Source organism: Ruegeria sp. CDSC085, from assembly GCF_059610465.1.
Genome location: NZ_JBXWNR010000001.1, coordinates 167136 through 224806 on the forward strand (window position 1 = coordinate 167136; position 57671 = coordinate 224806).

A 57671-nucleotide genomic window follows, 5' to 3' on the forward strand; every position below is an offset into this window, starting at 1 on the left:
CCAGCAAGCCCATGGTCACAACCGTTGCCCCAACGATACCGGTTGAAGCAGCCAAGAACGCGCCCACAACCACGATGGACACGGCCAGACCACCCGGAAGCGGTCCAAAGACGCGCGCCATCGTCGTCAGCAGATCGTTGGCAATCTTCGAGCGTTCCAATGTGATACCCATCAGAACGAACATCAACACGGCCAACAGGGTCTCGATAGACTGCCCTGCCAGTACGCGCTCGTTCATGCGGTTCACGATGAAAGAAACGTTGCGGTCCAGCGCAGTTTCCCAGCCAGAGACAAAGACCGGCTCGGCTATCCTTGGTAAGTCCGGGTATCGGAATACCGAAATGACATCAGGTTTTACCCCGGAACTTACAATATCCCGATAGGCTTGCGAGCCTGTGTCGATTGCCTGGTGGATCAACAGCCCGGCACTGTCGAGCGCCGCGATGATCCCAAAGGAAATCACTCCGGCGCCGCCGATTGCAAAGGCCACCGGGAACCCGGAAAGGATGCCCCCAAAGAGGCAGAAGAATACAATAATGAGGCCTATCTCGACGCCATCAAGTCCGAATAACATAGTCTGGGTCTCCGTCCCTAATGTGCGCCTTCGTAGGCTTCTTCACCCTCACCAAGGCTGTCCTTGTCGAGGTATTTTCCAACGCTGTCCGGCCCTTCCACGTATTCCAGATACGAACGGTACAGGAAAGCGATCGCGTGCAGGAACACCATGGCCGCAAAGGCCACCAGCAAGATCTTGAACAGGAAGTAGGCGTTGAATCCGTTTGGGCTGAACCCGATGGTTTCCACGTTCCAGCGCAACGCGCGGGACTTGGCCACCAGACGATCCAATGTGTCGCTGGCCGACGGCTTCGGCACGATCAGGTGCCGCCACATGAAGTACCAGCCGTACATCCAGGTCAGCACGGCCATTGGCATCATGAACAGCACCGCGCCGCACATATCCACCACGCGTTTGGCGCGGTGGCTGATGCCGGCGTAGATGAGGTCAACGCGCACATGGCCGCCCTGCACAAACGTGTAGGTACAGCACAGACAGACGACCATGGCGTTGTAAAGCTTCAGTTCTTCCGCAAACCAGCTGATATCCATCTGGAACGGAATACCCAGACCGAAGGACATGTCAGGGCGCGTAAACACTCGCTGCATGAAAACGATCACGATCTGCTGGACCACCATCAGAAGGCCCGCCCAGGCAAAGAACCGCCCGGTGGTGTTGGCGAACCCCTCAAGGCCTCGCACGATGGCCCACATGAAATTCCGGTAGTACAGCCCGATGGCCGTCAGAACCAGAAAGAACGTCAACACCACAAAGAAGAACTCGACAGAACCGCCGTAATAGACAAAGCGCATGATCGACGCCTTGTCAGACCAGTCCAGCCAGAGCTGCGGATGCGTGATGGCGTATCCGAAATTATAGAAAGCTTCGGCAATGTTCTGAATGAACCAGACCAGTCCATTCCACAGGGCGCCGAAGAACGAGATACCGTTTTCGTCCTGCATGTTGTCCCCAGGTCGTCTTCAGTTGCGCATGGATTATTGTTGCTTGCCCAAGTCTTCAAGCGCAACGGGAAAGGTTCCCCCGCCGCGCGGGGGAACCGGTTGTCCTTGGATCAGAAAGGCTTAGCCGCGAACACGGTCACGCTGAGCTGTGTAGACACCCGACGACAGGTTGTTCCAGGCAGACGAAGCAGCCATGGACGTCATGGCGCTGTCATGGATCTTCTTGAACAGCTCATCGCCCATGTTCTCGTCCAGAACTTCCTGGCTTGCCTGACCAAACGCGTCCCAGACACTGTCCGGGAATTCCAGAACCTTGACGCCACCGGCCTGCAGACGCTGCAGTGCTGCGCCATTGTTGGCGAGGAACTGCGCCAGGTTCCACTGGTGCGCTTCGGCGGCAGCGATCTCGATGATCTTCTGCTGCGCCGGGGTCAGTTCATTGAACACGTCGCGGTTGGTTGCCAGCGACAGACCTGCGCCCGGCTCGTGGAAGCCCGCAGTGTAGTAGGTCTTGGTGATTTCCTGGAAACCGGCCTTTTCGTCCGCCCATGGACCGATCCACTCGGTACCGTCGATCGCGCCGGACGACAGCGCCTGATACACTTCCGACCCCGGAATGTTCTGTACGGATGCGCCCAGTTTACCCAGTGCTTTGCCACCCAGGCCCGGCATGCGGAACTTCAGACCGTTGAAGTCTTCGGGGCTGTTGATCTCTTTCGAGTACCAGCCACCCGCCTGCGCACCGGTGTTACCGGCCAGGAAGGACTTCAGTCCAAAGATTTCGCCAAGTTCGTCATGCAGCTCCATACCGCCGTCATGATAGTACCAGTTCACCAGTTCCTGTGCCGTCATACCGAAAGGCACGGCCGTGAAGAACGCATAGCCCGGGTGCTGACCCACAAAGTAATAGTCGGCCGCGTGATACATGTCGGCCTGACCTGACGACACCGCGTCGAATACTTCGAACGCACCAACCAGTTCGCCTGCTGCCTTGATTTCAACATTCAGGCTGCCATCCGACATGGCATTGATGCTGTCGGCACAACGCTGCGCACTGTCAAACACACCCGCCAGACCACGACCCCACGAGGTCACCATGGTCAGAGTGCGCTGACCCTGCGCATAAGCCGGTGCCGCCAGTGCGGTCGCTGCAGCCGCCGAGCCGCCCAGCGCGGATTTTTTCAGAAATGAACGACGATCCATATGAGTGTTCCTCCCCTTCATAGTCACGGTCCGGCAAAACCGGACCTGTCGCATTCAGTGCGCGTCAGCCTAATGTGGCCGAAGTGAAAGGGAATACCTACTACTGCGTAGAGAATCGATTTCTTTGCTTTTTTCGACCAGAAATCGGGCGGTGAAGCCCGGCAATTACAATGATTATCGTTGTATTTGCCAGGCAAAGCCCAATCTTTTTGCATTTTCGCCGCTGCTTGCGTATCGATTCGTCCATGCAAAGACTCCGACATCTGGTCTCGCTGACCTATGCGCAGAAATTGTCACTGGTGGCAGCAATCCCGCTGGTGGTGGCCGTGGCGGCAATCGCTGTGCTTGTGGCATACGAGGCGCGCGCGACCGCCGAGCGTGAGATCAAGGCGCTGGAACGCAGTCTGATCGAAGCCAAGAAGGAAGAGTTGCGCAACTACGTGACACAGGCACGCAACGGGTTCGCGTACATCTATGGCCGGGCCGAGCCAGATGACGAGGTCGCAAAAAACCTCGTGTCCCAAATCCTTTCGGCAATGATCTACGGTCAGGATGGGTTCTTCTTTGTCTACGACTATAACGGCAACAATCTGGTCAGCCCGCGCCAGACGCAATTCATCAACCGAAACTGGGAAGGGCTGACTGACAGCGATGGTACCCCCATCGTCGATGAGTTCATCCGTCTCGCCCGCCAGGGGGCTGGTTGGCACAGCTTCATGTGGCAGAAGCCTTCGACCGGGGAAGAGGCACAGATGATCGCGTATGTCGTCGGGCTTCAGGACTGGCGCTGGGTTGTGGGCACCGGGGTTTTTATCGACGACATCGTTGCAACGGTGGCCAATGCAAGGGCCGAGGTCGAGGCCCGCGTTCAACGCACCTTCATGTATATCGGCGCGATCGTCGTGGCGGCAGTGCTCATCGTCTTTGCATCTGGCATGTTGCTGAACATCCGCGAACGGAGACTTGCGGACGCCAAGTTGAAGGAACTGACCCAGCGAGTCTTTGATGCCCAGGAAGAAGAACGAGGCCGGGTTGCCCGTGAATTGCATGACGGCATCAGCCAGATTCTGGTCGGTGTTCGTTACGCGCTGGACAACGCGCGGCGGCGCCTGTCCCGTGGCGATGACGCGGGCGCACGCGATCCACTGGACAAAGGGATTGACCATCTTGGCACCGCCATCACCGAGGTCCGCCGCATCAGTCGCGACCTGCGCCCCGGCGTGCTGGACGATCTGGGCCTCGGGCCTGCACTGAAAGCCCTGACCGACGATTTCCGGGACCGTACCGGGATCGAGACCGAATTCTCGACCGTGGTATTCCGCAACCGGCTGGATCAGGACAGCAAGATTGCACTGTATCGTATTGCCCAGGAAGCGCTGACCAATATCGAACGCCACTCGGGCGCCACACATGTTACGATAGACCTGCGCGGGCACAAGAAAGGTGCGACCATGCGGATCACCGACAATGGCCGGGGGTTGCGGACCGATCCGGGCACCCCCAGCACCGGGATCGGGTTGCGCAACATGCAAGAGCGCATCGAACAGCTTGACGGGTCCCTGCGCATTCTGTCATCACGCGGACCGCGTGGCGGCACTGTCATCGAAGTCAGCCTGCCGCTGAGCCACCTTCTGCCACCGCAGGAAGACGCAACTTCGAACCGAAAGGCCGGCACATGAGCGCCGAAAGCATCCGAGTTCTTATCGTCGACGACCATCCCATGGTGGCCGAGGGCATACAGTCCATCCTCGAAAGCTATGACGAGATCGAAGTGGTCGGTACGCTCGGCAGCGGACAGGCGGCAGTGGATCAGGCTGTTGATCTTGCCCCGGATGTGATCCTGATGGATTTGAACATGCCCGGCCTCGGCGGTCTCAGCGCCACGGAAATCATTCTGGAACGGCTGCCGGCAACGCGTGTCCTGATCCTTTCGATGCATGACAGTCCGGAATATATCTCGACCGCGCTCAGCCACGGTGCCAAAGGTTACGTGCTCAAGGATGTACCCACTGAAGAGATCAAGCAGGCCATTGATGCGGTGATGCGGGGTGAACAGTATCTGTGCACAGGCGCCAGCGGATCACTGAAGCCCAAAGGCGACAACGTTCGCGAAGCTCTGACCGGACGTGAACAGACCATTCTGCTGGAACTGGCGCAGGGCAAATCCAACAAGGAAGTTGCACAAACGCTGGATATTTCCGTGCGAACGGTCGAAACGCACCGCAAGAATATCAAGCGAAAACTCGGCATCTCTTCAACCGCCGGGCTTACACGCTACGCGTTGGAACACGGCGTACTGCAAGGTACTGGCGTCGGTTTCTGAATTTCGCGGGGCCGCAGCGCGCAGCGCTGCACGGCCCAACCAGAGGATACGCGCCGTAGGCGTGTTGACGATGGGCGGGAGCGCTACGCGCCGGGTTAGATACCCTCACCAAAAAAAACCAGTGTCCCGTCTTCGTCCAGAACGTGGAATTCACGCTGCTTGTACGGCTGGTTGAAGGGTGGCCGTACACGACCGTCGGGTAAGTCAGCCAACCCTTCACGCATGCTGTCATACAACCCGTCGATGTCTTCAACATCAATGTAGAATGACTGATCATCGCCCAGTGGCTTGCCGTCATCTCGGGGCGGGCACTCCAAAAGGCGGATCGCAACAGGACCACGTTTCAAAAAGGCATAATTGTCTTGCGTGAACCCACATGTGAACCCAAGGCGTTCGCAATAAAAGTCGATCTGGTCCTGCAGGGACGAGCACAACACAAATGGTGTTAGTTGCAAAATCTGAGGCATCTGAATCTCCGGGTAAGATACAGATGCATTCTACTAAGGCTGAACTTTCAATCCAGCAATTGATCTTTTCGCAGCCCCGCACGCTTGTAATGATACGGCAATACGCGGCCATACAACTGCTGCGTCCGTTCGACACCACCGCACATGCCTTCAGCCTCGACAAAGGAAAAGATGCCGACATAACGGCGGCGCTTGCCTCTGACAGGAGCGACCCGGTGCAGCGAATACCTTCCCTTGAAAATCTGCAAATCCCCCGGCTGTAACTCCAGCCGACGAACACGTGCCATGTTCCCATCAAGAACCGAGGCCACGAGTTCAAAGTTTTCATCCTCTGCCGAGCGCAGGTTGGGCGCGTATTCAAACGCACCGCCCACCTCTCCGTTTTGGATGGCCAGCGTCACGGTGTAGTTGTTGGTATCGAAATGCCAGGGAAAGCCCTGCCCTTCTTCCACGACATTGATGATCACGTCCGCCAACGGATCATCATAGCGAAAGAAGCGGTCCTCGGGTTCATTCAGGGCATCCCGGACAAAGGGAAGAAAACCGTCGAACTCGTACATACGACGCAGCGGTCCGGATTTCGAAAGATTGTCCGCCGGAACAAAGGCGTTCGAACGATCATAGAACCGGCGGATCGGGTGAGCGATGCCAAGCCTAGGATCGTCCTTCGTGAAATAGGCGTTTGTTCTATTGAAAGACCGGTGCGCCTTGGGCGCGACCTCATCGGCTTCTTGCACCAGAAGCTCGACCCCTGTCTCGTGCACGAAACCCGGCAGAACAGCACATCCATCCTGTTCCAATTCGCGTCTCAGGTCTTCGATCAGTCGATCATAAGCCGGAGAATCCGGACGATCGATCGGATAGCGTCCGAGATCAACCAGGTTCTGCAACATTTTTCGCCTCCGATTCCTACCCCTGCACGGTCAGCGTGGCGCAGAAAAACGCGTCGATCATGCCAGTTTCGGACATCGGCTTGACGCTTTCAGACCGTCACATCCGCGCTTGAAACCGTGAAACCGCAGGCTGAATTCCCGGAAATTCCCGACATGCGGCAATCTGCGCAATAAAATGTCGCAAAATACCGCCTCTGAGATAGAAAATTGGTGCAATTGCCTGTTGACGCCCCTTCCCCCCGAACATAATGTCCCCTCCAAGCAAAAAGGAGCCTCTGGCGATGAGAACGCTAGTCGTAATCGTAGGAACAACGCGCATGGGCCGGTAACGGTAAACCATAATCGAACCCATGCGCCTCCGAAAATCTCGGGGGCTTTTTTTTGTCGAACGCAAGACACATGTCGCGAACGGAGCAAAGCAGATGACACGTGAGATGACCGGCGCAAAGATGGTGGTTCAGGCCCTCAAGGATCAGGGCGTGGACACGGTATTCGGATACCCCGGTGGCGCCGTGCTACCCATCTATGATGAGATCTTTCTGCAAAACGACATTCGCCACATACTGGTGCGTCACGAACAAGGTGCGATCCACGCCGCCGAAGGCTATGCCCGATCGACCGGAAAACCGGGCGTCGCGCTTGTAACGTCCGGCCCCGGTGCCACCAATGCAGTCACCGGCCTGACCGATGCGTTGCTGGATTCAATCCCGATTGTGGTTCTGACCGGACAGGTCCCGACCTTCATGATCGGATCGGATGCGTTTCAGGAGGCCGACACCGTTGGCATCACCCGCCCCTGCACCAAGCATAACTGGCTGGTGAAGGACACGGACTCTCTTGCTGAAACCCTGCACGAAGCTTTCCACGTGGCCACCTCGGGACGTCCTGGTCCGGTGCTGATCGATATCCCGAAAGACGTGCAGTTCGCTTCTGGTGAGTATGCCAGCCCGAAACCTTCAACCTCGCATTACCAACCGACGATGAAAGGTGATCTGGAAGAGATCACAGAACTGGTTGCGGCAATAGAAACCGCCAAGAAACCTGTTTTCTATACCGGTGGCGGCGTTATCAATTCCGGTCCCGCGGCCAGCCAGTTGCTGCGTGAACTGGTGGACGCAACAGGGTTTCCGATCACGTCAACCCTGATGGGCCTTGGCGCCTACCCTGCCTCAGGTGAAAACTGGCTGGGGATGCTGGGGATGCATGGTCTCTACGAGGCCAATATGGCGATGCATGATTGCGATCTGATGATCAACATCGGTGCGCGGTTCGATGACCGGATCACCGGGCGTATCGATGCGTTCTCGCCGAACTCGAAGAAAGCACATATCGACATTGATCCGTCCTCAATCAACAAGGTCATTCGCGTGGACATCCCGATCGTCGGCGATGTGGCGCATGTGCTCGAGGATATTCTGAAGATCTGGAAGTCGCGCGGGCGCAAGACGGACGCCGCTAATGTCAAGCAGTGGCAAAACCAGATTGCGGAATGGCGCAAGATCAACTGCCTGGCGTTCACCAACAGCGAGAAGTCGATCAAGCCGCAATACGCACTGGAACGTCTTGAAGAACTGACGAAAAAGCATGATCGCTACATCACCACCGAGGTGGGTCAGCATCAGATGTGGGCGGCACAGTATCTCGGGTTCGAAGACCCCAACCGCTGGATGACATCCGGTGGTCTGGGCACCATGGGCTACGGCTTCCCCGCCTCGATCGGCGTTCAGATGGCACACCCGGACGCGCTGGTGATCAACGTCGCCGGTGAAGCATCATGGTTGATGAACATGCAGGAAATGGGCACCGCCGTTCAGTACCGCCTGCCGGTGAAACAGTTCATCCTGAACAACGAACGCCTCGGCATGGTCCGTCAGTGGCAGGAGTTACTGCATGGCGAGCGGTATTCACATTCATGGTCCGAGGCCCTGCCCGATTTCGTGAAACTGGCCGAGGCCTTCGGGGCCAAGGGGATCATCTGCAAGGATCCCGCCGATCTGGACGATGCGATCATGGAGATGATCAATTACGACGGTCCGGTGATCTTTGATTGTCTGGTCGAAAAGCACGAGAACTGCTTCCCCATGATCCCGTCGGGCAAGGCGCACAACGAGATGCTGTTGGGCGAGGCCGAGACGCAGGGCGTGATCGACTCCAAAGGTTCGGTGCTGGTTTAACAAAATTCGACGGATTTGGTTGGGCGCCGCGTTGCTCCCGACATCTCATGGATGATGAAAGGGACATAAATGTCTGCCCTACATATCAAAAAAGGCTCTACCCGCCATTCTGCCTATAACCTACGGCCCACCTTCTCGGACGTTCAAGAACGCCATACCATCGCGGTTCTGGTAGAAAACGAACCGGGTGTGCTGGCCCGTGTCATCGGCCTTTTCTCGGGACGTGGGTACAACATTGAAAGCCTGACGGTGGCCGAGGTTGATCACACCGGCCACCTGAGTCGCATCACCATCGTCACCACCGGCACCCCGCAGGTCATCGAACAGATCAAGGCGCAGCTTGGCAGGATTGTTTCGGTGCGTGACGTGCATGATCTGACCGTCGAGGGCGCATCAGTCGAACGTGAACTGGCGATCATCAAGGTCGTCGGCGAAGGTGACAAGCGGGTCGAAGCACTGCGACTGGCCGATATCTTCCGCGCCAATGTAGTCGACAGTACTCTGAATTCTTTCATTTTCGAGATCACCGGCGCGCCGGACAAGATCGACGCATTTGCCGATCTGATGCGCCCGCTGGGGTTGATGGAAATCGCCCGCACCGGCGTTGCTGCCCTGTTGCGTGGCGACTAAAGACCCGTCCCGCCTTGGGGTCATTGTGGCATCCAAGGCGGAAACACTTTTTAGGCTGAAGCAGCTCTGGGGACTCAACCCAAACGCACTCTATGCGCCAAAATTGCCATAAGGCCAGCTTTTCCAGATAAAGATCAGGCATTTCCAGATAAAGCCTATTGCCTTTACGCATAGGGCCGTTAGCCTTGTGGCCGCAACGCGACGTGGGGATACGTTGCTTGGGGTCATTCTGTACGATTTTTCGATGCGCACCGGGCTTTGGCTTCTGTGCGATGATGGTTTCTTCCGGAAACTAAGCAAGACGTGGGCACCCATGACCGACGACATTCGCAGTCCTGCTGAGCTTCGCGCAATGTTCGGTGCGAATCTTCGGCAATTGGCACGGCGATACCGATCTGTTTCGGCACTGTGCCGCAAACTTGGCGTGAACCGCACCCAATTCAACAGATACCTTTCGGGTGAAAGCGTACCCAGACCGGATGTGCTGGACCGCATATGCCGGTTCTTCGACGTGGACGCCCGCATTCTTCTGAAACCGTTGGATGAGATCGAAAAGATCGAGGAACACCCCGCAACTCCGGCCCTGACCGAGTTTCTGGGTTCTGGTGCGGATGCAATCGAGAAGTCCCCGTTTTTACCCGGGTTCTACGCGGTGATCGAAAGCCTCTCGGCTGAACGCCGGATGACCCTGTTGCACGCCCGCCCGCTGGCCCAATGCACGTTGATCCGTGGGTACGTGTCTCGCGCCGCGATGCCCGACGCAACACCAAAAGCACGGGAAATCCAGGGGATAGCGGCCTCAAGCGGCGACACTGTCTATATGCTGACTTCCCAGCGGGAAGGTCAGAATAGCCGGGTCTATCTGATTTCTCCTGACCCTACGGGAACGGCAGTTCAGTGGCGTGGGTCGGTCATCAGTCCGACAAACGCAACAATACCGGAACCCGTTGTGCTGAAATATCTTGGGCATGACTCGACGGCCATTTTTGCTGCTGCGCGATTGTCGACCAACAATGTGGCTCAGCTTCCGTAACCAACGTCTCAGGTTGGTGTTTCCCCTTCATCGTTCTGCGTGATCTGCCGGTACAGATGCCAGCTGGCATGCCCCAGCAGCGGTAGGACCACCAGCAACCCAAGAAACCAGGGCACCATCGCCAGAAATGTAAGCACCGCAATGAACGCGCCCCAGGCCAGCATCACAGGGAAGTTCTCTGACACGTAGGAGAAGCTGGTAATCATTGCCGTTACAAAGTCCAGTTCACGATCCAGCAGCAACGGAATCGACAGAACCGTGATCATATACAGAACGGTTGCAAAAACCGCCCCGACCGCCGTGCCCACTGCCAACATTGTCAGGCCATTCAGCGTCAGAAACACTTCGAGCGACGTCGACACATTGGTCATCGTCGCCAAACCCATGAACAGGGCAAAGATCATATGCCCCAGAAAAAACCAGAACAGAAACACGACGACTATGATCGCGCAGATCGAGGGCAACTGTCTGCGGCTTTGCTGCAGCACGACCCCGAAGATCGCGCCAAAATCGAGTGGCTCGCCTTGTTCCAACCTGTGCGATACCTCGTACAGACCAACAGCGGCAAAAGGGCCGATAAGCGGAAACCCGATGGCCGCCAGCACCAGCCAGAAGGTTGTTCCGGTCTGGACGGTTACCCATGCCATCGCCCAGCCAGCCAGCACGTAAACTCCGGCAAAGATCAGGCCGATTAGCGGTGCGCGGCGAAAGTCGGCCCAGGCACGCTTCAAAGCAGTGCGCAGCATGGCGGTATCGACCGGTCGCATATCCGGAACACCAAAGGGTTTGTCCATGTTGTCTTCCTCCTCCCCGACCGGCGTTATGGCATCGCCGGCCCCTTGTTTGGCCAGTTGGTTTCGGCGTGATATGACGCTCCGACCGACAGTAGTTTCTGGTCCGAGCCTCTGGGTCCGAACAGTTGAAACCCCATGGGAAGCCCCTGTGCACCAAATCCCGCAGGCGCAGCCAGACAAGGCAGGCCGATCAGGCTGACCGGTACCGTGACATGCATCCACCGGTGATAGGTATCCATGGCCCGGCCAGCGATCTCTGTCGGGTAAGGCAAATCAACCGAAAACGGCCAGACCTGAGCAGAAGGCAGAACCAATGCGTCAAACTGTTGGAACAGTTTCACCGCGCAACGGAACCATTCCGAGCGGATGACACTGGCGTGGTGCACGTCCATCGCACTCATCGCCAAACCCCGATCCAGCTCCCATTGTGCCGTGTCTTTCAAATGCTCTTTTTGCGAAGCCAAAGGTTCGAGCCCTGCGGCCACGCTGAACGACCGCAAGGTGATCCAGCTGGTCCATAGTTTTTCAGCATCGAAAGGCGGGGCGATGTCCTCGACCCGCGCTCCAAGAGTTTCGAAAACGTCCATCGCGTCTTTGCAGATGTCGAGAATACCGGACTCGGTCGGAAAAGCGCCTCCCCAGTCGCCAAGCCACCCGATCCGCAGCCCTTGCAAACCTGCGGCGGTCACCGGGGATACCGGGGCACTTTTAGCGGCCAACGGCAAGCGCGGGTCCGGACCCGAGATAACGTCGAGCAGAACACCCAGACCTTCGGGGCAGCGCGCCATGGGGCCCAGTGTCGACAACTGATGCAAAAAACTGTCGCCCACGGGATCGGAAGGCACCCTGCCCCAGCTTGGACGAAAGCCGTAAACATTGTTCCAGCCCGCCGGGTTGCGCAAGCTGCCCATCATGTCCGAGCCATCGGCCAATGCGACCATGCCGGTCGCCAAAGCAACCGCCGCCCCGCCGGACGAACCACCGCAGGTGAAATCGGCGTCATACGGATTGCGCGTTGCGCCATAGACCGGGTTGAAGGTGTGTGAGCCCAGCCCAAATTCCGGCGTATTGGTCTTGCCAATCAGGATAGCACCTGCGGCACGCATCCGGGTGGCAATCAGATCGTCAGTGTCCGGCACGAAGCCCTTGAACATCGGTGAACCCTGAGACGAGACGACACCAGCTACATTCACAAGATCCTTAACCGCAATCGGCAGACCGTGCAGTGGACCGGTGACAGGGCTATTGTCGCAGGCCTGCGCCTCGGCCATCAAATCACTTTCATCCCGCAGTGCGACGATGGCGTTCACTTCTCTGTTGACCTTGGCGATACGATCAAGTGTAGCCTGCATCACGTCCGAGGCTGAAACCTGCCGGCTGGCCAACTGTTTCAAAAGGTTTGTAGCCGATATCCGGGTCAGGTCCATGGCACGCCATTCTGCTGTTGTTTCCAGCAGCCTAGCGGGCAGTTCAGATCATTTAAACCCACTGTTTGGATGTATCTTTTCAATAACGTCCCAGGCGGCAATGTCAGCGGGCTGCTCTGTGAAAATGCAGGTTGCTGTCGACCCCAAGCCAGTGACGCAGGCAAAGAGCAATCGCCATGCAGCTGAGCACCAGCCAGATCCCGCCCCACAACATGGTGGAGCCGCCGAACTCCTCGGCCAGCATGAATGCATCCGAACGCGCACCGGACCGTCGGATCGTGTCATCGAAGATGTCGAAAGGGACATAGATCATGCTGGTCAATCCGATCACGCGCAGCACCAGATCGCTCACATCCGGGCGCAGATACCACGCCGTAGCGATCATCACAGCCCCGGTTCCGATGCTGAAAGCCAAGGCGAACGGGTCGCGGATATACAGAACTGTCACCAGACACATGACGCCGCCAAAACCCGCCAGAACGGCGCGGTCGGCCTTTGTTCGCAAGGCAAGGATCAAAAAGGCCATGCCAAGCAACAGTGAGCCAAGATATCCGGCAGACAGGCTGAGAAACCGGTTGCCGCCCCGGCCGACGACCACTCCGCCCTGTTGCGATGAGATCGAAAAACTTTCGACAGAGCCGCCGGTCAACAGGATCGTCACGGCATGGGACAACTCATGCAAAAAGACGACCAGTATCTTCAGCGGAACCACGACCGGTGTGTTCCAAAGCAAAAAGACCAAAGTTGTGATCAGGATAAGCTGCCAATGCCCTTTCAGAAGGTTCAGGAAAGGGCTGTTACGCTTCACCCTAGCTGTCGCCCTGCGCCTCGGAGCGGCTCTTGCCTGCAACGTTCAGGGCCAGTGTGGCCGCCATGAACCCGTCCAGATCGCCGTCCAACACACCTTTGGTGTCCGAGGTCTCATAATTGGTCCGCAGGTCTTTGACCATCTGGTACGGCTGCAAGACGTATGACCGGATCTGGTTGCCCCAGCCCGCATCGCCCTTGGCTTCGTGTGCTGCGTTGATGTCGGCGTTCCGGCGGTCAAGTTCCAGTTGATACAAACGCGATTTCAGAGCCTTCATGGCGATATCGCGGTTCTGGTGCTGCGACTTCTCGGATGAGGTCACAACAATCCCGGTCGGAATGTGCGTGATCCGAACAGCCGAGTCCGTGGTGTTCACGTGCTGACCGCCCGCCCCCGATGACCGGTAGGTGTCGATGCGGATATCCGCAGGGTTCACCTCGATCTCGATATTGTCGTCCACCACCGGATAAACCCAGACCGAACAGAAGGAGGTGTGCCGCTTGGCCGCGGAGTCAAAAGGTGAAATCCGCACCAGCCGGTGTACGCCGCTTTCGGATTTCAGCCAGCCATAAGCGTTGTGGCCGGAAATCTTGTACGCAGCAGATTTGATCCCTGCCTCTTCGCCCGGGGTTTCGGACTGAAGCTCGACCGTATACCCTTTTTTTTCGGCCCAGCGCACATACATCCGCGCCAGCATCGAGGCCCAGTCGCAGCTTTCAGTTCCGCCCGCGCCCGAGTTGATCTCGAGGAAGGTGTCGTTGCTGTCGGCCTCGCCGTCCAACAGTGCCTCAAGCTCTTTCTTTGCGGCTTTGCCACGCAGCGCCTTGATCGCGGCCTCGGCGTCCTGGACGACCTCTTCGTCCTCTTCCATTTCGCCCAGCTCAATCAGTTCGATATTGTCGCTGAGATCGGTTTTGATGGACTCATAGGTCTCGATCGCGTCGACCAGCATCTGCCGCTCGCGCATCAGTTTCTGCGCCTTTTCGGGATTGTCCCACAGGTTGGGATCTTCGACACGCGCATTGAATTCCTCAAGGCGATGCGGCGCGGTCTCATAGTCCATGCGCTGCGCCAGCAGCTCCAGCGACTTTTCGATTTCCGCTATGATGTTCTGGGTTTCGGCGCGCATGGTCTTGTCCCAACTTGCTCAATCAGGCCTGCGTGATAGCAAGTGGTGCGAGACACCACAAGACAGGCTGGAAGGATGGAGCGACTCTCGTGACTCACTCGGAAAGATGTGCGATCGCCCGAATTTCAACCAAGGCACCCTCCCGTCGAAGTCCCGCAACTTCAACTGCGGTCCAAGCCGGGTAAGGCGCAGGCAGAACCTCAAGGCGCACACGGTCAAACAGATCGAAATGTTTTCGCATTTCAACATGGTAGGTCGTCATCTCGACCACAGAATCCAAACCTTGGTTCGCTTCCTTTAACACCTCGGCAATCTTGGAAAAGGCGTTCCGGAACTGTAGTTCCGGATCATACGGCATTGAACCGTCTGCCGCGCTCCCCGTCATACCGGTGAGAAACACGTGCCCGCCCGAGATGACACCCGGGGAGATTCTTAGCTGCCCGGGCGTACCCAGCAAAGTTTGCGGAATCAGGGGTGTCTTACCCAACTTGATCAGTCCCTGTCAGTAAAGACCGCCGGTACTCAGATCCCCTTGCGTTGCCTTGGGCCCGACCGTGATGGTTTCACCCGTTGACGTCTGAACCTGAACGCCTGCACGCTGCACTTCCTCGAACAAAGGCAGGTCGGAACCAATTGCAAAACCACCGTCATAGACACGGTCGATAAACCCATCGACGCCGTCGCGGAAGAACTCGGCCACGACATAGTCGCCGCTGGCGTCGTCCGGCAGACGGGCACCGCTGAAACGGTCGATCTTTATGAAATGACCACCTTCCGGAACCTTAAACGGACCGCCGCCGTATTTCTCAACAGCTTTTTCCATGAAGCTCTGGAACACCGGGCCACACAGTGTACCGCCATAGGCCCCCCGACCCATCGGGCGCGGACGGTCATAGCCGATGTAACAGCCCGCAACGATGTTCGAGGTAAACCCGATAAACCACGCATCCTTGGATTCGTTGGTGGTTCCGGTCTTGCCCGCTGTCGGCACCGGCAGATTCACAACGCGCGATGCCGTCCCGCGATCAACTACGCCTTTCATCATCGACGTCAGCTGATAGGCGGTGATGGCATCCATGACCTGCGCGCGATCTGTAACAAGAGTCGGGGCCTCGTCGGGCTCCAGCCAGGTCGAGTTACAATTCAGACACTGACGGTCATCGTGACGATAGATGGTCTTGCCGAACCGGTCCTGAATACGGTCTACCAGAGTGGGTTCAACCCGCTCACCGCCGTTCGCGAACATCGCATAAGCCGCGACCATTTTGTACAGCGTCGTCTCTTCGGACCCCAGCGAGTTCGCAAGAAACGCCCCCATCCGGTCATAGACGCCAAAGCGTTCGGCGTAACCTGCAACCACCGGCATGGTGACTTCTTGTGCCAGACGGATGGTCATCAGGTTCCGCGACTGCTCGATCCCGGTACGCAAGGGCGTCGGCCCGTAGAACTTGTTCGACGAGTTCTTGGGCCGCCACAAGCCCTGCGGCGTGTTTACCTCGATCGGCGCGTCCACAACGATGGTTGCGGGGCTGTACCCGCTGTCCAGCGCGGCAGCATAGACAAAGGGCTTGAAGCTGGACCCCGGCTGGCGCTGCGCCTGCGTGGCGCGGTTGAACACGGTGTCCTGATACGAGAACCCGCCCTGCATCGCCAGAACGCGGCCCGAGTTCACATCCATCGCCACAAAGCCGCCCTGAACTTCGGGCACCTGACGGGCAGACCACTGCCCCTCTTCGCCCTCGACAACAAGGATCACATCCCCGCGCTTGAAGTTCGCAGCAAAATCACCCTGCATCCACTTGATATCGGACCGCGGAATGATGCCATCTGCAGGTCCGTTTTCGATCCCGACGGTAAGCTGTTGATCCGAAACATTCAGAACCACGGCAGGATACCAGCGGGTCGGCAGCACCACATCGCGCGGGATTTCCAGGATCGACAGCGCCTCGCGCCACTGCGCCTCATCTGCCAGTTTTTCTTCCGGAATCACTTCGCCGGTGCCGCGCCATTTCCCGCGAGACCGGTCATATTTCTGCAACGCCGTGCGCAGGGCCTTTGCGGCCTCGACCTGCATTTGCTCGTCCACCGACGCACGAACCGCGAACCCCCCGGTAAAGAATTCACCTTCACCAAAGTCTTCGCTCAGTTGTCGACGGATTTCATCGGTGAAGTAATCGCGCGGCGGCAAAGCGGTGCGGAAGCTTTCGAAATCACCGTTCTGGACCGAGCGCAACGGCATGTCGACCTCTGACTCATAGGTCGCCTGATCAATGTAACCGTTCTGGTACATCTCCCGCAGCACATAGTTTCTGCGGGCCAGCAGGCGTTCCTTTTGCCGAACCGGGTGATAATCAGACGGTGCCTTGGGCATCGCAGCCAACATCGCCGCCTCATGCGGGGCCAGTTCCTGCAAGGTCTTGTTGAAATAGGTCTGCGCTGCGGCCGTCACGCCGTACGAGTTCTGACCCAGAAAGATCTCGTTCATGTAAAGCTCAAGGATCTGCTCTTTGTCCAGGGTATCCTCAAGCCGGGTGGCGAGGATGATTTCCTTGATCTTTCGTTCTGCCCGGCGGTCGCCCGACAACAGGAAGTTCTTCATCACCTGCTGGGTAATGGTTGACGCCCCCCGCACGGTGCCACCTTTGGTGCGGACTGCTTCAACGCCTGCCGCAATAATGCCGCGCGGATCATACCCCTGATGAGTGTAGAAATTCTTGTCTTCCGCCGAAATAAACGCCTGTTTCACCAGACCAGGGATATCCTCGGACGGTGTGAACAGGCGGCGTTCCTGCGCGAATTCGTCGATCAGTTGCCCTTCGCCCGAATAGATACGGCTGATAGTCGGGGGCTTGTACTGGGCAAGAGATTCGTGGCTGGGAAGGTCACGGCCATACATCCAGAACACCGCACCAATTACCAGTGCGACCATGAAAATACCCAAGGTGACGATGCTGAAGATCGCCCCGAAAATCGAAAGAATGAACCGGATCACGTTACTGCCTTTTTCTCGCGGTGGTGCCTATATAGTGTTGCACCGCCCAAGGGTCAAAACACCAAGCGTATTCTAGCCGTTTTGCGTCGTAAGGTCACTGGCCAATCAGGGATTTGCGGATCACATCCTGCTGACGCCAGTCTTCGAGCCCCTGAAAAACCCCCAGCGCCATTTTTGCCCGCCATTCCGAATCTCTTAGGTTTTCCCGGTCTCTGGGGCTGGAAAGGAACCCAAGCTCGATCAAAACAGACGGGATATCTGCCGCCTTGAGCACCGAGAACGACGCGGTCCGCAACGGTTTGCGATTCATCGGCCCGCCCTGCTGGGCCATTCCGTTGGCGATCGCGCCGGCCAACAGCTTTGTCCGCGGCACCGTTTCCTGGCGCGCAAGATCCAGCAGAACATCGGCCACCTGATCGTCGGCGCCATTTAGATCGATACCTGAAATCAAATCCCCACGATCATGTCGTTCGGCGAGTTTTGAACTGGCCACGTCTGATGCATCCGCAGACAGGGTGTACACCGCCGCGCCATGCGCCTGGCCTTCGGACAGGGAATCCGCGTGCAGCGAAATGAACAGATCCGCGCCGGCCCGGTGCGCCAAGGTGATCCGCCGCTCCAACGAGACGAACTGGTCGTCAACGCGGGTCAGGACCACTTCATAACCACCTGATCGCAATAGAACTTCGCGCAATTCACGCGCAAAAGTCAGCATCAGAGTTTTCTCATCAACCCCGTCTATCTCGGCGCCCGGATCGATACCACCGTGCCCGGGATCGAGCATCACGCGCAGTGGTCGGTCCGCAGAGCGCGAAGGTACCTGCGGCAGGTCTGCCGGTTCCGGCAAGTCCCAACCCGGATTGCGCGGCGCACCCGCGGTTGCGTTGAACGTGTCAAAATCCGTGCCCTTGAGGTTGAGGGACAGCAGCGCAGCCCCCGAATCCTCGGCAACCGACAGCTCGGCAGTGTCCACGGCCATTGGCGCGCCCAGTTCCAATACCAGCCGCGACCAACCCGGAACATAGGCCCCGAATTGCACGCCACTGACACGTTCGGATTGCAGGAAATCCGTTCGGTTCAGCCCGGTCCAGTCCACTTCGTTGAAGTCCAGAACCATCCGATACGGATCCTGAAGGGTGAATATCCGGTACGGCACCCCCTGACTGAGGCCGATATCCACCCTGACGCCGGTTCGCCCTACATCCGTGATACGGCTTTTGTCCGGATGAATGCGTGCCAGCGCACTGAAATCCTGCGCGACGGCACTGTCGCACAGCGCCCAGATCAGGGCGATGCAAAAGATGATCCTGCTCATGGCCTCAAGTTTTCCCGAGATCGTTTGTCCGGCAGCCTATACCACAAGGGGTGATTTGTGAACGGCTCAGGCAGGTTCCCCGATCACCTTCCGCTCAGTCATGAACACGCGCAACCGTTCCAGCCCGTCCTGAATGTCGACCGTTGAACGCGCATAGGAAAACCGCAGCGTCGTATGACCGCGTTGCGGATCGAAATCCAGACCCGGCGTGACCGCGACACCGGCCTTGTCCAGAATCTCGGCCGCAAATGCGCGGCTGTCATCGGTCAGATCAGACACGTCGGCATAGACGTAAAACGCCCCGTCCGGCGGCGCGATTTTCGTGAAGCCGGCCTTGGGCAGTCCTTCCAGCATCAGGGCGCGGTTTCGGCGGTACACGTCCAGATTGGCCTGCAGCTCATCCTCGCAGTCCATTGCGGCCAGTGCCGCGACCTGACTGGCATGCGGCGCACAGATGAACATGTTCTGAGATATCCGCTCGACCACGCGCACCTGATCCTCGGGCACGACCATCCACCCCACGCGCCAACCGGTCATCGAGAAGTACTTGGAGAACGAGTTGATCACATAGCACTCATCCGTCAGTTCCAGCGCCGTCACGGCCTTGGCTTCATATTCCAGACCGTGATAAATTTCGTCGCTGATGAAAGAAGCCCCCTGCCCATGTGCGGCTTCGATCAGCGACCCCATGGCGGCGTGATCAAGCATCGTGCCGGTAGGATTCGCAGGAGACGCCACCATCAGACCATTCAGGCCCATTCCCTGAATATCCGCTGCAACGGGTTGCAGACGGTTCTCGGGCGCGGTCGGCAAATCGACCGGTACCAATCCAAGTGCACTGAGAATCTGGCGATACGACGGATATCCCGGCGCACCGATTCCAACCCGATCCCCGCTGTCGAACAAAGCAGTGAAGGCCAGCAGAAACCCGCCGGACGATCCAGGCGTGATGATCACGCGCTCGGGGTTCAGGTCCACATCGTACCAATCGCCATAAAGCCGCGCGATACGCTTTCGCAGCGCAGGCAACCCCAGGGACACCGTATAACCCAACGGGCTTTGATCCATCGCCTTCGCCAGCGCTTCGGTCGCGCCCTTGGGTGCGCCGGTTCCGGGCTGTCCAACTTCCATGTGAATCACATGGCGGCCCGCTTCTTCCGCACGGCGCGCGGCCTCCATCACGTCCATCACGATGAAGGGATCGACCTCGGACCGGGTTGAGTTTCTCATGCCCATCTCCCATGTTGCAGCCATGGCTTTTGAACGCGTATCCCGGCTGACGTCAATCCCGGCTCTGATACTGTCGGTTGTCGTCTGGCTGACGGCGGCAACGCAATCTCATGGGCAAAGCCTGATCCGCGACCCCGATATCGAGCATGGGCTGCGCGAGTTGGCGTTTCCAGTGCTGCGTGCCGCAGGTCTGAACACCAACCGGGTTCAAATCCTGGTGGTCAATGACAACACGTTCAACGCATTCGTCATCGACTACAACGCGATCTATGTGAATTACGGGCTGATTCTAACGGTTGAAAGCCCCGAAATGCTGCAAGCGGTGATCGCGCATGAGGCTGCGCATATCGCGAATGGCCATCTGGCCCGCCGCGCCGAAAACCTGAAGGCCGCGCGGCGCAATGCTGGCCTTGGCACAGCTTTGGCGCTGCTTGCGGCCGCGGCAGGCGGGGGTGAAGCCGCCATTGGTATTGCCGCTGGCACCCAGGGCGCTGCAATCCGCAGCTTTCTGGGTCATACCCGCGCCGAAGAAGCTTCGGCTGACCGAAGCGCCGCAAGCTATCTGCGATGGGCTCAAATTTCTCCCAGCGGCATGGTGGAGCTGCACAGGAAATTCGCAGGTCAGGAATTGCTGAGCGTCGCCAACCAGGACCCGTATATGCGGTCGCACCCTACCAGCCGTGAACGTTTGCGCGCCGCCGAAGCCTTTCTGGACGAGTTTGGCGACAAGGCAATTCAGAATGCCAATGCCGATTACTGGTTTGCCCGCGTCAAAGGCAAGCTGTCGGCCTTTTTGCGCTCACCCAGTTGGACGTTACGGCGCGCCAAAGAGGAAACCGCCCAGGACATCCGCCTGATGCGAGAGGCTTCGGCCCATCATCAGAACCGTGATTTGGGTCGCGCGCGCAATGCGATCGACGAGGCCCTGGTGCTGCGCCCAAACGATCCGTACTACTATGACCTGAAGGGGCAAATTCTTTTGGAAAACAGGCAAATAGGCGCGGCTGTTGAAGCGTACGGAAACGCTGTTGAAATGGCTCCGAACGATGCGCTGATCCTGGCTGGATACGGGCGGGCGTTGCTGGCGCAGGGTCAAACCAAACAAGCCCTGAGCGTGCTGGAAAAAGCCCGCGCCCGGGATTACCGGAACGCCAGGCTGTTGCAGGATCTTGGTGTTGCCTATGCTCAGGTTGGTAATGATGGTATGGCGTCGACCGTGACGGCGGAACGGTATGCGCTGCAAGGGCGGCTGGAAGATGCCGGAATCCACGCGAAACGCGCCGTGGCGCGACTGCCCGAAGGCTCACCGGGTTGGCAAAGGGCGCAAGACGTGTTGATTGCGTCGGAACGACTCAACAAAGACAAAAGGAAACGGAAATGATCCTCAGACATGCTGCACCCGCCCTTCTGGGGCTTTCCATGGCGGCAACCTCGGCGCAGGCGCTGGACCTGAACTCGATGAGCGATGCCGAGAAAACAGAATTTGGCGCTCAGGTGCGTGAATACCTACTGGAAAATCCCGAAGTGATCGTAGAAGCGATCAACATTCTGGAACAGCGCAATGCCGTCGCCGAAGCCGCTGTGGATAAAGAGCTGGTCGCCGCCAATGCGGATGAGCTGTTCAATGACGGCTTTAGCTGGGTTGGCGGCAACCCGGATGGCGACATCACTCTGGTCGAGTTCATGGACTACCGGTGTGGCTATTGCCGCCGTGCCGTTCCCGAAGTGGCCAGTCTGCTGGCCGAAGACGGCAATATTCGCCTTGTGATCAAGGAATTCCCAATTCTGGGTGATGCGTCCGTGCTATCCTCACGCTTTGCTGTGGCCACCAAACACGTGGCGGGCGATGATGCGTACAAGCAGGTTCATGATGCCCTGTTGGAATTCACCGGCGAGCCAAGCGAAGTTTCCCTGCGCCGCATCTCCGACGGGTTGGGGCTGAACAGCGACGAGATCATAGCGGCGATGGACAGCGATCGCGTCACGGATGAGATCACCCGCACCCGCGCTCTGGCCCAGAGGATGCAGATCTCGGGCACGCCTTCGTTTGTTCTGGGCACCGAAATGTTGCGTGGCTTCTTGCCATCCGATCAGATGCAGCAGATCGTTGACGGTATACGTGCCGAACGCGGCTAAAGCAGGGTTGGTCGGCGGCCTGCCATGAAGCGGCGAGGAGTTCTCATGGCCGGAGGAGCGTTGGGCATCACATGTTTCTCTGGCCAGTCTATTGCGCAGCCCGCGACTGGCTTCTACGTCCCGGCCGAAGAAGCCCGGCATGATCGTACTTTCATGCAATGGCCGGTCAGCCGCACTGTCCATCCCGACCCCGTTTTTCTGAAGATGGTGCAGAGGACCATTGCCGAAATCGCAAACACGATCTCTGCTTTTGAGCCCGTCATAATGCTTGCCGGATCAGAATACCACGCAGATATCAGCAAACAGCTTTCTGCGGCGATCGAGATTTGGGATGTCCCGACCGAAGATCTGTGGTGCCGGGACGCAGGCCCGGTGTTCGCGATCAACAACCGTGGCGAGCTTGCGGTCAAACAGATCCAGTTCAATGGTTGGGGGCGAAAGCAGGTTCACGCACATGATGCGAGAATTGCCGACAGAGTGGCCGAAAGGCTGGGACTGCCCCTGCAGCCGACCGGACTGATCGGCGAAGCAGGTGGTGTCGAACAGGATGGGCATGGGGCACTTATGGCGCATGAAAGCTCGTGGGTGAACGACAACCGCAATCCCGGCCTCACTCGCGACGAGATCGAAGCACGGTTGTTGGCGGCCTATGGGGCCAAGCGCATGATCTGGTCCGAAGGTGTCTGGGGCGAAGATATCACCGATTATCATATAGACAGTCTCGCCCGCTTTACCGGCCCCGGTCGCGGCATCATCAACTTGCCGGATAGACCGGACAATCATGATCCTTTCCACATGGCCGCGTTGGACACCCATGATCGTCTGGTTGCAGCGGGCATGGACATGGACGTGATACCCGAACCACTTTACCGCCGCGTCAAGAACCCGGACTTCGTCGCCTCTTACGCCAATTTCTACGCCTGCAACGGCGGCGTGATTGCGGCCCGGTTCGGAGACGCGGAAACAGACCAGATCGCGTTAGAAACGCTTGCAAGACACTATCCCGGACGTGACGTCGTAACACTTAACGTTGATGTTCTGGGAGAACTTGGCGGCGGCATCCATTGCGCCACGCAACAGATGCCCACCTCATAGCATTGCTGAATAGATAGATAGACTACTCTGCCGCCTCGGCCGCAGCATCCAGTTCAGCCGCTTTCTTTTCGACCTGCTCCACGATGTGATCGATCATCTGCTCGTTTGACAACTTGTGGCTGGCTTTTCCGGCAAGGTAAACCATACCGGATCCTGCTCCACCGCCGGTGAAACCAACATCGGTCATCAGCGCTTCGCCCGGGCCATTGACCACGCAGCCGATGATCGAAAGGGACATCGGCGTCTTGATGTGTTCAAGGCGATGTTCCAGCGCCTCGACAGTTTTGATGACATCAAAACCCTGTCGCGCGCAGGACGGGCATGAGATGATATTGACGCCCCGATGGCGCAGGCCAAGAGATTTGAGGATTTCAAACCCGACCTTCACCTCTTCCACCGGATCAGCAGACAGGCTGACGCGGATCGTGTCGCCGATCCCCATCCACAGCAGGTTGCCAAGGCCGATTGCGGATTTGATCGTACCGCTGACCAGCCCCCCCGCTTCGGTAATGCCCAGATGGATGGGGGCATCCGTCGCCTCGGCAATACCTTGATAGGCCGCGGCGGACAGAAACACGTCGCTGGCTTTTACGCTGATCTTGAACTCGTTAAAATCATTGTCCTGAAGGATGCGGATATGTTCCAGCCCGCTCTCGACCATCGCCTCGGGGCACGGCTCGCCATATTTCTCAAGCAGGTGCTTTTCCAGACTTCCTGCATTCACGCCGATCCGGATTGAACAGTTGTGGTCGCGCGCAGCCTGGATGACTTCTTTCACGCGGGTTTCGTCACCGATGTTGCCGGGATTGATACGCAGACAGGCAGCCCCCGCTTCGGCGGCTTCGATGCCGCGCCGATAGTGGAAATGAATGTCCGCCACGATGGGCACGGGGCTTTCCCGGACAATCTCTTTCAGCGCTTTGGACGACGCCTCATCAGGAACCGAGACACGCACGATATCTGCACCGGCCTCAGCCGCCGCCTGCACCTGCGCCACGGTCGCCGCCACATCGGTCGTCAGCGTGTTGGTCATGGTCTGAACGGCAATAGGCGCATCGCCACCAACGGGGACGTTACCGACCATAATTTGACGGGATTTACGACGGTAGATGTCGCGCCAGGGGCGTACGTGATTGAGGGACATAAGGACGGATCCGCGTCTGCCTGAGTTGCGACTGTAGATAGTTCGGCAACCGAGTTACCGCAATGGCTAGATCACTCGGCGGGCGTTTCTGTCGCCTCGGTTTGCAGTTCCGCCACCAGTTGCTTGAGCGCGCTGTTCTGTTCCGCCTCAAGATCGGCGACGGCATAGGCCTCGGACACGGCGTCTTTCGACAGAACGACACCCTTGGCGACAGTGCCCGGAGCACCCGCCGGACCGTAGTGCTTACCGTTCATCGAAAAATAAACTGATCCGGATGCGCCGGCACGCAATGACGGCGGTTCTTCGGTCAGGGGCACTTCGAACACACTGCCCTGCTCAACGGTACCCAGTGTGCCTTCGAAAATGACGCTGCCATCCGCAGCTGTCACGCGCATCCATGCCGGATCAACAGCCACGATCTTGAGCGTGGTGTCGATCTGTTCGACCACTTGTGGCAGGGCAGGTTTTTCAACTGTGTGCAGTTCGGCCAATTCGAACTGCGGCAATTCGGGCGGGCGGAAAGTTCCAACCTCGCGCGGATCAAGCGTAGAGATCGGAGCATCCCGCGCAACCAGCACCGGAACATCCAGTGCCTGCGGACGATAGAGACGGTCCAATGCTTCGGCACTTGCCACCTGTGCAGCATCATCTGACGCGTTGCTGCGCGCCGCATCCAGCGGATCCAGATCAGACAAAACCACCGGAGCTTGTTCAACCGGGCTGACCTGTACTTGCTGAATTCTGTTCAGAACAGCCCAGCCGCCATAGCCGATGCCACCAATCACCGCCAGCAATACCAGTGACGAACCAATGGCACGGGGTTCGATCTGGCTGACCAGAGGCTCCTTGCCCGGAATAAAAGGCGTGTTGGGAGAGATGAACGGGTCACGCCCCATTGGGCCGCGTGCGGGCAGAGCACCTGAAGGCTTCCGCACCACCGAGGCTTCGGCGGACATGCCATGCGCGACCTCGAATCCGCTTTCCTGGCAGAAAGACGCAAAGGTCTCATCCGGGTTCATGCCCAGATAGCGTGCGTAGGAACGCACATACCCGGCGATAAAGCCGGGTGTATCAAACGCATCGGGGTCGGCGTTTTCAATTGCAGCGATATAGTTGGCTTTGATCCGCAACTCGCGCTGAACATCCAGAAGGGATTTGCCCATCGTAGCGCGTTCACCGCGCATCTTGTCGCCTAGGCGAATCTCATAGTCATCAAACCCTTTTGGTCTGACATCTACGTCCTCTTCGGAATCGCGCTGAGATCTGCGCCCAATCATCCCTGCTGCCCCATTCTGCCTGTCGCGTATTTCGCGTAAGTGGCGAATCATCCCCACAATGATTCGTCTACTCGTTTTGTTAACGTAAGCTTAACACGCGGCAAACTCGTTGCACACTTTGGCGTTAGGTTATCCGGCAAGTTCGGCGCGATTTAGCGCACAATGTGACCAAAGTTCGTCCATCGCCTGCACCAGACGGTTCATTTCGTCAGGTCCATGCACCGGAGACGGGGTAAAACGCAGACGCTCGGTTCCGCGCGGGACGGTCGGGAAATTGATCGGTTGCACGTAGATGCCATAATCGTCCAGCAGCATGTCGCTGAGCTTTTTGGTGTGCACAGGGTTGCCGACGATCACGGGCACGATGTGGCTGCCGTGATCGATCAGCGGCAGGCCCATCCCCTTCAGCCGCAGCTTGAGGATCTTCGCCTGGGTCTGGTGTTGCTCGCGCAACTCAGACGCGGTTTTCAGGTAAGCAACGGATGCAGCAGCCCCCGCGGCAACAGCAGGCGGCAACGATGTCGTAAAGATAAAGCCCGGTGCATAAGACCGCACGGCATCGCACATCTTGGCACTGGCCGCGATATAGCCCCCCATGACGCCATAGGCCTTGGCCAGAGTGCCATTGATGATGTCGATCCTATGCGCCAGGCGATCCCGCTCGGTTACGCCGCCACCGCGCGGGCCATACATGCCCACGGCGTGCACTTCGTCGATATAGGTCAGCGCGCCGAATTCATCGGCCAAATCGCAAATTTCTTCGATCGGCCCAAAATCGCCATCCATGGAATAGACCGACTCGAAGGCGATCAGCTTGGGCGCGGCAGGATCGTCCGCCTCAAGCAATTCGCGCAGATGCGCCACGTCGTTATGACGGAAGATGCGCTTGGCGCCCCCGTTTCGGCGCACCCCTTCAATCATTGAAGCATGGTTCAGCGCGTCAGAATAGATGATCAGCCCCGGGAACAGCTTGGGCAGCGTGCTGAGGGTGGCGTCATTGGCAATATACGCGCTGGTAAACAACAGCGCGGCTTCCTTGCCATGCAGATCGGCCAGTTCGGCCTCGAGCTTTTTGTGATAAACCGTGGTGCCCGAGATATTTCGCGTGCCGCCCGAGCCCGCACCAGCCGCATCGACCGCCTCGTGCATGGCATTCAGTACAACGGGGTGCTGGCCCATGCCCAGATAGTCATTGCCGCACCACACGGTGATGTTCTGCTGCGACCCGTCCGAGCGTGTGCGCACCGCGTGGGGGAAATGTCCGTTGCGACGTTCGATATCGATAAAGGTCCGGTAACGTCCTTCTTCATGCAGCCTGGCAATCGCTGAATCGAGCTGAGCAGTATAGTCCAACGGACCCTCCTTGAATGCCCGTTTCCGGTTTCCCTTGGGCAATTAGTCTGCCACATCTCACAGCTTAACCTGTTTCCGCAGCTTTGTGTTCCTTTATTCAGCTGGTTACAGCCGAACAGGTGAACCCAACTTTGATTTGCATCAAATATAAGCTTGCAATCCTCACGGCAAGTATAGTTCCGGCCATCGGACGCGTGGAAACGACGCAGCCGCGCCGCGTCATTCGCGGTTCTGTCTTGCATGCAGAATTCAGATCAACCGCTCTGGACGGCGCTGTCAACGCTGCTAGGGTTCGCCCGAACACAGACAAGCAGGAGATCCCCATGTCGCTAGACACCGTGCTGAACCGGATTGACGAAGATCTGCAAACATCGATCGACCGCCTGATGGAGCTGCTGCGCATCCCCTCGATCTCGACCGATCCCGCTTACAAGGCCGACGTCAGCCGTGCAGCCGACTGGCTGGTTGCCGACCTGAACAGTATCGGAATCGCAGCAGAAAAACGGGAAACCGCGGGGCACCCGATGGTCGTAGGCCATGTAGGAGAGGACCCGGATGCACCTCACATCCTGTTTTACGGCCATTATGACGTGCAACCCGTCGATCCGCTGAACCTTTGGACCCGCGATCCGTTTGATCCCGCCATCGAAGACACCGAGCATGGCCCTGTCATCCGCGGGCGCGGGGCGTCGGACGACAAAGGTCAGTTGATGACATTCGTCGAAGCCTGCCGCGCATGGAAAGCGGTGCACGGATCCCTGCCCTGCCGCATCACCTTTTTCTTTGAGGGCGAAGAAGAATCCGGCTCACCCTCGCTGGTCCCCTTCCTCGAAGACAACGCGGCCGAACTCAAAGCGGATCTGGCGCTGGTCTGCGATACATCCATGGTATCGCGAGGTGTTCCGTCGATTGCCTCACAACTGCGCGGCATGCTGAAGGACGAGTTCACCATCATCGGACCCCGCATCGATCTGCACTCCGGCCATTACGGTGGCCCGGGCCTGAACCCGCTGCGCGAACTGTCGAAAATCGTTGCCTCATTCTATGATGACGAAACCGGGCGTGTCGCGGTCGATGGTTTCTATGAAGGCGTTCATGAAGTGCCTCAGGACCAGCTGCGTCAGTGGCAAAACTGCGGCTTCGACGAAGCGGATTACCTGAACTCGGTCGGATATACCCAACCGCACGGCGAAAAAGCCTATTCAACGCTAGAGCAACAATGGGCGCGCCCGACACTTGAAATGAACGGTTTGTGGGGCGGGTACAATGGCGCCGGTTCAAAAACCGTAATCCCTTCGGAAGCACATTGTAAAATTACGTGCCGTCTGGTCGGCGACATGGACCCGGACGCATTACGCACCAAGATCCGCAAACATGTCGAGGACCGCCTGTCCCCGGATGCAAAAGTTGTCTGGGACAACGATCTGGAAGGTTCGCCCGCTTCGGTCATGAATATCGATCGCCCGGAATTCGAAGCCGCCCGCAAAGCACTGTCGGACGAATGGGACCGCGAAGCGGTGTTTACCGGCATGGGCGGCTCGATCCCAGTCGTCGGGTACTTCAACACTGTTCTGGGGCTCGATTCGATGCTGGTCGGCTATGCCAATGAGGACGACGCCATCCATTCGCCGAATGAGAAATATGACGTCAAAAGCTTCCACAAGGGCATCCGTTCCTGGGCCCGAATTCTGGATGCTTTGAACAGGTAACGGCTTTCAGCGAGGCTCTGCCTCGCGCCCCGGGATACTTGCAGCCAGATGAATAAAGGACCTCTGCTTCATCTGGCCCAAATTATCCTGGGGGAGCCGCGCGCAGCAAGGCGGGGGCAGAGCCCCCTGCCTGACCGGAACGTGCGTACGACCTTACATATGAATCACGCGGCCATACGCATCCAGTACGCTTTCGTGCATCATTTCTGACAGAGTCGGGTGCGGGAAGACCGTGTTCATCAGGTCTTCTTCGGTCGTCTCCAACTGCCGACCCACCACATAGCCCTGAATCAGTTCAGTGACTTCTGCGCCGATCATATGCGCCCCCAGAAGTTCACCTGTTTTGGCGTCGAACACGGTTTTGATCAAACCTTCCGGTTCGCCCAGAGCAATCGCTTTGCCGTTGCCGATGAAAGGGAAACGACCGACTTTGATGTCATACCCCAGTTCTTTCGCTTTGGCTTCGGTATATCCCACCGAGGCCACTTGAGGCTGACAATAGGTACATCCGGCGATGCTTTCGGGCTTAACCGGATGCGCATGCCGGCCGGCGATCAGATCGGCAACCATGACACCTTCGTGGCTGGCCTTGTGTGCAAGCCAGGGCGCACCCGCGATGTCCCCAATCGCATAAAGGCCATCGACACCCGTGCGGCAATATTCATCCGTCACCACATGTGTGCGATCAATCTTTACGCCCAGAGCTTCCAGCCCGAGGTTCTCGACATTTCCTACAATCCCAACAGCGGAAATCACGGTGTCGAACTCGTGCTTCTCAACCTTGCCCTTGACCTCGATATGAGCGGTCACCTTGCCCTTGCCACGATCCAGCTGCTTGACCATGGCATTTTCCATGATGGTCATGCCCTGTTTGGTGAAGGCTTTCTTGGCCAATGCACTTATTTCCGCATCTTCCACAGGCAACACGCGGTCCATTACTTCGACCACAGTCGCGTCAGCCCCCAACGTGTTGTAGAAGCTCGCAAACTCGATGCCGATCGCGCCCGAGCCGATGACCAGCAATTTCTTGGGCATCCGGGGCGGTTGCAGCGCGTGCTTGTAGGTCCACACCAGATCGCCGTCAGCCTCGAGACCGGGCAGTTCGCGGGCCCGTGCGCCGGTTGCGAGAACGATGTTCTTGGCCGTCAGTTCTTCGGTGCCCTTGTCGGTTTTGACACTGACCCTGCCTTTTGCGGGGATCGTCGCCTCACCCATCACCACGGCGACCTTGTTCTTCTTCAGCAGATGGCCGATGCCGCCCGAAAGCTGCCCGGCAACGCCACGGGATCTTTTGACGACCGCGTCCAGATCGTAACCGATCTTGTCGGCTTTCAATCCGAAATCCTTAGCGCGTTCCATCAGATGGAACACTTCGGAGGACCGCAGCAATGCCTTGGTGGGAATGCACCCCCAGTTCAGGCAGATGCCACCAAGGTGCTCGCGCTCGACCACGACGGTTTTCAGACCAAGCTGGGCCGCACGGATGGCGGCGACATAGCCACCGGGGCCAGCCCCGATTACGATCAGATCATAGGATTGTGCAGCCATGTGTTCCTCTCGGCGCAGGTGATGAAAATTTAGTTTACCATTAAACTATTTTCAGAAACGCATCAACAAGCGTTCCCGCGACAAATGCGACGCAGGGTAAACCATACCTGAATATGCGGATTTCAGCCTATACCCCGGCCAAAGCTATGGCTAGAACAGAAACGCCGACGCCGTTCGGACATTTGTGAACACATTGAAATCAAGGAGTTTACCATGGCCAAAACACTAAAAGATCTGGCGCTTGCTCTGCTAAATGCAACTTTGATACTTGTGGCTCTGTGCCTGTTTTTGGGCTGGAAGCTGGCTTCGAAAGTCGAAAGCGTCTCGGCAGAGTTCTCAGAGACCGTACAGGTTCTTGCCCCTATTCGGGATGAGGCGAAGGGTATCCGGATCGAGCTTTCTGCGTTGCGCGGTGAATTGACCACGCTGATGACGGAGAACCAGATCACGGACGGTCAAACCGCGCAAAACATCCAGGCAACATTGCGCCGCCTAAACGCTGTTGAACAAAAGCTGCAATCTACGCAGGAGCGGTTCACTGAACTTGCAGACACGCCAGAGGTTCTGATCGCTCAGACGATACAGACCGGAGCAGACATCGCATCCGAGCGCGTCTTGGCGCTCAAGGGGTGTGAGCCGGAGTCCTAAGGGCCCCTGCTCTATCGGTTATGGCGCGGTTCCAATCTGTCTCGGCGATCTCAGGCTGTCGCTTGCAGCTCACGCACAGTAGAACCGTAGCCACCCATGTCGACATAAGCCTCTTCGTGAGGGGTCGAATTGCGCGACAGTGCTTCGTTCCGATAAGGAAAACGACCGAACTTGCGGATCACTTCACGATGCGCTCGGGCATGAAGCAGATTGCTTGTATCGCCGCTCATGTTTTCGCAGATCAGACGCACGCAGCGTTCCTGATCGCACAGATTTTCCGAATGCATCATTGGCAAGTAAAAGAACTGCCGGGCCGGTTCGTCGATTTTCTTGTCCCAGCCCCTGTCGACCGCGCATTTTGCTGCGGCCAAAGCCGCTCGGTCCGTCGCGAAAGCACGCGCTTGGCCCCGGAACATGTTGCGTGAAAACTGGTCCGTCAGAATAATGTAAGCCAGTGACCCGCTGGGATAGGTCAGCCAGAGCGAAAACTTGCCCTCGGCCGCAGCCTCCCATGTTGATTGAAAACGTGCGCGGATATTTGAATCCAACGCTTCATCCTCAATATACCAGCCCTTTGGACCCACCTCATCTAACCAAAAACTCAATACTTCTTCAGGCGTTACCATTGCCTTAAACTCCGTCTTGTGCCCGCATTTGGGACGTAACGTCATTTAAGGCCGTTTTACAGAACTGTTACAGTAACATATTGCAACACTTGCGACATAATCCTGTGTCCTAGGCATCTTCCTGCTCAGCCTGCTCGGCCTCGGCGGCTTCGATCGCAACCTCCTGTGCCACTTCAAGCGCAACTGGCGAGGATGTTGGATACAGCGTCGACATTGTGCCGGTTTCGTCCACAGGGATCGAAGCACGCTGTGTCGTTCGATAAAGTGCGTAGAGTGCCATTGCGAGTAACAGTGCCGCAATAAAGAGAAAAAAGCCCGACGGCCCGAAAATGGCATCACCCATCAACCAACCGGTTATCAGCGGCCCGGCAATCGCTCCCAGACCGTTGATAAACACCAGTCCGCCAGATGCTGCCGCCATATCCTCGTATTCAAGAAAGTCATTCGCATGCGCGATCAGCAATGAGTAGAGCGGGTTGGAGGTGCCGCCGATCAGGAAAGCCGAGGCAAGCAGAATTGGAAACGATCCACCCATCATCATTGCGATAGTTGCGCCGCCGGCACCGGCGAGCGCCACAAGAAGGATCAGAAAGCGTCGATCCATGCGATCAGAGAACCAGCCCAACGGATATTGCAGAACAACTGCTCCGATATAAAACGCCGCAACGAAGGTCGAAATTTCTACAAGCGACAGCCCGGCCCGAGCGCCGAAAACCGCCGCCATACCGAACTGCGCCGAAAACACGCCCCCCAGCAGAAACATGCCCACACAGCCCAGAGGCGAGGTTTCCAGCAGTTTCTTCAGGGTCATCGGTTTTGTGGTATCAAAGGCTGGTGTTGGCGAGATTGACAACAAAATAGGTGCGAAAGACACCGAAACCAGAATCGAGGCGATTACAAAGGTTTCGTATCCAGCGGGGTCGCCGACCAGAACAAGCGCCTGCGCACTGATGATACCCGTCATCTGGACAATCATATAGAGCGACAGCGCCTGCCCGCGGTTCTCATTGCTTGCCGCGTTATTGAGCCAGCTTTCCGCGGTGACGTAGACGCCTGAAAAACAGAACCCGATCACCACCCGGCCAAGGGCCCACGCGATCGGGTCTGTCAGCATCGGATACATGATCATCACGGCCGAAATGAACGACGCAAGGGCCGCAAAGACCCGTACATGGCCGACGCGCCGGATCATCTCGGGTGCGAGGCGTGAACCGCCCAGAAAACCCAGAAAATAGGCCGACATGACAAATGACATCTCAAGGGTCGAAAAGCCTTCGATCTCACCCCGAACGCCCAGGATAGTGCCCTGCAGGCCGTTTCCGACCATCAGCAACCCCATGCCGAGCAACAACGCCCATGCGCTGGAAAGGACCTGAATCATTGGGGCCTCCGACTAATGCCAACCTGATTTTAGTGTCGTTCTGCGATCAAAGACCGCCTACGTCGCGCTTGTCTACGACATTCCCGATCCGTGATGCTGTATACGCGCCCTTCAGGGGATCAAAAGCGACGCGTCGCCATAAGAAAAGAACCGATATTTTCGGGCTATGGCATGCGTGTAGATATCGCGCATCCGATCCTGCCCCATCAATGCCGAAACCAGCATAAGTAAAGTGGACTTCGGCAAATGAAAATTGGTCATCAATGCGTCTGTGACATGGAATTCGAAACCGGGATAAATGAAGATATCCGTTTCGCCTTCCCAGGGTTCGATCTTTCCTGACCTTGCCGCACTTTCGATCAGGCGCAAAGCTGTTGTCCCCACCGGGATCACACGCCCGCCAGCCGCCTTGGTTGCCCGTATCTGTGCCGCGGCCTCCGGGCTTACCTGTCCCCATTCAGCATGCATCTTATGGGTTGTGACATCCTCAACCTTAACCGGAAGAAAAGTTCCTGCCCCCACATGAAGCGTCACATGCGTGAAGCTTACACCTCGCTCGGCCAGCGCCTTCATCAGCGCATCATCGAAATGCAACGATGCGGTCGGGGCGGCCACGGCGCCAGAATGGTTTGCCCAGATAGTCTGATAGTCCGTTTTGTCCCGTTCATCGGCCGGGCGTTTGGCTGCGATGTAGGGCGGCAGAGGCATTGCTCCGGCCTGATCCAGCGCCGCGTCGAAATCCTCGCCGCTGAGATTGAAGCGCAGATACGCCTGGCCGTCAGCAACCCTGTCCAGTGTGGCGCTGAGATCATCTGAGAAGACAATCTCTTCCCCATGCTTCACCTTTTTGAGCGGCTTGATCAACGCAGACCACGTGCCGTCGGCCTGCGGGTCCAGCAAGGTTGCCTCGATCCCGGCGGAAACCGGCCCTTGCGCGCTGTCGCGATGGCGCCGACCGTTTAGCCGCGCCGGGATGACACGGGTGTCATTCAACACCAGCCGGTCGCCCGGCTGCAGATACTCAGGCAAATCGATCACATGGCTGTCGGTCGTCGCGTTCCCTTGCGCTACCAACAGGCGCGCAGAGGACCGCGGGCTGGCAGGCCGCGTGGCGATCAGGTCTTCGGGCAGGTGGAAATCAAAATCGCTGAGTTTCATGACCGCGCCTTACAACCCTGCATCAGATTCGGCCATATCCTGTCAGCGGTCACTTGGGGATGATCCAAACGTGGGTTTTGGTTCATCAGGTTTCTGGGGCACTGCGTTCGGGCCATCCTGAACTTGCGGTGCCGGGGCACGCAACAGGTCGCGTAGGAACAGAGGAGCAAGACCGGACAAAGGATTTACCGACACTTTGGGCGAAGCAAGCGGACCGGTCAGGGTGTAGTTGAAGCCAAAGACGCCCTCGCCCTTGCGCGTGAACACGCTGCCAACTGCGTTGAGGAGGTATATAGGCGAAATTGCACCGCGCAGGTTCAGCATTCCGTTCACCGTATCGATGGTACCGTCAAAAGACAGGCCCATGGATGGCCCGACGGCACTGCCGCTGAGCACCTTGATATCCGCCGGCGTGATCCGCATCCGGCTATCGATTGCTGCAAAAAAGATGCCCTGCCCGGCCATTTCGTCCAATAGCCCCACAAGGCTGATTGCATTCAGCAAGGCTGCCATGGCCGGAGCGTCGGTGATCCGCGTATTGGTGATTTTCAATATCACGTCATAGCTGCCGGGTGCGGCCACAGGCTCAAGCTTGAGGTCCATTTCTCCGCCCCGCGCCTGTGTCAGAACCCCGGCTGATCGTAGCACGGCACCCGCATCTTGCGACGTCAGGTCAACAGCACTTCGTTTCCCTCTGGGGCTGACCTGCCCACTGACCGGCGCGCCGCCATTGACCTGCGCGTTGAAGTTCCCTTGTATTCCGCCGGTCGTCTGAAATGCGCCTTGGAACCCGGTCAGTGCGACGGTTTCCGTCACCTGAAGGCGATCCAGCGACACGTCCAGTTTCGGCCCGGCGCCGCCCCCGCCGCCTGATCCGCCACTTTCGCCGAAATTCGCGCGGCCCATATCAAGTACGCCGCCAAGAACACGGATATCCGGCATGGCGCCCCCGCGCCCGATCAGCTCTGCCGGGACCGCCAGCCAGTCGCCCAGATCAAAAGAGCTGAAGCGAACCCGGTCATATTCGCCATTCTCACGAAACGTAATCGAGGCAGAGGTACGCAAACCCGCCGCATCTATGCGCAGGCTGTCCACCTTCAGTTGCGATCCCAAAGTCGCTTCGGCTGTCAGAGATCCTGTCGAATTAGTTCCCTTTCGCCAACCAAGCTCGGGTATGGCCAGCCCCACGCCTTGCAAATCAGATGAAACTGACAGTTTCGGAGGAGGTCCGGCACCAAGCCCCAATGTGATGTCCGCAATCCCTTTTCCGGTCAGCATGCCCGGAGGCAAACCCGCACCGATCTCATCCATCAATCGCGGCGACAGCTCGATCTGACCCGTCAGGGTACTTCGCTGTGCGGACTTGCCATCTATCGGCTGCCGCCAGAGCGCCGTCAGCGGTACGTCCCCAAACTGCCCCAGCCCCTGAATCTGAACGCCGGACTGATCACCCGAAAGATCCAGCAGATCAGCGCTGACGGTAAAGCCAGGCACCAACCTGTCACTGAACAGATTGGCCAGCCTGCCATCGAAATGGAACTCGGTGTCCTCGAACTTGAGATCTTTTTTCAAGGGCAAGGACAGAGTTCCTGCCAACGACACCGTTCCCTTCGCCACATCAACGGGCAACCCCGCCTTGCTAAGCAATTCGAGCGGAGGCCGGTCCAGCAAGGATAACGCGGCCGTCACACTGCCACTGGCCCGGATGCGCGCAATCGCGGGCGCAGATTTCTTGATATCCGTGTCGGGTATGATGAAGGACGTTCCCGTTGCATCCACCGCACCGCCGTCATCCGCAATCACTACACCCTGCTGCGCAGTGACCGTGAACCTGCGGTTGATCAGGCTGGCCTGACCCTGCGCCTGTTCGATCGGAGGCAGCGTTTTGACAAACCGGATCTTCGCCTCTTCAAATCCGAAATCCAGATAGAGATCCGGTTTCGAACCGGGCAAAAGGCGCAGGGCAAAATCCATATCCGACAGAACCCCTTCGTACAGGTTTTTGGTCACCCATTCTCTCGGTTTCGGCGCCAGACGCTCGGGCCAGTATCCGAGAACCTTGTCCGACGTCATTTGGTCCAGATGTGCGTCCAGCTCGACCGCCCAGCCATCCGGTCGCCCGTTCAGGACACCAAAGGCACGCACCGTATGGCCCGGATCTTCGATGGTCATCTGACCGAGCCGCAATTGGAACGGGTTGATCGCCATCTTGAAATCCAGGCTGGCCCGCGAAAGCTGAATAGGCTGTGGGAACAGGTTTGCAGGGTTCACATTGATACCGGACAACTGCAACTGCGCAGACAGGCTGTCCAGCACGCCATCTTCCGCACCTTCCAAAATCGCCTTCCCGTCAGCCTGCACCTCGCCCCAGGCCGAGACAACTGAAACTTCGTTGAAGTCCAGCATCTGCCCTTTGGGGTCATAAGTGAAATACGTGCGGGCAGATTCGAAGGGGACCGGGCGTGTTTCGGGGTTTGGCTGAACGGCACCCGCCCCCAGATTCAGAGTTGCGTATACGGTACCGATAGCTCCTTTTTCATCGACTCCACCCCGCAAGGCACCCGAAATCGGGGCCCGCAGAACCTGCAACCAAGCAAGGGCGGGAGTTTGGCCCGCGATGTCCTCGGCCGGCAAGTCAGTGACCGATATCCCGAATTGTGCCGCAGGCGTCCCCAGGACGCTTGTATAATTAGCCTCGATTGCACTGACATAGTCACGCCCTGCCAAAACCGAGAACCCCGTCGCCAAACGCACCTCGCTGCCGCTCCGGTTGGCCTGGATATGTCCACCGTCCAGAATCCAGGACCGTCCTTGCCGCAGATCTAGATAATCCAGTGTGATCGCATCAAGCTCGACAGACGTCAGTGCAGACAGGGCCGGAGACTGGAAGACCTGATCCGATGCTTCGATAAGCTGTGCCAGGTTCGGGGCTTCCTGCACGGGTGCGCTGCCGGATCCGACCGTAAGACTCAGCGCCCCGTCCTTGTTCCGGGTCACGGCGATCTGCGCACCGCTCAGAATTATTCTTTTCGGGCGGACGTGACCCCGCAACAAGGGGCGCATGGCCAGACTGGCGCGCATGTCGGACACCTGCGCAATTTGCTGACCAGCCGCATCGCTGATGAACACATCGGTCAGACGCAGACGCGGTCGCCAACCCTCGTGAATGATGAAACTGACGTCACCAAACCGGATTTGCAGCCCGCCCAAGGCCTGTTCAAGCCGCGCCTCGACCCTGTCCCGCAGCCAGACAGGTGCGTGCATTCTTTGTCCGACAAGCATGAAACCAGTGAACAACGCCAACAGCACCAGCATGAAAGTGCCGCGCATGGCCCATAGTCCGGCGGCCCGGCGGCGAGACCGACGGCGCGCGGGCTTTTCCGGCTTTGCTCCATCGTCGTCTTCGTGCTGCTTCAAATTGCTATCCACGCCTTCCAACCCGCACGTGTTGCCCTATGATATCAGGCAGCCTTTTAAAACCTTTAACGGAGTTTCCAATGCCCGACGTTTCAGACATCGCCCCTGACTTCACTTTGCCGCGCGACGGCGGCGGCGAGGTGACGCTTTCGGCGTTGCGCGGTGGCACCGTGGTTCTGTTCTTCTACCCCCGCGATGATACGCCGGGCTGCACCAAGGAATCCATCGGTTTCTCGGAACAACTTCAGGCCTTTGCGGATGCGGGCGCTCAGGTTTTCGGCATCTCCCGTGACAGCGTCGCCAAACATGACAAATTCGTCGCCAAGCATGGGCTGACAACACCGCTGTTGTCGGATGAGAACTCGACCGTCTGTGAAGACTACGGGGTGTGGGTCGAAAAGAACATGTACGGGCGCAAGTCGATGGGGATTGAACGTTCGACGTTTATCATCGACCCCGAAGGCAAGATTGCCCGCGTTTGGCGCAAGGTCAAAGTTCCCGGCCACGTGGATGAGGTGCTGGAAGCGGTGCGCGCGCTGTAACGCTCTCGACCGCGGTCGCCATCCGGTTTAAGAGCCACAGGAATAACCAGGCGGAGAAACATGGTGTCCAAATCGCTGACTCAGATGGCGACCGAGGTTCTTGAAACGACCGATGGTCGGGAAAAGACCACCCTGTCCAAACAGCACGCCGCCGCGTGGTTTGCATCGCGCAAAGGCGACGCCCGCCCGATCGAGATCGGTACCGCGTCACCGCCGCTGCAACCCGCGCGCCCGGACCAGCCCGAACTCCTGTCTCCGCGCGAAGTACCAAAGCGAAAGCCGGGCACCGAAGCGGGACGCATCGCCCTGTTGCATGCCGTGGCGCATATCGAACTGAACGCCGTCGATCTGCATTGGGACATCATCGCCCGCTTTGGCCATGTGTCGATGCCGATCGGGTTTTATGATGATTGGGTAAAATGCGCCGAGGAAGAATCGCGCCATTTCGAGATGGTCTGTGATTGCCTTGAACAGATGGGAAGCTACTACGGCGCCCTGCCTGCCCATGCAGGAATGTGGCGAGCAGCCGAGGACACCGCAGACGACCTGATGGGGCGGCTGGCGGTTGTCCCCATGGTGCTCGAAGCGCGCGGTCTGGACGTCACCCCCGGCATGATCGAGATATTTCGCAAAGCCAAGGCCGAGCAGGCCATTGCAGCGCTTGAAGTGATCTATGCCGAAGAAGTCGGCCATGTCGCCTATGGGTCCAAGTGGTTCCATTTCCTGTGCGGCCGGGAAAATGCCGACCCGAAGGATGTGTTTCACACTCTGGTTCGCCGGTATTTCCACGGCGTCCTGAAACCGCCCTTCAACGAGGAAAAGCGTGCAGAGGCCGGACTGCCACCCGACTTTTACTGGCCGCTGACCGAAGACCTGCCCGCGCCCGGCGAAATCACAAACTGACGCTTGGACACTGATATCGGCAATTTCCCGCCGATCTTTGGGGGGATTTCTGCGCTGTTGGCCACAGACGGGTCAACAAACTTGCCCGAACGCTGCCTGCCCTTTATGCAATCGGCCCAAGGGGCGGCAGGCACTCACGACCGGTCCCGATCTTGGGGATGAGAGGTAGGACGCGTGCGAACACGTCTGGCAATAAAAATACACTCGGTACTTGAACGGTACTTCCCGGAACGCCGGGTCTTTCTGAAATCTGACAAAGATACACGCTTTATCCGTCTAAGTTCGGAAACGCAGGTGGTCGCGGTGGCCGGTGTTGCCGTCATGGTCGGCTGGACCGCGATGGCAACTGCCATTCTGCTGATGGACAGCATCGGATCGGGTAACTTCCGGGAACAGGCGAAACGCGACCAGGCCACCTATCAGGAACGTTTGAATATCCTGTCCGCTGAACGCGACGCGCGTGCGCAGGAAGCCCTTGCCGCCCAGGATCGTTTCAACGCCGCGCTGGAGCAGATTTCCGCCATGCAGTCCGAACTGCTGGCATCGGAAAACCGACGTCGCGAACTTGAGACGGGGATCGAAGTCATCCAGACCACGCTGCGCACGACCATGAAACAGCGGGAAGATGCACGGGCAGAACTGGCTGCATTGAAGCAGGAAACCAGCAACGCTGACATGTACGTTGCAGCCTCCAGCGCCCCGGTGCAGATGGCGTTCATGACGGACGCTCTGGCACGCACGGCCGAGGAACGCGACAAGATCGCTGCTGACGCCCGTGACGCACTGGGTCAGCGGGACGATCTGGAGCTGGAAATCCGCCTTATGCAGGAACGCAGCGACGAGATTTTCCGCCAGCTGGAAGAAGCCATGGTGATATCGGTCGAGCCGCTGGACAAGATGTTCCGTCAGGCGGGAATGCCAACAGACCGCATCATCGAAGAGGTCCGGCGCGGATATAGCGGTATGGGCGGTCCGCTGACCCCTTTATCCCTTAGCACGCGTGGTGAGGTGGACGAATTGTCCGCCGAGGAAGCCCGCGCGAACACATTGCTGAAACAGATGGATCAGCTGAACCTGTATCGTCTTGCGGCGGAAAAAGCCCCCTTTGCCAATCCTGTACATTCGGCCGTGCGTTTCACCAGTGGCTACGGCAACCGGCGCGATCCCAAATCCGGTGGTCGCCGGATGCATAACGGTGTCGATTTCGCAGGGCCGCAAGGCACGGATATCTTTGCGACCGCGGACGGCGTCGTTACCCACGCAGGCTGGCAATCCGGCTTCGGGCGGCTTGTGAAAATCAAGCACGCATTCGGAATTGAGACACTTTACGCTCATAACACCAAGATCAATGTGAAGGTTGGTCAAAGGGTCTCGCGCGGGGATCATATTGCTGATATGGGTAGCACCGGACGGTCGACCGGCACGCATCTGCACTATGAGGTGCGCGTGAACGGAAAACCTGTAAACCCAATGACTTACATCAAGGCTGCGAGAAATGTTTTCTAAAAGCAAAATCAACGAACCCGCATCCAAGGCACCTGAGGCGGCCAAACCCGCCGCTCCGGCGACCCCAGCGGCCCCTGCACCGACCGAGTCGAAACCTGCGACAGCGCCCAAGCCCAAGCCGCCAGCATCGGTTCTGTCTTCGGATCTGCACATCACCGGCAACATCAAGACCTCTGGTGACATTCAGGTAGAAGGCACGGTTGAAGGCGACATCCGCGCCCACCTGCTGACCATTGGTGAATCGGCGACGATCAAGGGTGAAGTCACCGCAGACGACGTTGTGATCAACGGCCGCATCGTTGGTCGCGTGCGTGGCCTCAAGGTGCGCCTGACGTCGACCGCACGCGTTGAAGGCGACATCATCCACAAGACCATCGCCATCGAAAGCGGTGCGCATTTCGAAGGGTCGGTACAGCGCCAGGACGATCCGCTGAACCCGGGTCGCAGCGCCAAAGCCGGATCGAACCCGGCGGCGGACGTCAAACAATAATTCGACCTCTCAGGTCAGACCGGAGACGCCGCAGGGAGACCAGCGGCGTCTCTTTTTTAGGGCCGCAGCCCTTGTCCGGGAAACTTGTTTTGATCCCGTCGGGATCACGTTAGGGTCGGGTCATGTTGATTTTCCTGACACTTGTTGCAGTGATCGCGGCAGGTCTGACCTTTTACTTTTGGTCCAAACGACAGGCGCGTCACGCCCTGTTGGCCGCGCCGTTGACGGACAGTCAACGGCACCTTGTTGACGCTCAGGTCCCGATCTTGCGAAGGCTGCCGCAGGGCCTGCGCGCAAAGCTGGAAGGCAAGATTAACTTGTTCCTTGATCAGGTTGAATTCACCGGGTGCGACGGTCTGGGCGTTACCGAAGACATGCAAGTGTCCATCGCCGCGCAAGCCTGTCTGCTGGTTGTGAATACCGACCTCTGGTATGACAACCTGACCACCATCCTGATCTATCCCAGCGCTTTCAAATCCAGGCAGAGCCGGCACAGCGGTTATGTCGTCACCGAGAAGGAAATCGTGCGCACCGGGGAAAGCTGGAACCGCGGCCCGGTGATCCTGTCCTGGGCCCACAGCCAGCGCGGTGCCATGAATGATCATGACGGGCAAAATGTTGTCTTTCACGAATTTGCCCACCAGATCGACGATCTGACCGGGTCGGCCAACGGGGTGCCTGTTCTCAGCAACAACCAGAGTTTTTCAGAATGGGAGTCCGCATTCCTAACAGCCTATGACGCGCATGTGCGCGCCGTTGAATCCGGGCAGCCAACTGTAATCGACCCCTATGGCGCGGAAGGGCACGAGGAGTTTTTTGCCGTTTCGGTTGAAGTGTTCTTTGAGCGCCCCAAGGCGCTGCGCAACTCGGACCCGGGCGTTTACAAACAACTGTCAAAGCTGTTCCGCCTGGATCCTGCTCAATGGACCTAATGGCTTTCCGACCCAAGGTGAGAGGGTATCCGGGAAATTCCCCGTTCGACACAATTTAACAACAGTTAATTTATGAATTACACTTAAGCGCATTGCATTGTGGAGGAAATTTCATGTCATCAAAACTACTGGCCGAGTTCTTCGGCACCTTCTGGCTGGTTCTCGGAGGTTGCGGCAGTGCCGTATTGGCAGCGGGCGTCGCGGATGTCGGAATAGGGTGGCTTGGCGTGTCCTTCGCCTTCGGCCTGACGGTTCTGACAATGGCCTACACGGTTGGCCATATCTCGGGCGGACACTTCAATCCGGCGGTCAGCCTGGGCTTGATGATTGGCGGGCGGTTTCCGGCCAAGGATCTGCTGCCGTATTGGATCGCTCAGGTCATCGGAGCCATCGCTGCCGCAGTGGTTCTGTATCTGATTGTCAGCGGTGCGCCCGAGTTCTCTGGCGTCGGAGGATTTGCGTCAAACGGATATGGTGAGGCCTCACCCGGGGGGTATTCCCTGATGTCCGCTCTGGTGATCGAAATCGTGATGACCGCTTTCTTCATCCTGATCATTCTGGGCGCGACCTCGGACAAGGCACCGGCGGGTTTCGCCCCCATCGCGATTGGTCTGGGATTGACCCTGATCCACCTTGTATCAATTCCGGTCACCAATACTTCGGTCAACCCGGCCCGGTCCACAGGCGTCGCCCTGTTTGCCGACGGCCCTGCCCTGTCGCAGCTGTGGCTGTTCTGGGTGGCCCCGCTGATCGGCGGCGCGATCGGAGCGCTTATCTGGAAAGCAATGTCACCGGACGATTGATTCTCTTGCAATCAACCATATAAAAAAGCCCGGCGTTTTGAGGAGCGCCGGGCTTTTCACGTTCACTCGGTAACGGTGACTTTTTTCATCACGTCCGGCTGGCCGATAATGGCGCCGTTCTGGCCCTCACCGCGTTTGATCGCGTCGACTACGTCCATGCCGTCAGTCACCTGACCAACAACCGTGTACTTGCCGTTCAGGAACGGGCCCGGTTCGAACATGATAAAGAACTGTGAGTTGGCGCTATTGGGGTCTTGCGCCCGCGCCATGCCAACCACGCCCCGGTCGAATTCGAAATCCGAAAACTCTGCCGGAAGGTCTGCACGGTCGGAACCACCGGTTCCGGCGCGGCGCATGTCACCACCCAGGCGGCCATGTTCCACGTCGCCGGTCTGCGCCATGAAGCCGTCAATCACGCGGTGAAACACCACGCCATCGTACTTGCCTTCATTGGCCAGAGCAGCGATCTGCTCAACATGTTTCGGAGCAATATCATCGAACAGGTCGATGGTGACAGTGCCATTGGCTCCCTCACCTTCGATCTCGACCTCAAGACCCGTGGCCAGCGCAGGGCTGGCCAGCAAGGCAAAAGCGGCGGCGAACTTATACATCAGCCGCCACCTTGACGCTGATCATGCGGTCAGGGCTCGCTGGCGGCTCGCCTCGTACGATGGCGTCCACATGCTCCATTCCGTCGATGACACGGCCATAAACAGTGTACTGGCCGTTCAGGAAGTGGTTGTCCTTGAAGTTGATGAAGAACTGCGAGTTGGCTGAATCCGGGTTCTGCGACCGCGCCGCGCCCAAAGTGCCGCGATCATGGGGCAGCTTGGAAAACTCTGCCGGAACGTTCGCCAGCGACGAACCGCCGGTCCCAGCCATACGCAGGTTGAAACCGTCTTCCATATCGCCATGCTGCACGTCGCCGGTTTGCGCCATGAAACCGTCGATCACACGGTGGAAGGCTACGTTGTCGTACTGTCCGTCGCGGGCCAGTTCTTTCATCCGCGCGCTGTGCAAAGGCGCCACATCCGGCAGCAGCTCGATGACGACATTGCCGTCTTTCAGCTCGATGATGATTGTGTTTTCGGGATCCTTGATCTCGGCCATGAGGCCCTCCTGTCGTTTATCTTGCGCAAATACCTATGATGCACGCGTACGAATGCCAAGTGACGCATTGACCTGAGGGCAAAATGCAGGAAAAGAACCGCCTAAATCATTTGCAAATGACGAGGATTGCGCGATGGGCTGGAAAACGCTGGACGATATGGACCTGAACGGCAAACGCGTTCTGGTGCGTGTGGATATCAATGTGCCGGTCGTGGATGGCGTAGTTACCGACGCCACTCGTATTCAGAGGATCGTGCCCACTGTGCGCGACATTCTGGCCGCAGGCGGCAAACCGATCCTTCTGGCCCATTTCGGTCGCCCCGGTGGGGAGCGACGCGAAAACCTGTCGCTCAAGCAACTGGTCCCCACCCTCGAAAGCGCTTTTGGCGCCAAAGTCCTGTTTGCCGCCGACTGTGTTGGAACCGAGGCCGAACTGGCAGCAGAGGCGTTGCAGCCCGGTCAGGTACTGTTGCTAGAGAACACGCGTTTTCACGCGGCAGAGACCAAGAACGACACCGATCTGGCCGCAGGCATGGCCAAGCTGGGTGACGTGTACTGCAACGACGCGTTTTCAGCGGCGCACCGGGCCCACAGCTCGACCGAGGCCATCGCGCGCCTTCTGCCCGCCTGCACCGGTCGTTTGATGCAGGCCGAGTTGCAAGCTCTGGAAAACGCGTTGGGCGCGCCCAAACGCCCGGTAACAGCGGTTGTGGGTGGAGCCAAGGTCTCGACCAAGCTGGAATTGCTGGGCAACCTGATCGACAAGGTCGATTATCTGGTGATCGGTGGCGGCATGGCCAATACATTCCTCGTCGCACAGGGCATCAGTGTTGGTAAATCACTGGCCGAGACTGCGATGAAAGACACCGCCGCCGAAATCCTCGCCAAAGCCGAAAGCTCTGGCTGTCAGATCGTTCTGCCACGCGATGTTGTGGTGGCCGAAAAGTTTGAGGCCAACGCCCCTCATCAGGTCCTGCCCGCAGATCAATGCCCCGAGGACGGCATGATCCTGGATGCGGGCCCCGAAAGTGTCGCCGCGATCACAGGGATTTTTGACAAAAGCAAAACCCTGATTTGGAACGGTCCGCTGGGTGCGTTCGAACTGGAACCGTTTGACGCCGCCACCAATGCCGCCGCCTTGAAGGCGGCCGCGCTTAGCCGTTCGGGCCAGCTCATCTCGGTCGCCGGGGGTGGAGACACGGTTGCGGCCCTGAATGCTTCGGGTGCAGCCAAGGACTTCACCTACATCTCGACCGCAGGTGGTGCATTCCTGGAATGGATGGAAGGCAAGACGCTGCCCGGTGTCGCGGCGCTGGATCAATAGGCGTCACTTACCGCTTTTGATCGCCTGATAGGGTTCATGGTATTATCCCTTTTTGAACGGGGGATTTCACCGTGAAGCCAATTTACCTTCTTGTCCTTACCATCCTGCCCTGCTCTGCCGCAGCTCAATCCAGTTGCGGCGGTCAGACCCAACTTGACGCCAATTTCTGCGCCAAAGAACAATGGGAAATCGCTGATCGCGAACTCAACCGGCTGTGGGCACAGATCAAACCCGCAGCCGCTGCACGCGGCGAAGGTGATGCTCTTCTGACCGAACAACGCGCCTGGCTGAAAGCCCGAGACGCAACCTGCGACAAAGAACTGTCGGGAGGCGGCAGTGCTGCCCCGATGTTCTACTGGTCCTGCATGAAAGAGCAGACCGAGGCACGAAACCAGGCGCTGCAAGCGTGGCGCTGACCTGCACCAGAGCAGGCATAAATTACTGATGAAAAATCGAATCAGGGGATTCACAACCCGAATCACCTGTGACATAGTGTGTTCAGATGTCCGCAAAGGGCACATTTTTGAGGCAAGTTTTCATACGGCGGTAAACAGAGTGTCCCGTTCCCATCGGCCCGGTCTGGGCTCAATCGTCTTCTTCTCGGTGGCTTTCATGCTTGGTGTGTATTTCACCTTTGCCGCCGTGCAAGGTGACTATGGCCTGTTTCGGCGGGTCGAAATTGCTGGGGAACGGGACGCCCTGTCACACGACCTGGAAAAGCTTAATGCCCAAATCGCCGAATTGGAAAATCTGACCCGGCGCCTGTCTGATACCTATCTGGATCTCGACCTGCTCGATCAGCAGGCGCGTTCGGTTCTTGGTATGATCCGGGCAGATGAAATCGTAATCCGCTGATCCTTTTTGGTCGCCGTAATTCTTCGGTACATCGTTGCACCGCTTTGCATTTCAGCTCAGCCGCGCCCGCGCGGACGCTGCGTCACATTTCCCCTCGCCAGAAAGCCCCAAATGCTTTATGAGATAGTTTAACGCTAAACTATCTTGCCGAAAGGGGGAGATCGCCACTATGGCTGCGCGAAAAACCACAAAGAAACCAAATGTTTCAGCGGAAGAACTCAAGACATACTACCGCGAGATGCTTCTGATCCGTCGATTCGAGGAAAAGGCGGGCCAGCTTTACGGCATGGGTCTGATCGGCGGGTTCTGCCACCTTTACATCGGACAAGAGGCGGTTGTTGTTGGGCTCGAAGCGGCAGCTCAGGACGGCGACAAGCGGATCACCTCTTATCGTGACCACGGCCATATGCTGGCCTGTGGCATGGACCCGGGCGGCGTGATGGCCGAACTGACCGGGCGCGAAGGCGGCCTGTCCAAGGGCAAGGGTGGTTCGATGCACATGTTCTCGAAAGAGAAGCATTTCTATGGTGGCCATGGCATCGTTGGCGCGCAGGTTCCGCTGGGTGCCGGTCTGGCCTTCGCTGACAAGTACAAGGAAACCGGCGGCGTGACCTTTACCTATTTCGGCGACGGTGCCGCAAACCAGGGTCAGGTCTATGAGACCTTCAACATGGCCGCCCTGTGGGATCTTCCCGTGGTTTTCGTGATCGAGAACAACCAATACGCCATGGGCACAGCGCAGGCGCGTTCGACCTCGTCACCTGATATCTATGTGCGCGGCGAAGCGTTCGGCATTCCCGGCGAGATCGTCAACGGTATGGATGTGCTGGCCGTCAAAGCTGCTGGTGAAAAGGCTGTTGCCCACTGTCGCGCCGGCAAGGGCCCTTACATCCTTGAAATTAAGACCTACCGCTATCGCGGCCACTCGATGTCTGACCCGGCCAAGTACCGCACCCGCGAAGAGGTTCAGAAAGTCCGCGAACAAAGCGACCCGATTGAACATGTGCGCGAGTTGCTGCTGACCGGCAAACACGCGACCGAGGATGACCTGAAGGCGATCGACAAAGAAATCAAAGAGATCGTGAATCAAGCTGCCGAATTCTCGAAAGAAAGCCCCGAGCCCGCCGTTGAAGAGCTCTGGACCGATATTTACGCCTGAGAGGACGAATAAGACATGGCAACCGAAATTCTCATGCCCGCCCTTTCGCCCACCATGGAAGAGGGCACGCTGGCCAAATGGCTGGTCAAGGAAGGCGACACTGTATCAAGCGGTGACATCCTGGCCGAAATCGAGACCGACAAGGCGACAATGGAATTTGAAGCTGTCGACGAGGGCATCGTCGGCAAGATCCTGATCGCCGAAGGCACCGAAGGGGTCAAAGTGAACACCCCGATTGCGGTTCTGGTCGAAGAAGGCGAAGACGCCTCGGCCCTGCCCACGGCTGCCCCCGCAGCCGCTGCGGTGGCCGAAGCCGCCCCTGCGGCGATCGAGGGCCCCGCTCCTGTCGCCGCAGCCCCGGCCGCTCCGGTGGTGGATCTTTCGCCCGACTGGCCGGCAGATGCCGAGATGAAATCCGAAACCGTTCGCGAAGCGCTGCGTGACGCGATGGCCGAAGAAATGCGCAGCGACGAAGACGTCTATCTCATGGGCGAGGAAGTCGCGGAGTATCAGGGCGCCTACAAGATTTCCCAGGGTCTTCTGGACGAGTTCGGGCCCAAGCGCGTGATCGATACGCCGATCACCGAGCATGGTTTCGCCGGTATCGCCGTGGGATCGGCCTTTGGCGGTCTGAAACCGATCGTCGAGTTCATGACGTTCAACTTCGCCATGCAGGCGATCGACCAGATCATCAACTCGGCCGCCAAGACGCTTTATATGTCCGGTGGTCAGATGGGCTGTCCGATCGTGTTCCGCGGCCCCAATGGTGCCGCCGCACGCGTCGCGGCCCAGCACAGCCAGGACTATGCCGCTTGGTACATGCAAATCCCCGGCCTGAAAGTCGTCATGCCCTATTCGGCGGCTGACGCCAAAGGATTGCTGAAATCAGCCATCCGCGACCCAAACCCGGTGATCTTCCTGGAAAATGAAATCCTCTACGGTCGCTCCTTCGACATGCCACAGGTAGACGACCTGACCATCCCGCTGGGCAAGGCCCGTATCTGGCGCGAAGGCTCGGACGTGACTATCGTCAGCTTTGGCATCGGCATGCAGTACGCGCTGGAAGCCGCCGACAAGCTGGCCGAAGAGGGCATCAGCGCCGAGGTCATCGACCTGCGCACGATCCGCCCGATGGATACCGGAGCGATAATCAACTCGGTGATGAAAACCAACCGCCTTGTGACCGTTGAAGAAGGTTGGCCGCAAGGCTCGGTCGGCAGCTACATCAGTTCGGTCGTGATGCAGGAGGCGTTCGATTACCTCGACGCCCCGGTCATCAACTGCACCGGCAAGGACGTTCCGATGCCCTACGCCGCGAACCTCGAAAAACTGGCCCTGATCACTACGGACGAGGTGATCGAAGCCGTCAAACAAGTGACCTACCGGTAAGGAGCGACAGACAGATGCCCACCGAAATTCTGATGCCCGCCCTTTCACCGACCATGGAGGAAGGCACGCTTGCAAAATGGCTGGTCAAGGAAGGCGACACCGTCTCCTCCGGCGATCTGCTGGCCGAGATCGAAACCGACAAGGCCACGATGGAGTTCGAAGCCGTCGATGAAGGCACCATTGGCAAGATCCTGATCCCCGAGGGCACCGAAGGGGTCAAGGTCAACACCGCCATTGCGGTTCTTTTGGAAGACGGCGAAAGCGCTGATGATATCTCGACCTCGCCTGCCGTTGTTCCGGGGGCTGCCCCCGCAGCCGCTTCGGGCAACGAGGCTGCCGCGCCAGCGGTATCCGAGGCGCCTGCCCCTGCCCCGGCCGCCCCGGTCAAGGCAGATGGCGGTCGTATCTTTGCGTCCCCTCTGGCCCGCCGGATTGCCGCGCAGAAAGGCCTTGATCTGGCGCAGATCGCAGGCTCTGGCCCGCATGGTCGCATCGTCAAAGCGGATGTCGAAGGGGCAACTGCAACCGCACCGGCACCAACTCCTGCGGCCGCAGCGCCAGCGGCTGCTGCAGCTGCTCCCGCTGGACCCTCCGCGGATATGGTCGCGCGGATGTATGAGGGCCGCGAGTACGAAGAGATTCAGCTCGACGGTATGCGCAAAACCATCGCTGCGCGCCTGGGCGAGGCCAAACAGACCATCCCGCATTTCTACCTGCGCCGCGACATCAAGCTGGATGCACTGCTGAAGTTCCGCAGCCAGTTGAACAAGCAATTGGAAGGCCGCGGCGTGAAACTGAGCGTCAACGACTTCATCATCAAGGCCGTTGCCAATGCGTTGCAGCAGGTTCCGGCCTGCAACGCAGTCTGGGCGGGCGATCGGGTGCTGCAACTGAAGCCATCGGACGTGGCCGTTGCGGTCGCAATCGAGGGCGGCCTGTTCACCCCGGTTCTTCAGGACGCCGACATGAAATCTCTGTCAGCCCTTTCTACCGAGATGAAGGACCTCGCCGCCCGTGCCCGTGAGCGCAAGCTGGCACCGCATGAATATCAGGGGGGCACGTTTGCAATCTCGAACCTGGGTATGTTCGGCATCGACAATTTCGACGCCATCGTGAACCCGCCTCACGCCGGTATTCTGGCGGTGGGAACAGGCGTGAAAAAGCCGATCGTCGGGGATGATGGTGAGCTGACGGTGGCAACTGTGATGTCCGTTACCATGTCCGTCGATCACCGCGTTATCGACGGCGCGTTGGGGGCAGAACTGCTCAAGGCAATTGTCGACAACCTTGAAAACCCGATGGTCATGCTGGCCTGAGGACCTGAAACATGCACTCGCCCCTGATACCCGGGGCGAGTGCAGTCTCATCTCTTGGCACTGAATTGAACTTGCGTGATCGGGGCACCGTTTGCCCTGTGTATCAAGACGTCCCACTTCATTCCTTTAGAAGCCGACGGAAGGCAGGTGCGCGATACTCTCAAGAAATCTCATTCTCAGCCTGATTGTATTGGCGTTTCCGGCAGCCACGGCACCTGAATTTGCCATGGCAATACCCAACAGCTATCCAGGTGAGCATTCTAAGTTCAAGCCGAACGATCCGGCCGCTATTGCCCAACAGAAAGCCGCACAGGACAGACAGCAAGAGCTTCGCAAACAAAAGCGGGAAGAACAGCGGCGCAAGCGGTTGGACAAACGCGCCAACCGCTCCCGCTGAATTTTTACTGGTCCTTGCCCAGCATATGATCCATCGAGATCGACGGCTGGTCGCACCCGGCTTCCCCCACGATCTTGGCGGGGATACCGGCGACCGTCTTGCAAGGCGGCACTTCTTGCAACACCACTGACCCGGCGGCGATGCGGCTGCAATGGCCAACTTCGATATTACCCAGGACCTTGGCCCCTGCCCCGATCAGCACGCCATTTCCGATTGTAGGATGGCGCTGTTCTTCTTCCTTGCCGGTTCCACCCAGCGTCACGGAATGCAGCATCGATACATTGTCGCCAACCACTGCCGTCTCGCCAATCACGATGGAATGGGCATGGTCGATCATGATGCCTTTGCCGATCTTTGCGGCCGGATGAATGTCGATGCCGAAAATCTCGGACGAACGCATCTGGAAGAAATACGCGAGATCGTGACGACCCTTGCGCCACAGCCAATGCGCCACGCGATACGCCTGCATGGCCTGATACCCTTTGAAATAAAGGATCGGCTGCAACAACCGATGACAGGCCGGATCACGTTCGTAAACGGCCATTAGATCCGCGCGGGCGGCTTCGAGCAAACCCGGATCGTCGGCATATGCCTCATCCACGACTTCACGCAGGACCATCATCGACATTTCGTTCGAGCACAGCTTGGCCGCCACCCGATATGAAAGCGCGCGTTCAAGGCTGCGGTGATGTAGGATACAGGCGTGCACGAGCCCCCCCATGAGGGGTTCTTTCTCGACGGCCGCATGGGCCTCGGATGTGATACGGTTCCAGACCGGATCAACCGGTGTCACATGGCTGCGCTTTTCGAACATGGTTTTGATCCTTTGCTGCGCCTAGAATGCCATTTAGTGGCAAAAAGACCAAACGCAAACCCATGATCGGTCATGTAACGAAAATGAATGAGTCAGAGCGCACCCATTTCGAAACACGAATTCGCGAACGATTGGCGGAATTGCAAGAGGTGTCAGCCTCGGGACAGCAGGCTCAGGCCATTGTCGAGCTGGATCAACAGGCCGTTGGACGGCTGAGTCGCATGGATGCGCTGCAAAACCAGGCCATGGCCAAGGCACAGCAGACCAATCGCGATGTAGAAACACGCCGGCTTCTGGCCGCGTTGGCGCGGCTTGACGACGGCGAGTTCGGATATTGCGAAGACTGCGGCGAGCGTATTCCGGATGGGCGGCTGAATCTGGATCTGGCGGCCAGCAAATGCGTCAGCTGCGCGTCCGGATAGTCTGAAATCTGGCAAGCTGGTGCAGAACCATCTCAAAACACTGACAATATTGCAGATCATCAAACCCAGGTTCATCTGTCAGGACCCTGTTTCGCGCAACGGCCATAAGTGAACCATTGCCGTAAATCGGGTGGAGCTTGCCCGTGCGCTCCAAATGCCTGTCGGCCAATTCCGCCTCGTGGATCATCCGGGTACACAAAGCCTCCCGGTCCGGCTGCGGCACGACCAGCAAGGCGCGCGCCGAAGCACTGACATCCCCATGAAGAACCGGCCGCATCAGGCTGCTTGACCAACCACAAGACGCGACCAAGCACCCGGTCCGAATACAGCAGATACTTGGGCCACGTCGACCTCATAGCCCCCTGTCAGACCATCCGCCGCTTTCATGGCTGTCGAATAGGTCCACCTTGGTTCGGATGTCAGTTCTTCACGCAGAAGGGTTCCACCCGCAATGACACGGACCAGATAGGATTCGCTTTCTTCCCCCAAGGGGATCTCCAGCCCCGACCAGTCGTCCGCATCTGTTCGGGCACGTCGAATCCAGGTAAGCTCATCAACGGCGGCACCAGACCGAAGCCGCATGTGCACTGGCGCGTACGGGCGCAATCCGTTGCCATCAAACGAGGCAATCAGGTGTTGATAGGACGCGTCATCATAGCCGCGGGTTGCAGGCCCTATGCGATAATGCTTGGCAAGACGCCTTTCGTTTCGCAGCAGGCTGATCTGTTGCACCCTGTCATTCAGCAGAACGAATACTGATCCATCCGGCCAAACATCGGGCATCAAAGCGTCTGTTCCCAGTTGCCCCCTGAGCCGCCCGGACAATGCGTATACGTCCGGGGCCTCGAGCGCCGCGTCAGAGAACTGAAAAACTTCCCAGTTACCGGGTGTTCCGTCACCGATTGCAGCGAGATTGACACCATTCATTACCGAGCTGCGAGGACGGGATTCCAACTGACCCGCAAGCAGTTTGACCTTCATGGCAGGGCCCTCATCCCAGACACCGACACTGGCGCGCCTCAGCGGTGTTTCGGTTACGCCGACCACTGCCCGTTGGGCAATGACATCGCTCAGGCGATAGCTATCGTCACTGGACGAGGAATAGACCGTTGCAGTCCCAGGCCATGGATCTCCGGTAACCGCCAGATAGGGCGCGTGAGGGGCCTCGGCCCCGGTGATCAAGGGCAGGTCCAGAAAGACCGGCAGCACGGGGACCGGCGCGGCATACGGTTTGACCGTTGCCGGGTCGTCATTCAATTCGGATGCCTTGTACACGCCCTGCTCGATCCGGACCGCTTCAACCAGTTGCAGGTCAGCGGATTCCAACCAGTCAATCCGGTACACCGGCCCGGTTTCAGCGTCTGTCAAACGAACCAGATCTCCTGCCCCAAGGTGCATTTGAGACGGCGGAAGCGCAAACCGAACCGTATCGCGGGAAACTCTGGCTTCGCTCAACCAGCGTTCGGCGGTTTGCCGCCCTTCGGTGCGGGTCATGGACAGGGGCATCTCATTCACCGATACGGAATGGGTGCGATCATCGGGCAAAACCGCCTCTTCCGCGACGACATCATGATCCGCGTCCGACTGAACAAAACGCAAGCGAACGCGCCCGGTCATCTCGGCCTCGGCCTCGCGCCGGTATTCGAGCGAGCTTTCAAGATCGCTGCTGATCGCCAGATGATCGGGGTTTAAGGCAACTGCGCCGTACCCGTCGCGCATCTGGAACTTCAACACCCCATCCCTTTCGATCGCATCAAACCCATAGCGCAGCATCAGCGGCTGCAAGGCAGAACGGGCGTTTGTTACATCTTCGATGACATACCCGCGGACCACACCGTACAGACCAGTGACATCGACATCCGTGACACCTGCACCGTGGCAGATTTCGGTCACCACGGATGCCAAAGTACGAGACCCGGACCGACCGTTCAGCCAGTGCCCTCTGGGATAGTTCTCGCCATCGTCCCACTGGCTTCTCAGGTTAGGAAAGGTAGGAAATGGTCGGGTATCCCATGCCCAGACATACGCGTTTGCCATATCCAACATCGGCGCGCTGTAGATGTCCGAGATCGGATTGACCTTCGGATCGCTCCAATAGCCAAGCATCGCGGCCAGATACTGAACCTGGATGAAGTCGTCGCGCAGCCCGATTGAATACGCAGGCAACAGCGATTCCGATGACTTTGGGTCTAGGAACTTGTTCGGCTGGTTCGTGCCCTTGTCGATTGCCGCACACCCCAACTCGGTGAACCAGATCGGTTTCGAGCCGGGCACCCAATCGGTCGGGTTGGGTTGACGCACGCCTCCGATCCGTTCGTGATGCGGATTCGACCACCAGTTGCGCAGGTCCTTGTATCGCCAGATCCACGGCTCGTCATGCTCCTGATCTTCGATCGGAGTTCTGATCTGCGCTTCCGCCTCTTCCGGAGAGGCGTAATACCAGTCATATCCTTCACCGCCTTCAATATTGCTGCGAAGATAACTCAGGTCGTAGATCGAAGGCGCGCCAGCCTCGGCGTCCAGATGGTGTTCACGATTACGCCAATCGGACAACGGCATGTAGTTGTCGATGCCGATGAAATCGATGTTGTCGTCCGCCCAAAGAGGGTCGAGGTGAAAATACCTGTCGCCGGTGCCTTCTGGCTGGTATCCAAAATACTCACTCCAATCCGCTGCATAGCCGATTTTCGTGTCCGGCCCCAGAATCTGACGGACCTCGGCCGCCAAGGCGCGAAGCTGCGCAACCGCCGGAAAGCCCGAAGCCCCCCTGATCTGGGTCAGGCCCCGCATCTCGGACGATATGCAGAATGACGAAACACCGCCGGCAGCCTTGCACAACATGGCATAGTGCAGAATGAAACGCCGCAGGCCCCATTCCTGAGGGCCGGAGTATTTGATGATTTCTTTGGCCGTGACGCCGCTGTCCCCCAGCAGTCCGCCAAGGTAACCGCCCCCGGTTACCCAGGTTAAACCGGTATCGCCACTGTCATCAGGTCGGCCACCCGGTCTGGGCCTGACCAGACCACCCGTGCCGCCGCCGGTACCGCCCGATCCGTTCGAATCCTGGTTGATCGCAAAATCCTGTGCACGTGCTGATCCAAAGAACGCAGCGACCTGTGCATCGGCCCATGCCGTCTGGTCCGAAGAACCCGGGCGCCCCGGCGCCACATCCAGGGTGATCCGCCCACGCCATGGCAGGTGAGGCTGACTTGAAGCATCCGACCAGGGATCAGGCAGCCCGTTCCCCGGCAATTGCTCCATCAGGATGAAAGGATAAAACATCACCCGTTTACCGGATCGGTTCAGATGGCGGATCGCCTCTACCACTGCCGCATCGGCCGGAGTCCCCCCATAGACCGGTCGGCCGTTCTGCCGAGCCACAAGCCCCGCGTCGCTTCGGGCCTGATCAGACACGATCCAGGGCATATCGTTACTGTCTATCTCACGCTGTTCGATCTTGGGCCGAATTTTGCATTGCCCGCATCTCAGATCGTCGCCGAACCACGACACCACCAGTGATGCGGCATCACAATTGGGCAACTCGCTTTCCAGAGCACGGGTCGAGGATACAAGATCCGAGGCACCAGACGCGGAATGTGCGTTGGCTGGCCAGCTTTTACCAGATTGTGAATAATTCACCTGAGAGCTGGCCAGAGCGTATTCTCCGGTCCCCGGTATCATGGCGACCCCGCGCACGATCTGAGACACTGCGCTGTCATGATCGGGCATGTCTCGCTGCGTGGGGCGAACAATTCCAAATGAAAACTGCGGCACCCGGTTGCCGAAAGCGCCGAGCGGGAAGTCCTCGATCACGACATAGGCCGTTCCGCGATATGCCGGAACTGTTCCAGCACCTTCAATTGCCTCGATCAGCGGATCCGGCAACTGATCCCGCGTGCCATGATAAACCCGCATGTTGAGGCCGGATCGATCTTGTTCTTCTCCATCCGCCCAAATGCGCGCGACATCGGCAATCTCACCGGCGCCAACCGCAATTGCCAGCGAAATCGAGTAACTGTACGTGACAGTAGTCACCTCAGGGGTCTTGGGTTTTCCTTTGCCACCCCCACCACCACCCTCTGTGGTCGTCGTCTGGGTCTCCAAAAAGTCCGAAGCCCAAATGACCTGACCACCCACACGCATACGGCCAAACACGGTGGTCACCGGCGCGCCTTCGCCGGTTTCCGTCAACCGAAATCGATCCATGCGGCCGGTTTCGACGACTTCACTGCCACTGCCCATAACGGACTGGTTAAAGAACTTCTGATCAAGGACCCGCCCGACCGTCGCACCGACGGCCCGACCGATAACTGCGGTTGAAAGGCCCGCGACCGTGCCCCCAATCGAACCGCCCAGCGCAGCCCCGGCTGCGGAAAGAAGAATAGTGGCCATCAATACATCTCCATCGGGAATTCGAAACAGGAAACGATACGGCGGTACCAAGGCCTGCTCAGTGCGTTTTCCACCACGCCACGGCCGGAATACGCGTGAATAAAGCGGGGCTCGGGTTGCGTGGTACAAACGATGCCCAAATGCTTGGCGACGCTTGTGTCGCGCATCCGAAACAACAGAACGTCCCCCGAAGCCATCTTGCCTATTGGTTTTTCGACCAGATGCCGCCTGGCAGCCACCCACATACGTTCCTCACCCTGCGGCTCGGACCAGTCCATGCTGTATGCCGGAACAGATTCAGGTTCCTGCCCGATCACAGCGCGCCAAACGCCCCGCAACAGGCCCAGACAATCCGCACCGGCACCCTTGAACGAGGCCTGATGCACATAGGGCGTTCCAAGCCAATTGCGCGCCTCGGCCACAATATCCTCTCTACACGTCGTCACCGTATGCTGCCTCCGCTATTGGCTTTGCATTTCTTGGGAACAGCCATGACCCAGTCTTCGCCCGGAAGATCTGGGAACCCTTGAAAATTCAGAAAGTTGTCGAACTTGAACTGGCAGGTTTCCATGCGCTTGTCGCATCCTGCCCGCAGTTTAACACTGTCGCCAATCGCCAGGCTTGCCCCGAATCCGGACCAAAGTGTGATCTCTCGCCCTGTTGCAGTCTGCCTGTCGTTCTTGATCGACGACCACAACCCCTTGGCAGAACCGGAAACAACATCAACGCGACCCCGTTCGAACCAGCCTTCTTCAATGGTTTGACCCCCTGCAACATGCAGAAGGGTGCCGCCATCGAAACCCGAGATCACACCTTCGAACCAATAGCCCGGTGTGTCGGTGTTGAACCGGCAGGCCCGATCCCCCAACACAGCCGTGCAGGGCTTCTGGTAAACACGCCCCAAGGGGCGGTTCAGCAAGTCGGTCAGGCCACGCAATTCCGCATGGAAAGCGCCGCCAGAGCGGCGCAACTCACCAATTGAACCACGGAACTGAAGGACGCGCTGATCCAGATCGGCCCAGTTGACCAACCAGGCGCGCACCTCGGCCCCGTCAAATCGTCCTGCCTCGATATCCTCGTCGCGAATGGCCGCGTCAGACAGAGCGCCCATTGCTTCCGTGTTGTCGATGGACAGGCCCGTGGCCTGCTCGATGGCAGCGGCCGTCAGGCCGGTACTGGCCTTGAAGGTCAACCCGTCAAAACTCAGCTCCATGTCGTGGTCGGTAAAACCGTATTCCTGACCGTCCTTGCGTTTGATCGCCCAACAACGGCAGACCGTTGTCATCCCGCTCTGCAAATGCGTGTGCAGGCCCTGTATATCTTGAGCCATCAGATGCGCACCTCGACCACAGGAACGTTCGGTACATCACCGGCCTGAAAACTGGCGACACTGGTCTGGATTTTGTCGGTGTCAAAGCGCACCGGCACATCAAACTCAAAACCCGCGGTGATATCGACCTCTTCCGGCGGCGGGTCCGCAAACGTGACCTTGCCCGTCGTCAGTTCAACATCAAAATCCACGCCCTCGCGGACCTCATCCTGATCCAGACCCAGACGCACTGTACCCAATACCGGCTTTACGATAGGGCGCGCATAGCTGACCCCGCCCGAATGGTAGGTCTTGATCAACTGAAACTCGGTGCGTGTACCGTCGCCTTTGGCGATCACCTGATCTCCGAAACTGGTGTCCACCGTGGCCTTGCCGGATTTGAAATCCGACCAGTCTTTCCAGCGAAAGCCGAACATCTGACCCTGTCGTGCTTCGAAGAACGAAATCAGCGTCTCGATATCGTCCAGCGAACGCATCCCCAACCCCGCATCATATCGGCGGCGCGAATGGGCCCAGGGCGTGTTGCGCTCTTCAAAGCCATTGGCCAACGTCACAATGT

General features: G+C 58.1%; 53 protein-coding genes (2 of these 53 cut by a window edge). 24 read left to right on the forward strand and 29 right to left on the reverse strand.

Annotated elements, in window-relative coordinates:
- The 3 genes from AC2FJB_RS00865 to AC2FJB_RS00875 all read right to left on the reverse strand — a co-directional run.
- Window positions 1-574, reverse strand: partial view of a TRAP transporter large permease gene (locus AC2FJB_RS00865; protein ID WP_496718519.1) — the start only. Its footprint begins 1781 nt before the window's first position; only the first 574 of its 2355 coding nucleotides appear in the window; it begins with the start codon at window positions 572-574; its stop codon lies beyond the left edge, outside the window.
- Between the two features lie 17 nt (window positions 575-591).
- Window positions 592-1518, reverse strand: coding sequence for a TRAP transporter small permease subunit (locus AC2FJB_RS00870; protein WP_496718521.1), 927 nt, complete (start codon window positions 1516-1518; stop codon window positions 592-594).
- Between the two features lie 120 nt (window positions 1519-1638).
- Window positions 1639-2721: a TRAP transporter substrate-binding protein gene (locus AC2FJB_RS00875; protein ID WP_117868673.1), complete on the reverse strand. Its 1083-nt coding sequence runs from the start codon at window positions 2719-2721 to the stop codon at window positions 1639-1641.
- Window positions 2722-2966: 245 nt separating this feature from the next.
- Here AC2FJB_RS00875 and AC2FJB_RS00880 point away from each other — a divergent pair, with 245 nt between their 5' ends.
- Together AC2FJB_RS00880 and AC2FJB_RS00885 are read left to right on the forward strand one after the other, a co-directional pair.
- Window positions 2967-4400: a cache domain-containing protein gene (locus AC2FJB_RS00880; RefSeq protein ID WP_496671238.1), complete on the forward strand. Its 1434-nt coding sequence runs from the start codon at window positions 2967-2969 to the stop codon at window positions 4398-4400.
- Window positions 4397-5044, forward strand: coding sequence for a response regulator transcription factor (locus tag AC2FJB_RS00885; protein ID WP_117868672.1), 648 nt, complete (start codon window positions 4397-4399; stop codon window positions 5042-5044). Before AC2FJB_RS00880 ends, AC2FJB_RS00885 begins: the two co-directional genes overlap by 4 nt.
- 95 nt (window positions 5045-5139) lie before the next feature.
- Here the strand turns inward: AC2FJB_RS00885 and AC2FJB_RS00890 are convergent, their stop codons facing one another.
- Together AC2FJB_RS00890 and AC2FJB_RS00895 are read right to left on the reverse strand one after the other, a co-directional pair.
- A complete protein-coding gene (locus AC2FJB_RS00890; protein ID WP_299893923.1) occupies window positions 5140-5511 on the reverse strand; it encodes a bleomycin resistance protein in 372 nt (123 codons plus the stop codon).
- A 47-nt stretch (window positions 5512-5558) separates the two neighbouring features.
- Window positions 5559-6404: a HalD/BesD family halogenase gene (locus AC2FJB_RS00895; RefSeq protein WP_496718522.1), complete on the reverse strand. Its 846-nt coding sequence runs from the start codon at window positions 6402-6404 to the stop codon at window positions 5559-5561.
- 422 nt (window positions 6405-6826) lie between these two features.
- Here AC2FJB_RS00895 and AC2FJB_RS00900 point away from each other — a divergent pair, with 422 nt between their 5' ends.
- The 3 genes from AC2FJB_RS00900 (at window position 6827) to AC2FJB_RS00910 (ending at window position 10241) form a co-directional block, all read left to right on the forward strand.
- Entirely contained in the window at window positions 6827-8578 is a 1752-nt protein-coding gene (locus tag AC2FJB_RS00900; RefSeq protein WP_117868668.1) for an acetolactate synthase 3 large subunit, read from the forward strand.
- 69 nt (window positions 8579-8647) lie between these two features.
- On the forward strand, window positions 8648-9208 hold the full coding sequence (gene ilvN / locus AC2FJB_RS00905) for an acetolactate synthase small subunit (protein WP_117868667.1): 561 nt from the start codon (window positions 8648-8650) through the stop codon (window positions 9206-9208).
- A 313-nt stretch (window positions 9209-9521) separates the two neighbouring features.
- Window positions 9522-10241, forward strand: coding sequence for a helix-turn-helix domain-containing protein (locus tag AC2FJB_RS00910; protein WP_496718524.1), 720 nt, complete (start codon window positions 9522-9524; stop codon window positions 10239-10241).
- A gap of 8 nt (window positions 10242-10249) precedes the next feature.
- On the opposite strand, the gene AC2FJB_RS00915 is transcribed toward AC2FJB_RS00910, so the two are convergent.
- The 8 genes from AC2FJB_RS00915 to AC2FJB_RS00950 all read right to left on the reverse strand — a co-directional run bounded on the left by AC2FJB_RS00915 (window position 10250) and on the right by AC2FJB_RS00950 (window position 19936).
- Window positions 10250-11035 carry a DUF2189 domain-containing protein gene (locus tag AC2FJB_RS00915; RefSeq protein ID WP_117868665.1) on the reverse strand — a complete coding sequence of 262 codons (786 nt, stop codon included), beginning with the start codon at window positions 11033-11035 and terminating at the stop codon, window positions 10250-10252.
- 26 nt (window positions 11036-11061) lie between these two features.
- Window positions 11062-12462, reverse strand: a complete 1401-nt coding sequence (locus AC2FJB_RS00920) for an amidase (RefSeq protein ID WP_496718525.1) — start codon at window positions 12460-12462, stop codon at window positions 11062-11064.
- Between the two features lie 103 nt (window positions 12463-12565).
- Window positions 12566-13270 carry a M50 family metallopeptidase gene (locus AC2FJB_RS00925; protein ID WP_496718526.1) on the reverse strand — a complete coding sequence of 235 codons (705 nt, stop codon included), beginning with the start codon at window positions 13268-13270 and terminating at the stop codon, window positions 12566-12568.
- Between the two features lies 1 nt (window position 13271).
- Window positions 13272-14399, reverse strand: coding sequence for a peptide chain release factor 2 (prfB, locus tag AC2FJB_RS00930; RefSeq protein ID WP_496718527.1), 1128 nt, complete (start codon window positions 14397-14399; stop codon window positions 13272-13274).
- A 94-nt stretch (window positions 14400-14493) separates the two neighbouring features.
- Window positions 14494-14886 carry a RidA family protein gene (locus tag AC2FJB_RS00935; RefSeq protein ID WP_496718528.1) on the reverse strand — a complete coding sequence of 131 codons (393 nt, stop codon included), beginning with the start codon at window positions 14884-14886 and terminating at the stop codon, window positions 14494-14496.
- A 15-nt stretch (window positions 14887-14901) separates the two neighbouring features.
- Complete coding sequence (locus AC2FJB_RS00940) at window positions 14902-17391, reverse strand: penicillin-binding protein 1A (protein WP_496718529.1); 2490 nt, start codon at window positions 17389-17391, stop codon at window positions 14902-14904.
- Between the two features lie 94 nt (window positions 17392-17485).
- A complete protein-coding gene (locus AC2FJB_RS00945) occupies window positions 17486-18706 on the reverse strand; it encodes an N-acetylmuramoyl-L-alanine amidase (RefSeq protein WP_496718530.1) in 1221 nt (406 codons plus the stop codon).
- Between the two features lie 66 nt (window positions 18707-18772).
- Window positions 18773-19936 carry a pyridoxal phosphate-dependent aminotransferase gene (locus tag AC2FJB_RS00950; protein ID WP_496718531.1) on the reverse strand — a complete coding sequence of 388 codons (1164 nt, stop codon included), beginning with the start codon at window positions 19934-19936 and terminating at the stop codon, window positions 18773-18775.
- Here AC2FJB_RS00950 and AC2FJB_RS00955 point away from each other — a divergent pair.
- Genes AC2FJB_RS00955 through AC2FJB_RS00965 form a run of 3 tightly spaced genes read left to right on the forward strand, consistent with a single transcriptional unit; the run spans window position 19935 to window position 23167 of the window.
- Window positions 19935-21317 carry a M48 family metalloprotease gene (locus AC2FJB_RS00955; RefSeq protein ID WP_496718532.1) on the forward strand — a complete coding sequence of 461 codons (1383 nt, stop codon included), beginning with the start codon at window positions 19935-19937 and terminating at the stop codon, window positions 21315-21317. The genes AC2FJB_RS00950 and AC2FJB_RS00955 overlap by 2 nt on opposite strands.
- Entirely contained in the window at window positions 21314-22072 is a 759-nt protein-coding gene (locus AC2FJB_RS00960) for a DsbA family protein (RefSeq protein ID WP_496718533.1), read from the forward strand. Before AC2FJB_RS00955 ends, AC2FJB_RS00960 begins: the two co-directional genes overlap by 4 nt.
- A 24-nt stretch (window positions 22073-22096) precedes the next feature.
- Window positions 22097-23167 (forward strand): agmatine deiminase family protein, encoded by a 1071-nt coding sequence (locus AC2FJB_RS00965; protein WP_496718534.1) that lies wholly within the window; start codon window positions 22097-22099, stop codon window positions 23165-23167.
- Between the two features lie 22 nt (window positions 23168-23189).
- Here AC2FJB_RS00965 and ispG read toward each other — a convergent pair whose 3' ends face one another.
- The 3 genes from ispG to hemA all read right to left on the reverse strand — a co-directional run bounded on the left by ispG (window position 23190) and on the right by hemA (window position 26941).
- Complete coding sequence (gene ispG / locus AC2FJB_RS00970) at window positions 23190-24311, reverse strand: flavodoxin-dependent (E)-4-hydroxy-3-methylbut-2-enyl-diphosphate synthase (protein ID WP_496718536.1); 1122 nt, start codon at window positions 24309-24311, stop codon at window positions 23190-23192.
- A gap of 71 nt (window positions 24312-24382) precedes the next feature.
- Window positions 24383-25588, reverse strand: a complete 1206-nt coding sequence (locus AC2FJB_RS00975; protein ID WP_496671282.1) for a helix-turn-helix domain-containing protein — start codon at window positions 25586-25588, stop codon at window positions 24383-24385.
- 129 nt (window positions 25589-25717) lie between these two features.
- A complete protein-coding gene (hemA, locus tag AC2FJB_RS00980; RefSeq protein WP_496718537.1) occupies window positions 25718-26941 on the reverse strand; it encodes a 5-aminolevulinate synthase in 1224 nt (407 codons plus the stop codon).
- Between the two features lie 323 nt (window positions 26942-27264).
- Here hemA and AC2FJB_RS00985 point away from each other — a divergent pair, with 323 nt between their 5' ends.
- Complete coding sequence (locus AC2FJB_RS00985) at window positions 27265-28650, forward strand: dipeptidase (protein WP_496718538.1); 1386 nt, start codon at window positions 27265-27267, stop codon at window positions 28648-28650.
- Window positions 28651-28803: 153 nt separating this feature from the next.
- Here AC2FJB_RS00985 and lpdA read toward each other — a convergent pair whose 3' ends face one another.
- On the reverse strand, window positions 28804-30198 hold the full coding sequence (gene lpdA, locus AC2FJB_RS00990; RefSeq protein ID WP_496718539.1) for a dihydrolipoyl dehydrogenase: 1395 nt from the start codon (window positions 30196-30198) through the stop codon (window positions 28804-28806).
- A 213-nt stretch (window positions 30199-30411) separates the two neighbouring features.
- Here lpdA and AC2FJB_RS00995 point away from each other — a divergent pair, with 213 nt between their 5' ends.
- Entirely contained in the window at window positions 30412-30846 is a 435-nt protein-coding gene (locus AC2FJB_RS00995) for a hypothetical protein (RefSeq protein WP_496718540.1), read from the forward strand.
- 50 nt (window positions 30847-30896) lie between these two features.
- Here AC2FJB_RS00995 and AC2FJB_RS01000 read toward each other — a convergent pair whose 3' ends face one another.
- From AC2FJB_RS01000 to AC2FJB_RS01015, 4 genes are all read right to left on the reverse strand, one after another.
- The gene (locus AC2FJB_RS01000; RefSeq protein WP_117868651.1) at window positions 30897-31472 is read right to left on the reverse strand and encodes a DUF924 family protein; all 576 of its coding nucleotides are present in this window, start codon (window positions 31470-31472) and stop codon (window positions 30897-30899) included.
- Between the two features lie 109 nt (window positions 31473-31581).
- Complete coding sequence (locus tag AC2FJB_RS01005) at window positions 31582-32853, reverse strand: MFS transporter (RefSeq protein ID WP_117868650.1); 1272 nt, start codon at window positions 32851-32853, stop codon at window positions 31582-31584.
- Between the two features lie 111 nt (window positions 32854-32964).
- The gene (queA, locus tag AC2FJB_RS01010) at window positions 32965-34011 is read right to left on the reverse strand and encodes a tRNA preQ1(34) S-adenosylmethionine ribosyltransferase-isomerase QueA (protein WP_496718541.1); all 1047 of its coding nucleotides are present in this window, start codon (window positions 34009-34011) and stop codon (window positions 32965-32967) included.
- Window positions 34012-34053: 42 nt separating this feature from the next.
- Window positions 34054-37428, reverse strand: a complete 3375-nt coding sequence (locus tag AC2FJB_RS01015; RefSeq protein ID WP_496817642.1) for a YhdP family protein — start codon at window positions 37426-37428, stop codon at window positions 34054-34056.
- Window positions 37429-37508: 80 nt separating this feature from the next.
- On the opposite strand from AC2FJB_RS01015, the gene AC2FJB_RS01020 reads away from it, so the two are divergent.
- The 6 genes from AC2FJB_RS01020 to aqpZ all read left to right on the forward strand — a co-directional run bounded on the left by AC2FJB_RS01020 (window position 37509) and on the right by aqpZ (window position 42604).
- The gene (locus tag AC2FJB_RS01020) at window positions 37509-37970 is read left to right on the forward strand and encodes a peroxiredoxin (RefSeq protein WP_117868647.1); all 462 of its coding nucleotides are present in this window, start codon (window positions 37509-37511) and stop codon (window positions 37968-37970) included.
- Between the two features lie 60 nt (window positions 37971-38030).
- Entirely contained in the window at window positions 38031-38873 is an 843-nt protein-coding gene (locus tag AC2FJB_RS01025) for a ferritin-like domain-containing protein (protein ID WP_496718543.1), read from the forward strand.
- Between the two features lie 174 nt (window positions 38874-39047).
- Window positions 39048-40379 carry a M23 family metallopeptidase gene (locus tag AC2FJB_RS01030; RefSeq protein ID WP_299893967.1) on the forward strand — a complete coding sequence of 444 codons (1332 nt, stop codon included), beginning with the start codon at window positions 39048-39050 and terminating at the stop codon, window positions 40377-40379.
- The gene (locus AC2FJB_RS01035; RefSeq protein ID WP_117868644.1) at window positions 40369-40869 is read left to right on the forward strand and encodes a bactofilin family protein; all 501 of its coding nucleotides are present in this window, start codon (window positions 40369-40371) and stop codon (window positions 40867-40869) included. The genes AC2FJB_RS01030 and AC2FJB_RS01035 overlap by 11 nt, the downstream gene beginning before the upstream one ends.
- A gap of 122 nt (window positions 40870-40991) precedes the next feature.
- Window positions 40992-41801 (forward strand): M90 family metallopeptidase, encoded by an 810-nt coding sequence (locus AC2FJB_RS01040; protein ID WP_496718544.1) that lies wholly within the window; start codon window positions 40992-40994, stop codon window positions 41799-41801.
- A 113-nt stretch (window positions 41802-41914) separates the two neighbouring features.
- On the forward strand, window positions 41915-42604 hold the full coding sequence (aqpZ, locus tag AC2FJB_RS01045) for an aquaporin Z (RefSeq protein ID WP_117868642.1): 690 nt from the start codon (window positions 41915-41917) through the stop codon (window positions 42602-42604).
- Between the two features lie 62 nt (window positions 42605-42666).
- On the opposite strand, the gene AC2FJB_RS01050 is transcribed toward aqpZ, so the two are convergent.
- Window positions 42667-43215 carry a peptidylprolyl isomerase gene (locus AC2FJB_RS01050; protein WP_117868641.1) on the reverse strand — a complete coding sequence of 183 codons (549 nt, stop codon included), beginning with the start codon at window positions 43213-43215 and terminating at the stop codon, window positions 42667-42669.
- Window positions 43208-43714 carry a peptidylprolyl isomerase gene (locus AC2FJB_RS01055; RefSeq protein ID WP_117868640.1) on the reverse strand — a complete coding sequence of 169 codons (507 nt, stop codon included), beginning with the start codon at window positions 43712-43714 and terminating at the stop codon, window positions 43208-43210. The genes AC2FJB_RS01050 and AC2FJB_RS01055 overlap by 8 nt, the downstream gene beginning before the upstream one ends.
- A 133-nt stretch (window positions 43715-43847) precedes the next feature.
- Between AC2FJB_RS01055 and AC2FJB_RS01060 the strand changes: the two genes are divergently transcribed.
- The 7 genes from AC2FJB_RS01060 (at window position 43848) to AC2FJB_RS01090 (ending at window position 50154) form a co-directional block, all read left to right on the forward strand.
- A complete protein-coding gene (locus tag AC2FJB_RS01060; protein WP_496718545.1) occupies window positions 43848-45038 on the forward strand; it encodes a phosphoglycerate kinase in 1191 nt (396 codons plus the stop codon).
- A 71-nt stretch (window positions 45039-45109) separates the two neighbouring features.
- Window positions 45110-45454: a lysozyme inhibitor LprI family protein gene (locus tag AC2FJB_RS01065; RefSeq protein ID WP_496671312.1), complete on the forward strand. Its 345-nt coding sequence runs from the start codon at window positions 45110-45112 to the stop codon at window positions 45452-45454.
- A gap of 139 nt (window positions 45455-45593) precedes the next feature.
- Window positions 45594-45893: an FtsB family cell division protein gene (locus AC2FJB_RS01070; RefSeq protein WP_162896755.1), complete on the forward strand. Its 300-nt coding sequence runs from the start codon at window positions 45594-45596 to the stop codon at window positions 45891-45893.
- Window positions 45894-46062: 169 nt separating this feature from the next.
- Window positions 46063-47052, forward strand: a complete 990-nt coding sequence (gene pdhA / locus AC2FJB_RS01075) for a pyruvate dehydrogenase (acetyl-transferring) E1 component subunit alpha (protein WP_117868638.1) — start codon at window positions 46063-46065, stop codon at window positions 47050-47052.
- A 15-nt stretch (window positions 47053-47067) separates the two neighbouring features.
- A complete protein-coding gene (locus AC2FJB_RS01080) occupies window positions 47068-48441 on the forward strand; it encodes a pyruvate dehydrogenase complex E1 component subunit beta (protein WP_496718546.1) in 1374 nt (457 codons plus the stop codon).
- 14 nt (window positions 48442-48455) lie between these two features.
- Window positions 48456-49757: a pyruvate dehydrogenase complex dihydrolipoamide acetyltransferase gene (locus tag AC2FJB_RS01085; RefSeq protein WP_496718547.1), complete on the forward strand. Its 1302-nt coding sequence runs from the start codon at window positions 48456-48458 to the stop codon at window positions 49755-49757.
- A 226-nt stretch (window positions 49758-49983) separates the two neighbouring features.
- Entirely contained in the window at window positions 49984-50154 is a 171-nt protein-coding gene (locus tag AC2FJB_RS01090; protein WP_162896754.1) for a hypothetical protein, read from the forward strand.
- 4 nt (window positions 50155-50158) lie between these two features.
- On the opposite strand, the gene cysE is transcribed toward AC2FJB_RS01090, so the two are convergent.
- Window positions 50159-50968 carry a serine O-acetyltransferase gene (gene cysE / locus AC2FJB_RS01095; RefSeq protein ID WP_299894001.1) on the reverse strand — a complete coding sequence of 270 codons (810 nt, stop codon included), beginning with the start codon at window positions 50966-50968 and terminating at the stop codon, window positions 50159-50161.
- 83 nt (window positions 50969-51051) lie between these two features.
- On the opposite strand from cysE, the gene AC2FJB_RS01100 reads away from it, so the two are divergent.
- Window positions 51052-51390, forward strand: coding sequence for a TraR/DksA family transcriptional regulator (locus AC2FJB_RS01100; RefSeq protein WP_496718548.1), 339 nt, complete (start codon window positions 51052-51054; stop codon window positions 51388-51390).
- Here AC2FJB_RS01100 and AC2FJB_RS01105 read toward each other — a convergent pair.
- The 5 genes in view from AC2FJB_RS01105 to AC2FJB_RS01125 are tightly spaced (each overlapping or abutting the next) and all read right to left on the reverse strand, a layout consistent with a single transcriptional unit that may run on beyond the window.
- Window positions 51371-51667 (reverse strand): DUF7742 family protein, encoded by a 297-nt coding sequence (locus AC2FJB_RS01105; RefSeq protein ID WP_496718550.1) that lies wholly within the window; start codon window positions 51665-51667, stop codon window positions 51371-51373. The two genes, AC2FJB_RS01100 and AC2FJB_RS01105, sit on opposite strands and share 20 nt — an antisense overlap.
- Window positions 51667-55782: a baseplate multidomain protein megatron gene (locus tag AC2FJB_RS01110; RefSeq protein ID WP_496718551.1), complete on the reverse strand. Its 4116-nt coding sequence runs from the start codon at window positions 55780-55782 to the stop codon at window positions 51667-51669. Before AC2FJB_RS01110 ends, AC2FJB_RS01105 begins: the two co-directional genes overlap by 1 nt.
- Window positions 55782-56228 carry an NlpC/P60 family protein gene (locus tag AC2FJB_RS01115; RefSeq protein WP_496718553.1) on the reverse strand — a complete coding sequence of 149 codons (447 nt, stop codon included), beginning with the start codon at window positions 56226-56228 and terminating at the stop codon, window positions 55782-55784. Before AC2FJB_RS01115 ends, AC2FJB_RS01110 begins: the two co-directional genes overlap by 1 nt.
- Complete coding sequence (locus tag AC2FJB_RS01120; protein WP_496718554.1) at window positions 56225-57112, reverse strand: phage/gene transfer agent baseplate hub protein; 888 nt, start codon at window positions 57110-57112, stop codon at window positions 56225-56227. Before AC2FJB_RS01120 ends, AC2FJB_RS01115 begins: the two co-directional genes overlap by 4 nt.
- Window positions 57112-57671: the 3' portion of a phage distal tail protein, Rcc01695 family gene (locus AC2FJB_RS01125; protein WP_496671330.1), read on the reverse strand. The gene runs 73 nt beyond the window's last position; 560 of the gene's 633 nt are visible here — the last part of the coding sequence; its start codon lies off the right edge, out of view — the gene reads right to left on this strand; the stop codon is at window positions 57112-57114. Before AC2FJB_RS01125 ends, AC2FJB_RS01120 begins: the two co-directional genes overlap by 1 nt.

Excerpts from the sequence above, each read along its gene's own strand:
- AC2FJB_RS00870 (WP_496718521.1), bottom strand. The coding sequence starts at position 1,518 with ATGCAGGACGAAAACGGTATCTCGTTCTTCGGCGCCCTGTGGAATGGA.
- AC2FJB_RS00875 (WP_117868673.1), bottom strand. The coding sequence starts at position 2,721 with ATGGATCGTCGTTCATTTCTGAAAAAATCCGCGCTGGGCGGCTCGGCG.
- AC2FJB_RS00880 (WP_496671238.1), top strand. The coding sequence starts at position 2,967 with ATGCAAAGACTCCGACATCTGGTCTCGCTGACCTATGCGCAGAAATTG.
- AC2FJB_RS00885 (WP_117868672.1), top strand. The coding sequence starts at position 4,397 with ATGAGCGCCGAAAGCATCCGAGTTCTTATCGTCGACGACCATCCCATG.
- AC2FJB_RS00890 (WP_299893923.1), bottom strand. The coding sequence starts at position 5,511 with ATGCCTCAGATTTTGCAACTAACACCATTTGTGTTGTGCTCGTCCCTG.
- AC2FJB_RS00895 (WP_496718522.1), bottom strand. The coding sequence starts at position 6,404 with ATGTTGCAGAACCTGGTTGATCTCGGACGCTATCCGATCGATCGTCCG.
- AC2FJB_RS00900 (WP_117868668.1), top strand. The coding sequence starts at position 6,827 with ATGACACGTGAGATGACCGGCGCAAAGATGGTGGTTCAGGCCCTCAAG.
- ilvN (WP_117868667.1), top strand. The coding sequence starts at position 8,648 with ATGTCTGCCCTACATATCAAAAAAGGCTCTACCCGCCATTCTGCCTAT.
- AC2FJB_RS00910 (WP_496718524.1), top strand. The coding sequence starts at position 9,522 with ATGACCGACGACATTCGCAGTCCTGCTGAGCTTCGCGCAATGTTCGGT.
- AC2FJB_RS00915 (WP_117868665.1), bottom strand. The coding sequence starts at position 11,035 with ATGGACAAACCCTTTGGTGTTCCGGATATGCGACCGGTCGATACCGCC.
- AC2FJB_RS00920 (WP_496718525.1), bottom strand. The coding sequence starts at position 12,462 with ATGGACCTGACCCGGATATCGGCTACAAACCTTTTGAAACAGTTGGCC.
- prfB (WP_496718527.1), bottom strand. The coding sequence starts at position 14,399 with ATGCGCGCCGAAACCCAGAACATCATAGCGGAAATCGAAAAGTCGCTG.
- AC2FJB_RS00945 (WP_496718530.1), bottom strand. The coding sequence starts at position 18,706 with ATGAGCAGGATCATCTTTTGCATCGCCCTGATCTGGGCGCTGTGCGAC.
- AC2FJB_RS00955 (WP_496718532.1), top strand. The coding sequence starts at position 19,935 with ATGCCCATCTCCCATGTTGCAGCCATGGCTTTTGAACGCGTATCCCGG.
- AC2FJB_RS00950 (WP_496718531.1), bottom strand. The coding sequence starts at position 19,936 with ATGAGAAACTCAACCCGGTCCGAGGTCGATCCCTTCATCGTGATGGAC.
- AC2FJB_RS00960 (WP_496718533.1), top strand. The coding sequence starts at position 21,314 with ATGATCCTCAGACATGCTGCACCCGCCCTTCTGGGGCTTTCCATGGCG.
- AC2FJB_RS00965 (WP_496718534.1), top strand. The coding sequence starts at position 22,097 with ATGAAGCGGCGAGGAGTTCTCATGGCCGGAGGAGCGTTGGGCATCACA.
- ispG (WP_496718536.1), bottom strand. The coding sequence starts at position 24,311 with ATGTCCCTCAATCACGTACGCCCCTGGCGCGACATCTACCGTCGTAAA.
- AC2FJB_RS00975 (WP_496671282.1), bottom strand. The coding sequence starts at position 25,588 with ATGATTGGGCGCAGATCTCAGCGCGATTCCGAAGAGGACGTAGATGTC.
- AC2FJB_RS00985 (WP_496718538.1), top strand. The coding sequence starts at position 27,265 with ATGTCGCTAGACACCGTGCTGAACCGGATTGACGAAGATCTGCAAACA.
- lpdA (WP_496718539.1), bottom strand. The coding sequence starts at position 30,198 with ATGGCTGCACAATCCTATGATCTGATCGTAATCGGGGCTGGCCCCGGT.
- AC2FJB_RS00995 (WP_496718540.1), top strand. The coding sequence starts at position 30,412 with ATGGCCAAAACACTAAAAGATCTGGCGCTTGCTCTGCTAAATGCAACT.
- AC2FJB_RS01000 (WP_117868651.1), bottom strand. The coding sequence starts at position 31,472 with ATGGTAACGCCTGAAGAAGTATTGAGTTTTTGGTTAGATGAGGTGGGT.
- AC2FJB_RS01005 (WP_117868650.1), bottom strand. The coding sequence starts at position 32,853 with ATGATTCAGGTCCTTTCCAGCGCATGGGCGTTGTTGCTCGGCATGGGG.
- queA (WP_496718541.1), bottom strand. The coding sequence starts at position 34,011 with ATGAAACTCAGCGATTTTGATTTCCACCTGCCCGAAGACCTGATCGCC.
- AC2FJB_RS01020 (WP_117868647.1), top strand. The coding sequence starts at position 37,509 with ATGCCCGACGTTTCAGACATCGCCCCTGACTTCACTTTGCCGCGCGAC.
- AC2FJB_RS01025 (WP_496718543.1), top strand. The coding sequence starts at position 38,031 with ATGGTGTCCAAATCGCTGACTCAGATGGCGACCGAGGTTCTTGAAACG.
- AC2FJB_RS01035 (WP_117868644.1), top strand. The coding sequence starts at position 40,369 with ATGTTTTCTAAAAGCAAAATCAACGAACCCGCATCCAAGGCACCTGAG.
- AC2FJB_RS01040 (WP_496718544.1), top strand. The coding sequence starts at position 40,992 with ATGTTGATTTTCCTGACACTTGTTGCAGTGATCGCGGCAGGTCTGACC.
- aqpZ (WP_117868642.1), top strand. The coding sequence starts at position 41,915 with ATGTCATCAAAACTACTGGCCGAGTTCTTCGGCACCTTCTGGCTGGTT.
- AC2FJB_RS01050 (WP_117868641.1), bottom strand. The coding sequence starts at position 43,215 with ATGTATAAGTTCGCCGCCGCTTTTGCCTTGCTGGCCAGCCCTGCGCTG.
- AC2FJB_RS01055 (WP_117868640.1), bottom strand. The coding sequence starts at position 43,714 with ATGGCCGAGATCAAGGATCCCGAAAACACAATCATCATCGAGCTGAAA.
- AC2FJB_RS01060 (WP_496718545.1), top strand. The coding sequence starts at position 43,848 with ATGGGCTGGAAAACGCTGGACGATATGGACCTGAACGGCAAACGCGTT.
- pdhA (WP_117868638.1), top strand. The coding sequence starts at position 46,063 with ATGGCTGCGCGAAAAACCACAAAGAAACCAAATGTTTCAGCGGAAGAA.
- AC2FJB_RS01080 (WP_496718546.1), top strand. The coding sequence starts at position 47,068 with ATGGCAACCGAAATTCTCATGCCCGCCCTTTCGCCCACCATGGAAGAG.
- AC2FJB_RS01085 (WP_496718547.1), top strand. The coding sequence starts at position 48,456 with ATGCCCACCGAAATTCTGATGCCCGCCCTTTCACCGACCATGGAGGAA.
- AC2FJB_RS01090 (WP_162896754.1), top strand. The coding sequence starts at position 49,984 with ATGGCAATACCCAACAGCTATCCAGGTGAGCATTCTAAGTTCAAGCCG.
- cysE (WP_299894001.1), bottom strand. The coding sequence starts at position 50,968 with ATGTTCGAAAAGCGCAGCCATGTGACACCGGTTGATCCGGTCTGGAAC.
- AC2FJB_RS01100 (WP_496718548.1), top strand. The coding sequence starts at position 51,052 with ATGAATGAGTCAGAGCGCACCCATTTCGAAACACGAATTCGCGAACGA.
- AC2FJB_RS01105 (WP_496718550.1), bottom strand. The coding sequence starts at position 51,667 with ATGCGGCCGGTTCTTCATGGGGATGTCAGTGCTTCGGCGCGCGCCTTG.
- AC2FJB_RS01110 (WP_496718551.1), bottom strand. The coding sequence starts at position 55,782 with ATGGCCACTATTCTTCTTTCCGCAGCCGGGGCTGCGCTGGGCGGTTCG.
- AC2FJB_RS01120 (WP_496718554.1), bottom strand. The coding sequence starts at position 57,112 with ATGGCTCAAGATATACAGGGCCTGCACACGCATTTGCAGAGCGGGATG.